At 61.2% G+C, this 57,671-nt stretch carries 48 protein-coding genes, 1 tRNA gene and 3 rRNA genes (2 of these 52 only partly in view); 12 read left to right on the forward strand and 40 right to left on the reverse strand.

The window, feature by feature from the left end; all coding sequences use genetic code 11:
- Window positions 1–3,082: the 5' portion of a pyruvate carboxylase gene (locus M1E05_RS13855; RefSeq protein ID WP_461163287.1), read on the reverse strand. The gene continues 314 nt to the left of window position 1, outside the view; the window shows 3,082 of its 3,396 coding nt (coding positions 1–3,082); the start codon lies at window positions 3,080–3,082; its stop codon lies beyond the left edge, outside the window.
- Between the two features lie 316 nt (window positions 3,083–3,398).
- Here M1E05_RS13855 and M1E05_RS13860 point away from each other — a divergent pair, with 316 nt between their 5' ends.
- A complete protein-coding gene (locus M1E05_RS13860) occupies window positions 3,399–4,220 on the forward strand; it encodes a ParA family protein (protein ID WP_458110892.1) in 822 nt (273 codons plus the stop codon).
- Window positions 4,221–4,391: 171 nt separating this feature from the next.
- On the opposite strand, the gene M1E05_RS13865 is transcribed toward M1E05_RS13860, so the two are convergent.
- The 5 genes from M1E05_RS13865 to gcvH all read right to left on the reverse strand — a co-directional run bounded on the left by M1E05_RS13865 (window position 4,392) and on the right by gcvH (window position 7,509).
- Window positions 4,392–4,985, reverse strand: a complete 594-nt coding sequence (locus M1E05_RS13865; protein ID WP_247045148.1) for a MerR family transcriptional regulator — start codon at window positions 4,983–4,985, stop codon at window positions 4,392–4,394.
- Between the two features lie 237 nt (window positions 4,986–5,222).
- Complete coding sequence (locus tag M1E05_RS13870) at window positions 5,223–5,726, reverse strand: bifunctional nuclease family protein (RefSeq protein ID WP_247045150.1); 504 nt, start codon at window positions 5,724–5,726, stop codon at window positions 5,223–5,225.
- The gene (gene ftsR, locus M1E05_RS13875) at window positions 5,726–6,442 is read right to left on the reverse strand and encodes a transcriptional regulator FtsR (RefSeq protein ID WP_458110893.1); all 717 of its coding nucleotides are present in this window, start codon (window positions 6,440–6,442) and stop codon (window positions 5,726–5,728) included. Before ftsR ends, M1E05_RS13870 begins: the two co-directional genes overlap by 1 nt.
- 23 nt (window positions 6,443–6,465) lie before the next feature.
- Window positions 6,466–6,939: an FHA domain-containing protein gene (locus M1E05_RS13880; protein ID WP_309105634.1), complete on the reverse strand. Its 474-nt coding sequence runs from the start codon at window positions 6,937–6,939 to the stop codon at window positions 6,466–6,468.
- Between the two features lie 183 nt (window positions 6,940–7,122).
- Entirely contained in the window at window positions 7,123–7,509 is a 387-nt protein-coding gene (gene gcvH, locus M1E05_RS13885) for a glycine cleavage system protein GcvH (RefSeq protein WP_309105635.1), read from the reverse strand.
- 132 nt (window positions 7,510–7,641) lie between these two features.
- On the opposite strand from gcvH, the gene M1E05_RS13890 reads away from it, so the two are divergent.
- Window positions 7,642–8,514, forward strand: coding sequence for a DNA-formamidopyrimidine glycosylase family protein (locus tag M1E05_RS13890; RefSeq protein ID WP_458110895.1), 873 nt, complete (start codon window positions 7,642–7,644; stop codon window positions 8,512–8,514).
- 104 nt (window positions 8,515–8,618) lie between these two features.
- On the opposite strand, the gene M1E05_RS13895 is transcribed toward M1E05_RS13890, so the two are convergent.
- The 10 genes from M1E05_RS13895 to M1E05_RS13940 form a co-directional block, all read right to left on the reverse strand.
- Window positions 8,619–8,695, reverse strand: a tRNA-Pro gene (locus tag M1E05_RS13895).
- A 138-nt stretch (window positions 8,696–8,833) separates the two neighbouring features.
- The gene (gene der, locus M1E05_RS13900) at window positions 8,834–10,384 is read right to left on the reverse strand and encodes a ribosome biogenesis GTPase Der (protein WP_458110896.1); all 1,551 of its coding nucleotides are present in this window, start codon (window positions 10,382–10,384) and stop codon (window positions 8,834–8,836) included.
- A gap of 10 nt (window positions 10,385–10,394) precedes the next feature.
- Window positions 10,395–11,078, reverse strand: coding sequence for a lysophospholipid acyltransferase family protein (locus tag M1E05_RS13905; protein ID WP_461165249.1), 684 nt, complete (start codon window positions 11,076–11,078; stop codon window positions 10,395–10,397).
- Window positions 11,079–11,103: 25 nt separating this feature from the next.
- The gene (cmk, locus tag M1E05_RS13910; RefSeq protein ID WP_461163288.1) at window positions 11,104–11,817 is read right to left on the reverse strand and encodes a (d)CMP kinase; all 714 of its coding nucleotides are present in this window, start codon (window positions 11,815–11,817) and stop codon (window positions 11,104–11,106) included.
- The gene (locus tag M1E05_RS13915; RefSeq protein ID WP_461163289.1) at window positions 11,817–12,926 is read right to left on the reverse strand and encodes a prephenate dehydrogenase; all 1,110 of its coding nucleotides are present in this window, start codon (window positions 12,924–12,926) and stop codon (window positions 11,817–11,819) included. Before M1E05_RS13915 ends, cmk begins: the two co-directional genes overlap by 1 nt.
- Before the next feature lie 3 nt (window positions 12,927–12,929).
- Entirely contained in the window at window positions 12,930–14,135 is a 1,206-nt protein-coding gene (locus tag M1E05_RS13920) for a pseudouridine synthase (protein WP_461163290.1), read from the reverse strand.
- A 109-nt stretch (window positions 14,136–14,244) separates the two neighbouring features.
- A complete protein-coding gene (gene scpB / locus M1E05_RS13925) occupies window positions 14,245–14,814 on the reverse strand; it encodes an SMC-Scp complex subunit ScpB (RefSeq protein ID WP_461165250.1) in 570 nt (189 codons plus the stop codon).
- An 86-nt stretch (window positions 14,815–14,900) separates the two neighbouring features.
- Window positions 14,901–15,743: a segregation and condensation protein A gene (locus M1E05_RS13930; RefSeq protein ID WP_461163291.1), complete on the reverse strand. Its 843-nt coding sequence runs from the start codon at window positions 15,741–15,743 to the stop codon at window positions 14,901–14,903.
- A 6-nt stretch (window positions 15,744–15,749) separates the two neighbouring features.
- The gene (locus M1E05_RS13935) at window positions 15,750–16,649 is read right to left on the reverse strand and encodes a ParA family protein (protein WP_458110901.1); all 900 of its coding nucleotides are present in this window, start codon (window positions 16,647–16,649) and stop codon (window positions 15,750–15,752) included.
- 281 nt (window positions 16,650–16,930) lie between these two features.
- Window positions 16,931–18,271, reverse strand: coding sequence for a cation:dicarboxylate symporter family transporter (locus M1E05_RS13940; protein ID WP_458110902.1), 1,341 nt, complete (start codon window positions 18,269–18,271; stop codon window positions 16,931–16,933).
- Window positions 18,272–18,410: 139 nt separating this feature from the next.
- Here M1E05_RS13940 and M1E05_RS13945 point away from each other — a divergent pair, with 139 nt between their 5' ends.
- The 6 genes from M1E05_RS13945 to M1E05_RS13970 all read left to right on the forward strand — a co-directional run bounded on the left by M1E05_RS13945 (window position 18,411) and on the right by M1E05_RS13970 (window position 25,158).
- Complete coding sequence (locus tag M1E05_RS13945; protein ID WP_458110903.1) at window positions 18,411–20,033, forward strand: sensor histidine kinase; 1,623 nt, start codon at window positions 18,411–18,413, stop codon at window positions 20,031–20,033.
- A complete protein-coding gene (locus M1E05_RS13950) occupies window positions 20,030–20,743 on the forward strand; it encodes a response regulator (protein ID WP_309105647.1) in 714 nt (237 codons plus the stop codon). Before M1E05_RS13945 ends, M1E05_RS13950 begins: the two co-directional genes overlap by 4 nt.
- A gap of 124 nt (window positions 20,744–20,867) precedes the next feature.
- Complete coding sequence (locus M1E05_RS13955) at window positions 20,868–21,509, forward strand: GntR family transcriptional regulator (protein WP_461163292.1); 642 nt, start codon at window positions 20,868–20,870, stop codon at window positions 21,507–21,509.
- A 10-nt stretch (window positions 21,510–21,519) separates the two neighbouring features.
- A complete protein-coding gene (locus M1E05_RS13960) occupies window positions 21,520–23,040 on the forward strand; it encodes an MmgE/PrpD family protein (RefSeq protein ID WP_461163293.1) in 1,521 nt (506 codons plus the stop codon).
- Window positions 23,041–23,946 carry a methylisocitrate lyase gene (gene prpB / locus M1E05_RS13965; RefSeq protein WP_461163294.1) on the forward strand — a complete coding sequence of 302 codons (906 nt, stop codon included), beginning with the start codon at window positions 23,041–23,043 and terminating at the stop codon, window positions 23,944–23,946.
- A gap of 72 nt (window positions 23,947–24,018) precedes the next feature.
- A complete protein-coding gene (locus M1E05_RS13970) occupies window positions 24,019–25,158 on the forward strand; it encodes a bifunctional 2-methylcitrate synthase/citrate synthase (RefSeq protein ID WP_461163295.1) in 1,140 nt (379 codons plus the stop codon).
- 80 nt (window positions 25,159–25,238) lie between these two features.
- Here the strand turns inward: M1E05_RS13970 and M1E05_RS13975 are convergent, their stop codons facing one another.
- The 6 genes from M1E05_RS13975 to M1E05_RS14000 all read right to left on the reverse strand — a co-directional run bounded on the left by M1E05_RS13975 (window position 25,239) and on the right by M1E05_RS14000 (window position 31,305).
- Entirely contained in the window at window positions 25,239–26,741 is a 1,503-nt protein-coding gene (locus M1E05_RS13975) for a hypothetical protein (protein WP_461163296.1), read from the reverse strand.
- Window position 26,742: 1 nt separating this feature from the next.
- Window positions 26,743–27,252, reverse strand: coding sequence for an RNA polymerase sigma factor (locus M1E05_RS13980; protein WP_461163297.1), 510 nt, complete (start codon window positions 27,250–27,252; stop codon window positions 26,743–26,745).
- A gap of 71 nt (window positions 27,253–27,323) precedes the next feature.
- Complete coding sequence (locus M1E05_RS13985) at window positions 27,324–27,815, reverse strand: 8-oxo-dGTP diphosphatase (RefSeq protein ID WP_458110909.1); 492 nt, start codon at window positions 27,813–27,815, stop codon at window positions 27,324–27,326.
- Between the two features lie 21 nt (window positions 27,816–27,836).
- Window positions 27,837–28,838 (reverse strand): site-specific tyrosine recombinase XerD, encoded by a 1,002-nt coding sequence (xerD, locus tag M1E05_RS13990; RefSeq protein ID WP_458110910.1) that lies wholly within the window; start codon window positions 28,836–28,838, stop codon window positions 27,837–27,839.
- Complete coding sequence (locus M1E05_RS13995; RefSeq protein WP_461163298.1) at window positions 28,838–29,500, reverse strand: NUDIX domain-containing protein; 663 nt, start codon at window positions 29,498–29,500, stop codon at window positions 28,838–28,840. The genes xerD and M1E05_RS13995 overlap by 1 nt, the downstream gene beginning before the upstream one ends.
- A gap of 26 nt (window positions 29,501–29,526) precedes the next feature.
- The gene (locus tag M1E05_RS14000; protein WP_458110911.1) at window positions 29,527–31,305 is read right to left on the reverse strand and encodes a CTP synthase; all 1,779 of its coding nucleotides are present in this window, start codon (window positions 31,303–31,305) and stop codon (window positions 29,527–29,529) included.
- Window positions 31,306–31,385: 80 nt separating this feature from the next.
- Here M1E05_RS14000 and M1E05_RS14005 point away from each other — a divergent pair, with 80 nt between their 5' ends.
- Window positions 31,386–31,895, forward strand: a complete 510-nt coding sequence (locus M1E05_RS14005; protein WP_461163299.1) for a DUF2867 domain-containing protein — start codon at window positions 31,386–31,388, stop codon at window positions 31,893–31,895.
- Here M1E05_RS14005 and recN read toward each other — a convergent pair.
- The 9 genes from recN to M1E05_RS14050 form a co-directional block, all read right to left on the reverse strand.
- Window positions 31,892–33,631, reverse strand: a complete 1,740-nt coding sequence (gene recN, locus M1E05_RS14010) for a DNA repair protein RecN (RefSeq protein ID WP_458110913.1) — start codon at window positions 33,629–33,631, stop codon at window positions 31,892–31,894. The two genes, M1E05_RS14005 and recN, sit on opposite strands and share 4 nt — an antisense overlap.
- Window positions 33,632–33,634: 3 nt before the next feature.
- Entirely contained in the window at window positions 33,635–34,699 is a 1,065-nt protein-coding gene (locus M1E05_RS14015) for an NAD kinase (RefSeq protein WP_458110914.1), read from the reverse strand.
- Between the two features lie 13 nt (window positions 34,700–34,712).
- Window positions 34,713–35,537, reverse strand: a complete 825-nt coding sequence (locus M1E05_RS14020) for a TlyA family RNA methyltransferase (RefSeq protein WP_461163300.1) — start codon at window positions 35,535–35,537, stop codon at window positions 34,713–34,715.
- Entirely contained in the window at window positions 35,534–35,815 is a 282-nt protein-coding gene (locus M1E05_RS14025; RefSeq protein WP_461163301.1) for a hypothetical protein, read from the reverse strand. The genes M1E05_RS14020 and M1E05_RS14025 overlap by 4 nt, the downstream gene beginning before the upstream one ends.
- 9 nt (window positions 35,816–35,824) lie before the next feature.
- Window positions 35,825–36,814: an HAD-IIA family hydrolase gene (locus tag M1E05_RS14030; RefSeq protein ID WP_461163302.1), complete on the reverse strand. Its 990-nt coding sequence runs from the start codon at window positions 36,812–36,814 to the stop codon at window positions 35,825–35,827.
- A 5-nt stretch (window positions 36,815–36,819) separates the two neighbouring features.
- Window positions 36,820–37,692 (reverse strand): tetratricopeptide repeat protein, encoded by an 873-nt coding sequence (locus M1E05_RS14035; protein WP_458110918.1) that lies wholly within the window; start codon window positions 37,690–37,692, stop codon window positions 36,820–36,822.
- Window positions 37,674–38,588 carry a hypothetical protein gene (locus M1E05_RS14040; RefSeq protein WP_461163303.1) on the reverse strand — a complete coding sequence of 305 codons (915 nt, stop codon included), beginning with the start codon at window positions 38,586–38,588 and terminating at the stop codon, window positions 37,674–37,676. The genes M1E05_RS14035 and M1E05_RS14040 overlap by 19 nt, the downstream gene beginning before the upstream one ends.
- A gap of 326 nt (window positions 38,589–38,914) precedes the next feature.
- On the reverse strand, window positions 38,915–39,595 hold the full coding sequence (locus M1E05_RS14045) for a hypothetical protein (RefSeq protein ID WP_461163304.1): 681 nt from the start codon (window positions 39,593–39,595) through the stop codon (window positions 38,915–38,917).
- A complete protein-coding gene (locus tag M1E05_RS14050; RefSeq protein ID WP_461163305.1) occupies window positions 39,579–41,360 on the reverse strand; it encodes a hypothetical protein in 1,782 nt (593 codons plus the stop codon). Before M1E05_RS14050 ends, M1E05_RS14045 begins: the two co-directional genes overlap by 17 nt.
- Before the next feature lie 559 nt (window positions 41,361–41,919).
- On the opposite strand from M1E05_RS14050, the gene M1E05_RS14055 reads away from it, so the two are divergent.
- Window positions 41,920–43,347, forward strand: a complete 1,428-nt coding sequence (locus M1E05_RS14055; RefSeq protein WP_458110922.1) for a polysaccharide deacetylase family protein — start codon at window positions 41,920–41,922, stop codon at window positions 43,345–43,347.
- Between the two features lie 97 nt (window positions 43,348–43,444).
- Here the strand turns inward: M1E05_RS14055 and rrf are convergent.
- From rrf to M1E05_RS14090, 7 genes are all read right to left on the reverse strand, one after another.
- Window positions 43,445–43,561 (reverse strand): 5S ribosomal RNA (rrf, locus tag M1E05_RS14060).
- Between the two features lie 232 nt (window positions 43,562–43,793).
- Window positions 43,794–46,927, reverse strand: a 23S ribosomal RNA gene (locus M1E05_RS14065).
- Window positions 46,928–47,491: 564 nt separating this feature from the next.
- A 16S ribosomal RNA gene (locus M1E05_RS14070) occupies window positions 47,492–49,015 on the reverse strand.
- Together the 16S, 23S and 5S rRNA genes form the textbook arrangement of a ribosomal RNA operon.
- 540 nt (window positions 49,016–49,555) lie before the next feature.
- A complete protein-coding gene (gene tyrS / locus M1E05_RS14075; protein WP_461163306.1) occupies window positions 49,556–50,869 on the reverse strand; it encodes a tyrosine--tRNA ligase in 1,314 nt (437 codons plus the stop codon).
- 43 nt (window positions 50,870–50,912) lie between these two features.
- Window positions 50,913–53,141 carry a HelD family protein gene (locus M1E05_RS14080; RefSeq protein WP_461163307.1) on the reverse strand — a complete coding sequence of 743 codons (2,229 nt, stop codon included), beginning with the start codon at window positions 53,139–53,141 and terminating at the stop codon, window positions 50,913–50,915.
- Between the two features lie 79 nt (window positions 53,142–53,220).
- Entirely contained in the window at window positions 53,221–53,778 is a 558-nt protein-coding gene (locus M1E05_RS14085) for an adenine phosphoribosyltransferase (protein WP_461163308.1), read from the reverse strand.
- A 9-nt stretch (window positions 53,779–53,787) separates the two neighbouring features.
- Entirely contained in the window at window positions 53,788–54,468 is a 681-nt protein-coding gene (locus tag M1E05_RS14090; protein ID WP_458110926.1) for a DNA-3-methyladenine glycosylase, read from the reverse strand.
- Between the two features lie 94 nt (window positions 54,469–54,562).
- Between M1E05_RS14090 and M1E05_RS14095 the strand changes: the two genes are divergently transcribed.
- Window positions 54,563–56,071: an AlkA N-terminal domain-containing protein gene (locus tag M1E05_RS14095; RefSeq protein WP_461163309.1), complete on the forward strand. Its 1,509-nt coding sequence runs from the start codon at window positions 54,563–54,565 to the stop codon at window positions 56,069–56,071.
- Complete coding sequence (locus tag M1E05_RS14100) at window positions 56,068–56,562, forward strand: methylated-DNA--[protein]-cysteine S-methyltransferase (RefSeq protein WP_461163310.1); 495 nt, start codon at window positions 56,068–56,070, stop codon at window positions 56,560–56,562. The genes M1E05_RS14095 and M1E05_RS14100 overlap by 4 nt, the downstream gene beginning before the upstream one ends.
- 52 nt (window positions 56,563–56,614) lie before the next feature.
- Here the strand turns inward: M1E05_RS14100 and M1E05_RS14105 are convergent, their stop codons facing one another.
- Entirely contained in the window at window positions 56,615–57,373 is a 759-nt protein-coding gene (locus tag M1E05_RS14105; protein ID WP_461163311.1) for a maleylpyruvate isomerase family mycothiol-dependent enzyme, read from the reverse strand.
- Between the two features lie 91 nt (window positions 57,374–57,464).
- Window positions 57,465–57,671, reverse strand: partial view of an argininosuccinate lyase gene (argH, locus tag M1E05_RS14110; RefSeq protein WP_461163312.1) — the 3' end only. 1,269 nt of this gene lie beyond the right edge of the window; only the last 207 of its 1,476 coding nucleotides appear in the window; the start codon falls outside the window, past its right edge; the stop codon is at window positions 57,465–57,467.

Consider the following 57,671-nt stretch of genomic DNA (forward strand, 5'->3'; position numbering starts at 1 on the left):
GCATGCCCTTTTCGTCGGGCTCCGAGACTGCCTCCAGGGAGGCTATCAACCGCACGCCCTTCTCCAGCTGGATCACATGCTCTTCGCCGCGCTGCAGGCCGTACAGGTAGTCACGGGTATCCAGGACCGACAGATTGCCGTAGCTTTCGACGCTCTTGAGGTAGTCCTTGGTCGGGCCCTCAAAAAGGAGCCTGTTCAGCGTCTGTTGGCGGGTCTGGGAATCGGATTGCAAAGCCGCGCTGTCCGCGGCGCTCAGCTCCGCATCCCTGACCTTGATGCTGCGCCCCTGAAGTGCCTTGGTCCGGAAGGGTTCGGGCCAGCCACCCGGCGGGTCACCGAGCTCGCCGGAAAGGAACCCGATGACGGAGTCGGGGATGTCGTAGTTCTGCGGGTTCTCGTTGAAGTCCGCGGGGTCTGCATTGAGGCCGACGAGGTGCAGGGCAAGGTCCCCGACAACCTTTGATGAGGGAGTCACCTTGACGAGGCGCCCGAGGATTCGGTCGGCGGCGGTGTACATGTCCTCGATGGCTTCGAACCGTTCACCAAGCCCCAACGCCATTGCCTGCTGCCGCAGATTGGAAAGCTGCCCGCCTGGAATCTCGTGCTGGTAAACACGGCCTGTGGGACCGGGCAGTCCCGACTCGAAGGGGGCGTATACCCGACGAATGGCTTCCCAGTAGGGTTCCAGCGAGCTCACCTTGGCGAGGTCCAGCCCGGTATCGCGCGGAGTGTGCGCAAGGGCCGCCACGAGGGCTGACGCTGAGGGCTGGCTGGTTGTTCCGGCCAGCGATGCAGAGGCGACATCCACGGCGTCGACTCCCGCTTCCACGGCCGCCAGCAGCGTGGCGAGCTGGCCGCCTGCAGTGTCATGGGTGTGCAAGTGGACCGGGAGGCCGAAACGTTCCCGGAGCGCCGTTACGAGGCGTGCAGCAGCGGCAGGGCGCAGCAGGCCTGCCATGTCCTTGATTGCCAGAATGTGGGCGCCGGCGTCGACGATCTTCCCTGCCAGATCCAGGTAATAGTCCAGCGTGTACAGCTGCTCATTCGGATCCAGCATGTCGCCTGTGTAGCAAAGTGCAACCTCAGCGATAGCCGTGCCCGTGGCACGCACAGCCTTGATGGCAGGAGCCATCTGGCTGACGTCATTGAGGGCATCGAAAATCCGGAAGATATCAATACCCGTGGCGGCAGCTTCGTTGACGAACGCCACCGTTACTTCCTCCGGGTACGGTGTGTAGCCGACAGTATTCCTGCCCCGCAACAGCATCTGGAGACAGATGTTAGGCAACGCCTTCCGCAAGGCTGCAAGCCGCTCCCAGGGATCCTCGCCGAGGAAGCGGAGTGCGACGTCGTAGGTAGCCCCTCCCCAAGCCTCTACAGACAGCAGCTGGGGCAAAAGCTCGGAGACGGCGGGGCCCGCTGCTACCAGGTCCCGGGTCCGCACACGTGTAGCCAGCAGCGACTGGTGGGCATCACGGAAGGTTGTGTCCGTGACCGCTACAGGCTGCTGTGCTCGGAGCTCCGCGGCGAAGCCCTCGGGCCCGAGTTCCAGCAGCCGCTGGCGCGAGCCTGCGGGGAACGTTGACCCGGCTACAACGGGAAGCTTGGACGCGGGATCCGAGTGGACGGTGAGCTCCCCATGGGGTTTGTTGACGGTGACGTCGGCAAGCCAGGTGAGGAGCTTGGTTCCGCGGTCCGCTGAAACACGGGACTTCAGGAGCTCGGGGCGTTCGTCGATGAACGACGTCACCACATTGCCCGCAACAAAGTCGGGATCCTCAAGGACAGCCTGAAGGAAGGAAATGTTCGTGGACACGCCTCGGATACGGAATTCAGCGAGGGACCGCTTGGCCCGTGCCACCGCCGCAGGGTAATCGCGCCCGCGGCAGGTGAGCTTGACCAACATGGAGTCGAAGTGCGGACTGATCTCCGCGCCCGAGTAGACCGTGCCGCCGTCGAGCCTGACCCCGGCGCCGCCGGCAGAGCGGTAGCCAGTGATCTTCCCGACGTCTGGCCGGAATCCATTTGCCGGATCTTCGGTGGTAATCCGGCACTGGAGGGCGGCGCCTTTGAGCTGCACGGTGTCTTGGGAAAGGCCAAGGTCGGCCAGCGTTTCGCCTGACGCGATACGCATCTGCGCCTGAACCAGGTCGACGTCGGTCACCTCTTCGGTGACCGTGTGCTCCACCTGGATGCGGGGGTTCATTTCGATGAAAACGTGCTGGCCGGCCCGCTCGCCTACTGTGTCCACGAGGAACTCAACAGTACCCGCGTTCACGTAATTGAGTGCTTTGGCGAACTTGACGGCGTCGCGGTAAAGAGCCTGCCGGATCCCTTCGTCCAGGTTCGGTGCCGGTGCGATTTCGATGACTTTCTGGTGCCGCCGCTGGATGGAGCAGTCGCGTTCGAAGAGGTGCATCACGTTCCCCTCCGCATCGGCGAGGATCTGCACCTCAATGTGACGGGGGCGCAGGACAGCCTGCTCGAGGAACATCGTCGGATCGCCAAAGGCGGCGTCGGCTTCCCTCATGGCTGCCTGCAAGGCCTCCGGGAGAGCCTCGCGGGTGTCCACCCGGCGCATGCCTCGCCCTCCGCCTCCGGCCACGGCTTTGGCAAAGATGGGGAACCCGATCTCGTCCGCAGCGGCGATGAGCTCGTCAACGTCTTTCGAGGGTGCGCTGGATTTCAGCACCGGCACGCCCGCGTCCCGTGCTGCCTGGAGTGCTGCCACTTTGTTTCCGGCAAGTTCAAGGACGTCGGCCGGTGGGCCCACAAACGTGATACCTGCCGCTTCGGCTGCCCGCGCCAGGTCAGGGTTCTCCGAAAGGAAGCCATACCCGGGGTAGATTGCATCTGCTCCGGATTCCTTGGCCACACGGACGATTTCATCAACATCGAGATACGCCCGGACGGGGTGACCCTCTTGGCCGATCAGATACGCCTCGCCCGCCTTTTGGCGGTGAATCGAGTTGCGGTCCTCATAGGGGAATACAGCAACTGTCTTGGCTCCCAGCTCATAGCCGGCGCGGAAGGCGCGGATAGCGATTTCACCGCGGTTTGCCACCAGAATCTTCGAAAACATACTTCTCCTGCATCATCGCGGGTGTATCGGTAGGTGGTCACAGTGTCTAAGACGGTTACGTTCAAAGACAAATCATTGTGTCCGCTATCACAGAATTATCCGTCATGTCGGACTCCATCTGCAGCGGAACCGCCAGCGGAAGCGCCGTGGACAACCGGGATCAGGCCTCTTCCCCGCCTCGGGGACGGATAAAGCAGGATTTGACTCCAGGTCAACATATGATGAGTTGGGCGGCGCACGGTCGCCCCGGGCTTCGGGACACGCCGAAGCCGACTCTACCCCAACACGGCAACCGGCGTTAGGTATTGGTTTTTCAGTGCAAGTAGTCAGCATCAGCAGCCTCAAAGGCGGTGTCGGTAAGACATCCGTTACCACCGGACTGGCGTCTGCGGCACTCGCCGCCGGCATCCCGACCCTCGTTGTGGATCTTGATCCGCACGCCGACGCCAGCACAGCCATGGGCGTCCAGCCTGACGGTCAGCTGGACATCGGGAGAATGCTCAAGAGTCCCAGGCGCGCCCGGCTGGGCGACAACGTCGTGCCCAGCGGCTGGCTCAAGCGCACCCCCGCGAATGGTGCCGCCGCGCCCGTGCTGGACGTGGCCGTGGGTTCGGCCTACACGGGTATCTATGACCGCCCTGACCTGGGCCGCCGCGATCTGCGAAGGCTTTCGCATGTCCTGGCGACGGCGGACAATTACGAGCTTGTCCTGGTTGACTGCCCGCCCTCACTCAATGGCCTCACTCGGATGGCATGGTCCGCCAGCGACAAGGTAACTCTTGTGGCAGAACCCGGATTGTTTTCTGTTGCCGGGACAGAGCGCACCATGCGTGCCATCCAGCTGTTCCGGCAGGAATTTGCTCCGGGCCTCTCCCCCGCCGGCATTGTCGCAAACAGGGTTCGCAGCGGATCATCAGAACATGCGTTCCGCCTGGCCGAGATGCAGACCATGTTCGGAAAGCTCCTGCTGACCCCCCATATCCCGGAGCAGGCCAACTGGCAACAGATTCAGGGCGCGGCCCACGCAGTCCACCACTGGCCGGGAGATTCAGCCAAGAACTCATCAGCCCTCTACGACGCGCTGCTGCAGAACCTTCTGTCCGCCGGGGAGGACTCGCAGAGGCGGGCGAAGCGTTAGGTACGTCTCCAGGGACGGCACGGCAAACGCCTTCTGGGTAATCATGTTCTGATGTACGACGGCGAAGGCCGCCTTCCTGGTGGAAGGCGGCCTTCGCCGTCGCTGTCTAAATAAATCCGAGCAGCTCACCTGCGCGCAATTTCGAGCCCGGCAGTTCAGCTGCCAGCGGGGTCAACTGATTTTCCGCGCGGCCCGGCGCTTGCTGAGTTCGTCGTCGGGAAAGGACTCCGTGGCATGTTCACTGGGCAGTGCCGCGAGGCTCCCTTCCACTTCGCGCCAGACGCGGCCGACTGCGATACCAAATACGCCCTGGCCGCCTTGGACAAGATCGATAACTTCGTCGGCAGAAGTACATTCGTAAACGCTGGCGCCGTCGCTCATGAGAGTGATCTGCGCGAGGTCTTCGACGCCCCGCTCGCGCAGGTGTTCAACTGCAGTGCGTATCTGCTGCAGGGAAACTCCGGTATCCAGGAGTCGCTTGACCACCTTGAGAACCAGGATGTCACGGAAACCGTAAAGCCGTTGGGAGCCTGAACCGGCTGCACCCCGCACTGCCGGCTCAACCAATCCTGTGCGTGCCCAGTAGTCCAGTTGACGGTAAGTTATCCCCGCTGCCTTGCATGCGGTAGGGCCACGGTAACCTGCATCTTCGTCAAGGACGGGAAGGTCCTCGGTGAAGAGGAGGCCCTGGGCACCGCTTGCGGGCAGGGCAACGCCAGCCGTCGAGGGCTGCTTTAGCTCGCCTGCTTCGCCTTTAGGACTCACGTGGACACTCCTTGTCATCTGCTCCCCCAAGGAAGTTGCAACACAGCGGCACGAACAAAAATCCATCCGTGTAATTCTGCCGCGGCTGCACATTCCAGTGTGACTTGCGCGGCTGCTGTATGCAATGGGAACTTGTATCTTCGACGTTAAGCCTGTGGAGGCGCGAGGTCAAAGATGTAGGGGTGTTTGGAAGAGCGTGTCGAAACTTTCAGGCTGAGCTTTAACCTTAGCGTGACCTCAGCCGTCGAAATCCTCGGGTTCCACGTCATCCAGGAACTCACGGAAGCGCCGTAATTCGCGCTCCTCGTCTACTGTGGGGCCCGGATCGGTCTCTTCACCGTCGTCATGCTCAGTGATCCGGACCCCGGCTTCCTCCATCACAGAGTCGGCGCACCAGATGCGGCATTTTGCCCTCAAAGCCAAAGCCAAAGCATCCGATGCCCGGGAGCTGACGGTGCTGCCATTCTCGAACTGGAGCTGTCCGTAGAAGATGTTGTCCTCAACGGCGACGATGTTGACGCTGACGATGCTGTGGCCGAGGGTCTCCACGACATCAATGAGGAGGTCGTGGGTCATGGGGCGTGGCGGGACAACGCCCTGCTGGGCCAGGGCTATGGCACTGGCCTCGGGAGTTCCGATCCAGATAGGAACATGGCGTTCCCCGTGGATCTCCCGCAGGAGAACCAGTGGCTGATTCGAGGGAAGCTCAATCCTCACCCCGACGATCTCTACTTCTATCATCAGATGTCCATCCGGGAGATTCGGTCCTGAACAAGCGCCCGATGCAAGGACAGGCAGATGTCACTGATCTCACGGGCCGCTTCGGCCGCGCGTGCCTGCGACGCAGCATCCTTGCGTGAGGTGAGGGTGGCAACGGCCCGCTCCACCAGTCCGAATTCACGTTCCGCGGCGGCCTGGAACGGGCGGAGGTGCCGTGGTTCCAGTCCATGGCTCTCCAGCTGGACGCAAGCCCGCGCTACCTGGAGGGCGTGTTCATCGAAGGTGCCGTTGACATGTGAAATGAGTCCGAAGCTCAGCAGTGACTGAAGGAGCGGAACACTTGCCCCTGACTCCGCCCGCAACTGGTCTTCGCTTAGGCGGCGAACGCGTGTCTGCAGTTCCACTGCCAGGTCATCCGAAACGATGCGGGGGGACACATTGACGCCCGGAGGCATGTTGTCCGGGCGTTCCCCCCGGTCTATGGCGTCAAGGTAATCCTTGATCACCTTTAGCGGCAGGTACTGGTCGCGCTGCAGAGCAAGTACGAACCGCAACCGTTCGACGTCGCCGTCTGAATACTGCCGATATCCTGCAGGAGTCCGCTGCGGATTGATGAGGCCCTTTTCCTCAAGGAATCTGATTTTCGACGCGGTCATATTGGGAAAGTCATCGCTCAGCTGCGCCAGCACTTCCCCAATATTCAGGACTTGCGGTCCCCGCCGTTCCGGCTGTGCCATGGCCACAGGCAACTACTCCGTAATCAGCCCTGGCCTGCGCGGGCAGGGCTCAGGTAGAACGTAAGACGGAATTTTCCAATCTGGACTTCGTCTCCGGACCTGAGCTCAAGGGCGTCGACCCGGTCATGGTTAATGTAGGTTCCATTGAGGCTGCCCGTATCAACGACTTCGAAGCTGCGATCGGTACGGCGGAATTCCACATGCCGGCGAGAGACCGTGACGTCGTCGAGGAAGATGTCCGCATCAGGGTGGCGTCCCGCCGTGGTCACATCCGAGTCCAGCAGAAATCTTGCCCCCGCATTTGGACCGCTGTGTGCTACGAGCAGGGCAGAACCGTGAGGCAGGGCCTCGACGGCGGCCCGCTCCTCGCGGGACAACTGCGGAGCAATGGCCGGCTCATCCCGAACAGGGGTGAGATTGATGGAGGTGGTTTCCGACGACTTCGTCTCACCCTTACCGAAAATACCTCTGGCTCGGTGACGTTCATGGCCAACCATGGTTCCTCCTCATCCGTTGCAGCCGCCCCGCCTGCAAACAACCCGTCTCGTCCGGAAATGCCTGGCACATCCGATCTGCGGCGCGTCGTCCGGCCATCGATTACTCAATCGAACATCCAAATCGATCGCTCGAATCAGACGCTCATCAAAGTTCAATGGCCGGACGTCGCTGCCCAGTAATCTTTAGCCTACCTGTTGTTCGTACTCGGCTGCACTGAGTAGTGAATCAACCGCGTCAGGTTCCGCCAGCTTCACTTCGATCAGCCAGCCGTCGCCGTAAGGATCTGAATTGATCAGGGCCGAATCGGTGTCCAACGATTCGTTGCGGGCAACCACCTCGCCCGTGACCGGTGCATAAATGTCGCTGACGCTCTTGGTTGATTCGACTTCGCCAACGACGTCGTTTGCCTTCACCGTTGTTCCTACCTCGGGCATCTGCGCGTAGACGACGTCGCCGAGTGCGTCCTGCGCGAAGTCCGTGATTCCCACGCGCACAACGCCGTCGGCATTGGGCGCCGAGACCCATTCGTGTTCCGCAGTGTAGGAGAGGTCTTCCGGGATGTTGCTCATCAGGGGGCCTTTCATCGGGTCAAACACCAATGTCAACGGAAGCCTGCTGAACAAGCCGCCGCTGAAAGTATAGGCACATCAAACCCTCCGAAGGCCGCTGATTTTGCGACCTCCCTGTGGCACAGTGGTGACATGCCAGAACTCCCCGAAGTGGCCGGGCTGACTGCCTTCCTGGGCTCCCAGCTTCGTGGTGCAGTAATGACGCGGTTTCAGGTTGTCTCCTTCGCCGTGCTCAAGACGGCCGATCCGCCTTACTCGGCTCTTGAGGACAGGGAAATTAAGGGAGTACAACGCTATGGAAAATTCATCAGCATAGATGCCGGCAACATCTTTCTGGTCTTCCACTTGGCGAAGGCCGGCTGGCTGCGGTACACGGAATCGCCCACTTCAACCCAGCTCCGTATGGGCAAAGGGCATATTGCCGCACGCTTTGCCCTGACGCGTGGACCGGACGTGCACATCGGTATCGACCTGACTGAGGCAGGGACAAGGAAAAGCCTCGCCGTCTACGTTGTCCGGGACCCCCTTCATGTGCCCGGTATCGCCACCCTCGGGCCGGATCCGCTGAATCCTTCTTTCGACTTCGAAACATTTGCCGCGATCTTGGCCTCGAACCCGCACCAGATCAAGGGAGTGCTGCGTAATCAGGGAACAATTGCGGGCATAGGAAACGCGTACAGCGACGAAATCCTGCACGCCGCCAGGATCTCACCCTTCGCCGTCGCCAAGTCCCTGGACCGGCCTACAGTCCAGGTGCTCTATGACCAGATCCACACAGTGCTGGGAGCCGCCGTGGCCGAGGCCGTCGGCAAGGCTCCAAACGAGCTCAAGGACGCCAAACGAAGCACAATGCGGGTCCATGGCCGGGCAGGTCAGGTATGCCCCGTGTGCGGTGATACGGTCCGGGAGGTTTCTTTCGCGGACACAGCCCTGCAATATTGCCCCACCTGCCAGACCAAAGGGAAAATTCTCGCGGATCGCCGAACTTCAAAGTTCCTGAAGTAAGCCGGGCGCGCGGTCGAAGTTCCTGACGCACAGGGGAACTGTCAGAATCCCGCGGACACAACAAAACCCCGCCGATCCAGTGAAGGATCGACGGGGTTTTTGGTTGGTCGGGCTGACAGGATTTGAACCTGCGACCCCTTGACCCCCAGTCAAGTGCGCTACCAAGCTGCGCTACAGCCCGTCAGTTCCGCCGTTCTCCGCTTCGATGAGATCTGAGAATTTCATCTAAGCAGTCCGGCCGAACCACCTCCAAAAGCTTACACGATTCCGGAGGGTGCCTGTGACACCTAAGGGGCATCACCGGCCAGGTGTGTCCAGATTAACGCTTCTTGCCGCGCTTTTCGCGCACCCGCATGTTGACCTCGATAGGGGTGCCCTCGAAGCCGAAGGTTTCGCGCAGGCGGCGGGTGATGAAGCGGCGGTATCCCGGGTCCAGGAAGCCGGTGGTGAACAGGACGAACTTCGGCGGACGGCTCGACGCCTGGGTGCCGAAGAGAATACGGGGCTGCTTGCCGCCGCGGACCGGGTGCGGGTGTGCCGCGACTAGCTCACCAAGGAAGGCGTTGAGCCTGCCCGTGGGGATGCGCTTGTCCCAGCTCTCAAGGGCCACGTCAAGGGCAGGGACCAGCTTGTCTTTGTGCCAACCGGTCTTCGCTGAGATGTTTACGCGGGGTGCCCAGGCCACATGGGCGAGATCCTGGTCAATTTCACGCTCCAGGTACTTCCGGCGCTCGTCATCCAGCAGGTCCCACTTATTGAATGCCAGGACCAGTGCGCGGCCGGACTCGATAGCCAGCTGCAGGATGCGGACGTCCTGCTCGCTGAGCACCTCATCCACTGCCAGGAGCACCACCGCAACCTCGGCCTTCTCGAGCGCAGCCTGGGTCCTCAGGGAGGCGTAGAAATCCGCACCCTGGGCCATGTGCTGCCGGCGGCGGATGCCAGCGGTGTCGACAAAACGCCAGGTCCTGCCGCCGAGCTCGATGAATTCGTCGACGGGGTCGCGGGTGGTACCGGCAGTATTGTCCACCACTACCCGCTCCGAACCGGCCAACTTGTTGAGCAGTGAAGATTTGCCGACGTTTGGCCGGCCGATCAACGCGACCCGGCGCGGGCCACCGGAGCGCTCAAGGCCCTCGATGGTGGAGAACTCCGGGAGCGTATCCATGACGTGGTCAAGAAGATCTGCCACACCGCGGCCGTGAAGCGCCGAAACAGGGTAGGGCTCGCCGAATCCCAGGCCCCAGAGTGTTGACGAGTCTGCTTCCTGCGCGAAGTCATCCACCTTGTTGGCCACCATGATGACCGGCTTCTTGCTCTTCCGGAGCATCTTCATAACGCCTTCATCGGTAGCTGTAGCACCGACCGCGGAATCAACTACGAAGAGCACGGCGTCAGCCAGCTCCACCGCCATCTCCGCCTGCTCTGCAACCCGGGCGTGGATACCGCGGGCATCATGCTCCCAGCCGCCGGTATCCACAATGGTGAAGTTGCGGCCATTCCAGTGCGCCGAGTACATCACGCGGTCACGGGTGACTCCGGGGGTGTCCTCTACTACTGCCTCACGGCGACCAAGGATCCTGTTGACCAGTGTGGATTTGCCCACGTTCGGGCGGCCGATGATGGCTAGAACGGGATCCAGCTTGACCGGTCCGTCAAAGTCCTCATCCGCGTAGAGCCCGTCAAGGAGGGCTGCGTCTTCCTCATCAAGGTCATAGTCTTCCAGCCCGGCCCGAAGGGAGGCCGCGCGGACCTCCGCCTCGTCGTCGTCCAGGGCTGCAAGGTTCTCCGCCACCTGGTCCGTGCCGGTGGGCGTGTATTCGTCTTCGCCGGGGCCAAAATTGCCGGAGGTTTGAGTCGTATCGCTCATTGCACTTTCCTTAGTGGTGGTCTGCCGGCGTCCCGGCTACTGCTTCATAACGTTTTTGCGGGGAATCCGCGAGGGGCAGAGACTGCCCGCTGACTTGAATTGCTTGCTGGATGTGCTGCGCCAACGCAGCACGGATCTCGATCCCCGCCCTGTCCATTGAAACACGCCCGGTCTCGCCGGGTTTGCGGGCAATGTGGAGGGGCTCACCGAAATGGACGTGAAGTTGCCTGCGCGGCCGGGGCAAGGCGTCGAGGTGCTCGCCTGTGATCCTGGTGCCGAGAATTGCAACCGGCACAACCGTTGCACCGGAATTGAGCGCCAGCCAGGCCACACCATTATTGATCGAGGATGCTGACCCACTCCCCCGGGTTCCTTCGGGAAGTATGCCTACGCACCGGCCGGCGTCGAGCATGTTCTTGCTGAGCTGGAGCGCTTGGCGGTCGCCCGCGCGGTCAACCGGCAACTGGCCGGACGCGCGGAGAACCTGTCCGAGGAAGCCGGTGAACAACTCTTTTTTGACGAGGATGTGCATGGGCCGTGGGGCCGCACCGAACATCAGAGGCCCGTCGAGGAAGCTGATGTGGTTGGCCGCGAAAATCACCGGACCGGTCGACGGCACCTTGGTGCGGCCAAGGATTGTGGTGCGGTAAAGGACATGGGTCAGGAACCAACCAACGGGTCGGCTCCATGCCATGCTCAGACCGGCCCGAAGTCCGGGCTTAGTCACGGTTGAGTGCCTTGGTGACGATGGCGAGGGCGGCGTCCACGGTCCCGTCAAAGTCGAGGTCTGAGGAGTCAAGGGTGACAACGCCGTCGGCGGCCTGGGTGAAGTTCACAACTGTGGAATCCTTGGCATCCCGATGCGTCACCTGGGCGGCAAGCTCCTGCTCGTTCTGTGAGCCGCCGAGCTGGATGCCCCGTCTGCGTAGCCTTGCTTCTTCGCTTGCGGTCAGAAGCATCCGGACTTCAGCGCCTGGTGCCACAACAGTGGTGATGTCCCGGCCTTCCACCACGATGCGCCGGTGGTGCTGTTCGATGAGTTCACGTTGGCGCCGGATCAGCTCGGTGCGGGCGCCAAGGGTGGTTGCAACAGCGCTGACAGCCGCGGAAATAGCGGGCTCCCGGATCTCCTCGGTCACTTCCGCACCGCCAACCCTGACGTATTCCTCCAACGGACTCGTGCTGATTGCCAACGGCAACTCCTCGGCTGCCTGCTCCACGGCGGCCCGGTCCTCCAGGTCGATGCCCTGGTCAAGGCAGTACCAGGTAAGTGCCCGGTACATTGCGCCGGTATCCAAATAGGCAAGGCGGAGTCGGCGTGCCACTTCCCGGCTCACACTTGACTTGCCCGAGCCTGACGGACCGTCGATAGCCACAACAAGGTCCCGGCCCTGCCGCAGCGCAGGCAATGTATCGATGAGTTCCTGTGTCATTACTGAAGTACCCGCCATCCGCGGTCGTTGAGTGCCTCGATCAGCAAATCATGCTTGTTTGGCAGAACGGATAATTCCACCATGCCAACATTCTGCCCTGAAGAATGGTCCAGGCGCAGGTCTTCGAGGTTAACGCCAATCTCGCCGATCTCGGTGAGGAGGCGCGCGATTTGGCCTGGCCGGTCATCCACAAGGACAGTAAGCCAGGAATATGCCTGCGGCGGGCCGCCATGTTTGCCGGGAATGCGGGATTGCCCGGCGTTGCCCTCGCTGATCAGCTGGGCAAGGTCCAGGCGCGCTCCGGGAGCGAGCGGATCCTCCAACGTGCCGATGAGGCGATTAAGGTCTTCGCGGACTCCGTGAAGAATTTCCACGACCTTCTCCGCATTCGCACCAAGGATCTGAACCCAGAGGGTGGGATCACTCGCTGCTATGCGGGTGGTGTCACGCAGACCGTTTCCGGCCAGCGAAAGGGCGTGCAGGGGGGTACCTTGCAGGCGGCTGGCCAGCAGCGACGACATCACTTGAGGCAGGTGCGAAACCAAAGCCACAGCTTCGTCGTGTTCAGCGGCGTCGAACTGGGAAACAATGGCCCCAAGATCTGTCGCCAGCGCGTGCGCCGTCAGGAGGGCATCGGGCAGAGTTTCCTCGGAAGGGCACAGGACCCAGGGCATGGACGTGAAAAGTTCACCCCTTGCCGCAACCGGCCCGGCTTTCTCCCGTCCGGCCATGGGATGTGTGCCCACGTACCTGCCAAGGTCTGCGCCACGACGACGCAGTTCCTGCTGGATCCCCGCCTTGACGCTGGCGATGTCGACGACGACAGCCCCGGGGTAGTCCCCCAGGGCACGTTCGACGACATCGGCGGTAACGTCCGGAGGAGCAGCCACCACCACCAGTTCGGGCTGCTCCGTTCCCAGCCCGGACAGGGGAAGCCCTGCCCCGATGTCAACGGCAACTGCCTGGTTGGTAGGTGACGGATCCGAAAGGAAAACGGGGACACCCCGGCCGCGGAGGCCAAGACCGATGCTGGTACCGAGCAGCCCGGTACCAATCACCACCACGGGGCCATTCAGATGGCCGCGCCCGTGAGTACCGAATGCCGACATTCCTTAGAGCCCCACTGATGCCAGCAGGTGGCCGACTTCCTGCTTGCCCAGGTTCCGGATGCTGCCCTGGCGCTGGTCGCCCAGACCGATGGGACCGACCTTGACCCGGACAAGCCGGAGAACAGGGAAGCCCACGGCGTCGAAGAGTCGGCGCACGATCCGGTTCTTACCGGAGTGGAGTACTACTTCGATCAGCACGTGGCCGGGTGTGGAATCCACCAGCTTGAAGGAGTCGACAGAAGCAATGCCGTCCTCAAGCTCAACGCCGGCACGCAGTTGGGCGCCGACTCCCTGGGGGAAAGGGCCCCGCACCTGGACGAGGTACGTCTTGGGCACTTCGTAGGAAGGGTGTGTCAGGCGGTTCGCCAGCTCGCCGTCGTTGGTCAGCAGCAACAGACCCTCGGTGGCGACGTCGAGACGGCCCACGTGGAACAGCCGTTCGCCATGGCTGTTACGGACAAAATCGCTGATGCACGGGCGTCCGTCGGGATCCTCCATCGTGGAAACAACACCCTTGGGCTTGTTGAACACCATGTACACGAGGGACTCGTCGAGCTGGATGCGCAGGCCGTCCACGTGGATGACTGCAGTTTTGGGATCGACGCGGACGCCGAGTTCGGTAACAACCTGGCCGTCGACTTCCACGCGGCCTTCAGCGATCATCTCCTCGCACACGCGCCTGGAGGCGACGCCGGCCTGAGCCATGACCTTCTGCAGCCTGATGCCGTCGGCATCGTGGAGCTCTGACTGGGGTACTTCGTTGCGCGGGCCGCGTTTTCGGGCAGGCTTCCGCACCGGCCCAAGGTTCTGGCCGAAGCGTTCGCTGCCGAAGGCGCGCGGGCCCGCGGAATTCTGTGCACCCGTCCGCGGCTTGGGCTTCAGCGCCCCGGGTGTGCCGGGAGTTTTTCCTGCGCCGGGCTTCCGGGCGGCAGGCTTCCTGGCCGATGGCTTCGCACCGGTCTTCCAATCACCCGACTTGGCTGCGTCGGTTCCCCTGCCCGCCGGGGCGCTGCCCGTGGGCTGCTCATCGGGGTCGATGAAGCGCTCCTCGCGGGGCTTGGGGTGCTTAAAGGGGCGGTCTCCGCCGCCCTTGGAGAAATCGCGCTGGCCAGCATTACGCTGCGCTCCAGTGCGTGGTCCTGCATTGCGTCCTGAACTGTTACGTCCTGAACTGCTACGTGGTGAACCCTGGCGTCCCGCCTGTGTCATGACCCGTCCTTCGTTAATGTGGCCGAACTGTGTATCTCTCTTCAACACACTAGCCAGCCGTGCAGAATCTTTCTGCCCTTGTGGTTACTCTCGCGCAGGCCTGAGCGGCCTACATTCTTCCGGCATCATAAAATTCTTCTATGCCTTCAAGCCCCGGAAGATGGGGTGAAAGCTGAGGCAACTCAGCCACCGAGCCGATTCCCATGCGTTCAAGGAAATACGACGTTGTGCGGTACAGGATGGCCCCGGATTCGGGGTCGTTTCCTGACTCCTCAATCAGTCCGCGTTGGGTGAGGGTCCGCACAACGGAGTCAACATTAACCCCACGAATTGCAGACACCCTCGCCCGCGAAACGGGCTGGCGGTAAGCGATGACGGTGAGCGTCTCAAGCGCCGCCTGCGTCAGCCTGGCTGTCTGTCCTTCAAGCACAAAGCTGCCGACCAGATCGGCGAACTCTGCGCGGGAATAGATCCGCCAGCCTCCGGCGATACTCCGCAATTCAAAACCCCGGGGGCTGGTTCCGAAGCCAGCATCGCTGGCATCGTCCATGTCCGGGGCTTTAACAGTATAGCCGTTATACTCGCGCTGCAGTTCCGCCAGGAGCTGTTCGACGACGTCGACGGTCAGGTTGAGCCCGGCAGCAAGCTCAGTGGGCGTGGCCGGCTGGTCGATAACCATCAGAACGGCTTCCAAAGCTGCGCGGGCGCCGCCCGGGAGTTTTGACAGGTCGTTTCCCGTCTGATCGGGTGCCGCAACCGGTTCATTCACGGCTGTTCCTCATATTCTTCGCTCAGATTCTCGCTGCTCCAGGAAGCAGTATCAGCCGTCCAATGAATTGTCAGGTCGCCCAGCGGCTGGAGCTGGTCAAATCCGACCGCCTTGTCCCGGTACAACTCAAGCAGCGCCAGGAAGCGGGCCACCACCACGAGGGTGGACTCGGCATCGTAGATCAGGGCCCTGAAAGACAGAGGCTTTCCCTGCTGCAGCTTCAGCCCGATGATCTCTGCCTGCTCTTTGACGCTCACAGTAGAGCCGTGAAGGTGGGCAAGGCCCACTTGGGTAGCGGGGACATCCTTTGGCTTCAGGGCCGACTGGGCGAGGGCAGCGAACTGTTCGGGAGTATGCCGCCAGACGAGTTCAGGAAGCAATGCCGCAAAATGGCCCTCGAGTGCCACCTGCCGCGGGTAGCGGCCTGCTTCCAGTTCCAGTGTTGAATTGATGAGGCCGGCAACCTCTTTGAAGGCCTTGTACTGGAGGAGCCGGGCGAAGAGGAGGTCCCTGGCCTCGAGCAGGGCAATATCCTCGTCGTCCTCGACTTCTCCAGCAGGAAGGAGCCGGGCTGCCTTGAGGTCAAGGAGTGTTGCGGCTATCACCAGGAATTCGCTGGCCTCATCCAGGGCCCATTCCTCGCCGAGTTTCTGCAGCCCCCGGATGTATTTGATGAATTCATCGGTGACCGTTGCCAGCGCCACCTCCGTGATATCAAGCTGATGCTTGGAGATAAGACCAAGGAGGAGGTCGAAAGGGCCGGTGAAATTCGCCAGGCGCACTTCGAAGCCCGGCTTCTTAGCTACGCCCGTCTCCGCAACATCGACTGCTGTGGTCATCGGTGGCTAGGGTGCGCCACCGCGCGAGATCAGTTCTTTGGCCAGGTTCCGGTACGCATCAGCGCCTATGTGGTTAGCTGCGTAGCTGGTGATGGGTTCAGCGGCTACGGTTGCGTCGGCGAACTTGATGGAACGCTTGATGACGGTTTCGAAGACTTTGTCCCCAAAGGCCTCCACCAGCCGCGTGATGACCTCACGGCTGTGCAGCGTCCGGGCGTCGTACATAGTGGCCAGCACACCGTCCACCTGGAGCCTGGGGTTCAGCCGGTCCTGCACCTTGTCGATCGTTTCCACGAGCAGGGCCACAGCGCGCAGCGCAAAGAACTCACAGATCAGCGGAATGATAACGCCGTGGGCCGCAGTAAGGGCATTGACGGTCAGCAGGCCGAGAGAGGGCTGGCAGTCGATGAGAACGACGTCGTAGTCATCCTCAACGCTCTTCAGCGCCCGGTCCAGAACCTGTTCACGCGCGACTTCATTAACCAGCTGGACCTCGGCCGCGGAGAGGTCGATGTTTGCCGGGAGCAGGTGAACGTTCTCCACGCCTGTCTGGTGGATGGCATCGCGGATGTCCACCTTGCGGTCCATAAGCACGTTATAGACGGTCAGGTCGAGCTCATGCGGGTTAACGCCGAGGCCCGCGGACAAGGCGCCCTGGGGATCGAAGTCCACCAGGAGGACGCGCCGCCCGTACTCGGCCAGGGCCGCGGCGAGATTGATAGTGGAGGTGGTTTTACCCACCCCACCCTTTTGGTTCACCATGGCTATCACACGCGCCGGCCCGTGGGATGTCAGCGGGGCGGGTTCCGGAAACTCACGGTGGGGGCGTCCTGTGGGACCCATGACCGCGTCTTCCAGATCGAGGTCCATGCCTTCCAGAGTTGCTGAACCGTGTTCGCTGCTCACGTATCTATCCACACTTTCGATGACGGTGATTATTGCCGGCGCATTTTTCCGGTGATTGTTGCCGCTGATCTCCTGCCGCTGGCTTCCCAGCGCCGATCCTGCTTCTTCCCAAGGTTACAGCGCCGCGCCTGGTATTCAACGAACCACGACACGCCCCCTTGCCCGCGCCTTTACCTTCTGGTATAGCTTCAAGGTTGCCGACGGGAATACGGAAACCGCCCGCTCAGCGTCTGCTGTTCGGGCGGCTTCCGTAGGAAATGTTGAGGGTGTTGCCGGGACTCCTAGACGGTGGCCGGAACGGCCTGGCCCTTTGTTTCCTCGACCTCGTGGTGATGGGCGATCATGGTGGTCTCGTCGAACGGCTCTTCACCCGAGAGCACGCGCTCAACCTGGCCGCCGTCGATTTCCTTCACCCAGGTTCCGATGAGGACCGTTGCCACGGCGTTGCCTGTGAAGTTGGTCAAGGCGCGGGCTTCTGACATGAAGCGGTCGATGCCGACGATCATGCCGACGCCACCGAGCAGTTCCGGCTTGTGGGCCTGGAGGCCTGCGGCCAGCGTGGCCAGACCGGCACCGGTCACACCGGCTGCGCCCTTGGAAGCGATGATCATGAAGATGAGCAGTGAGATCTGGGCTCCGAGGTCCAGCGGCGTTCCCATGGCGTTGGCAACGAACAGCGACGCCATGGTCAGGTAGATCGCGGTGCCGTCGAGGTTGAATGAATAGCCCGTGGGAACGGTGACGCCAACAACAGGCTTGGAAACACCCAAGTGCTCCAATTTTGCGATGAGGCGGGGAAGCGCCGCTTCGGAGGACGATGTGGAGAAGATCAGCAGGTATTCGCGGCCCAGGTACTTCATGAGCCGGAAGATGTTTACGCCTGAAACAGCCTGCAGCAGCCCACCCAGGATCACAACGATGAAGAGTGCGCAGGTGACGTAGAAGGCCGCCATAAGCGTGAACATGCTCACGATAGCCGCAAAGCCGGTGGCGCCGACGACAGCAGCGATAGCACCGAAGGCACCGACCGGAGCAAGCCACATGATCATGATGAGGATCCGGAACACGACCGCCTGGCCATGGCCGATTGCCTTGAGAACGGGAGCGCCCTGGGCACCCATCTTCTGCAGTGCGAAACCGACGAGGATAGCGGCAAAGAGAGTGGGCAGGACCGGAATGTCGCCCGGAATGATGCCCAGGAGGAAGGCGACAGTGCTGTCTACTTCAGCCTTCTTGTTGGGGTCGTACGGCGCCAGCTTCAGGCCCTCGCCCGGGTGGATCAGGTTGCCCACCACCAGGCCGATGCCCAGGGCGAATGTCGACATGATGACGAAGTAGCCCAAGGCAAGGCCGCCGACCTTGCCAACCGTTGCAGCCTTGGCGATGGAGCCGATCCCCAGCACGATGGTGCAGAAGATAATCGGAGCGATCATCATCTTGATCAACTTGATGAAGCCATCGCCCAACGGCTTGAGCGATTTTCCAACTTCGGGAAACAGCAAACCGACGAGGGCGCCCAGGATAACGGCGGCGATGACGGCAATGTAAAGGTAATGGGATTTGTCCAGCCCCTTGCGGGCGGCCTTGGCAGGCGCTGCTGACTCTCCTCTTTGAGAAGCCATGATGTGTCTCCTTATGGATAATCTGGAAGACGTTCGGCACAGTCTCTGAGCTCTTCACGTCGGTCCGGTGTGATATCCATCATTGGGTACATAGTGATGTGGCTCACCGTTGCGTTCATATTGGTCATGAAAGGTACCCATGAGGCACAAATGGAGCATTGCCCGCAGGCTGTTCGTGGCGCACCTGCTGTTTGTGCTTGCCCTCACCGCGATCGTAGGCACGGCAACGTTCCTTGATGCGCGCGATCATGCTTATGCAGAGGCGGGACGGCGGATGGCTGGAGTGGCGACGGCGATAGCAGACAACCCGCTGGTCCTGGAGGCGGCGGCCACACCGGATCCCACAGGCACGCTCCAGCCATATGCACTTAATGTCATGAGGGACGCCGGCGCTGATTTCATCACCATCATGGCTCCTGACCGGACCAGGTGGACCCATCCCCGGGATGAAGAAATCGGGCGCCCTTACATTGGCTCCATTGACGCCGCCCTGGCCGGGAGTGTCTACACAGAAGTCACCGCCGGGACACTGGGCCCCTCAGTGCGCACAATTGCGCCCGTCAAGGATGCTGCGGGAAACGTCAAGGCCCTGGTTTCGGCCGGCGTAACGGTGCGGACAGTGGATGTCGCGGTTTCGGGGCGCCTGCCAGCCGTTCTGGCGATCGCTTTCGCGCTCCTGGTGGGCGGTTCGGTGGCGTCGTGGCTCCTCGGAAGGTATTTGCGCCGGGTCACCCGCGGCTGGGGGCCCGAACAACTCGCGCAGCTCTTCGCCTATTACGAATCTGTCCTGCATTCAGTCCGCGAAGGAGTCATCCTGATTGACAGCAAGGGCAAAGTGGTGATGTACAACGACCAGGCAGCGGAACTCCTGGGGCTGACCCCAAGGGAAACTGACGGCGATCCGAGCGATCCGCCGTCGCTCTCTGAGCTGCCTTTGGCGTCAAGCCTGCAGACATTGTTCGAATCGGGAAGGCTGGCCCACGACGAAATTCATCTGACGGGCTCCCGCATCCTCGTGGTAAACCAGGGTCCGGCACTTGGGCCACCCTCCCAGGGCCGCCAGCGCGACCAGGTCTTCGGCACAGTGGCCACCATCCGTGACAGGACGGAAATTGAGTCCCTTGGTTCCGAACTGGAAACCATGCGGACATTATCTGCTGCCCTTCGTTCCCAGACCCACGAACACGCCAACAGGCTGCATACGCTGGTCTCCCTGATGGAACTGGGACGAACGGAAGATGCCCTGGATTTCGCCACCAAAGACCTCGAGCTCAGCCAAAAGCTCACTGACGAGTTGGTTGATTCCGTTGAGGAGCCTGTTCTCAGCGCGTTGGTTATGGGTAAAGCCGCGGAGGCGCACGAGCGCGGCGTCGAACTGGTCCTTGACGCAAAGGGGTCAACAGAGCTTGCCGGCCTTGCCGTCCAGGATCTGGTGACCATCCTCGGCAATCTGTTGGATAACGCCATCGACGCCGCCGCTGAAGCCCCCTCCCCCAAACGCGTAGAGCTGGCTTTGCACTCCACCGGGGAGAGTCTGGAGATCACCGTGCAGGATACTGGTAGCGGAGTTGATCCACGATCTGTAGATGACGTTTTCAGTTATGGTTTCAGCACCAAGGCACCCGGCAAGTACGGTCGGGGCATCGGACTGGCACTGGTCCGTCAAGCAGTCCAGCGTTTGGGTGGAACGTTGACCATCACCAACCCGGGCGGTGCGCTTTTCCGCGTTGTTCTGCCCTCGGGTACTAAGGAGCAGTTTTGAGCGATATCCGCGTGCTCGTCGTCGAAGACGAACCAATCGCCTCCGCTGCACATGCCGCCTATGTGCAACGTCTCGACGGATTCTCACTCGCAGGGACAGCCCCGGACGGGCAGTCGGCGCTCCGGCTCCTGGCGGAGTTTTCCGCTGCCGGGAACCAAGTGGAGTTGGTGCTCCTCGACATGAATCTGCCGGACCTTCATGGGCTGGACATAGCCCGCCGGATGCGGTCCTCCGGCCTGTTTTCCGACATCATCGCCATTACCGCCGTACGGGAGCTGAACATCGTGCGCAGCGCCGTCGCGATTGGAGTAGTCCAGTATCTGATCAAGCCGTTCACGTACGCCACCTTCGCCGAGAAGCTCACAAACTACAGACTCTTCCGCGAGCAGCTGGCATCATCTGACGACGGAAAAACCAAAACCGGGGCCTCCCAGAGCGACGTCGATCAGGCCTTCGCAAGCCTGCGGACACCGTCGGAACTCCAGTTACCCAAGGGTTTGTCCGTATCCACGTTGGACTCGGTCAAGGACTTTCTCCGCAAGGAAGATGCTGCTGTATCCGCCAGTGAAGTGATGGACGAGCTGGGAATGTCCCGCGTGACTGCCCGGCGCTACCTGGAGTATCTGGCGGACGCAGGATCGGTATCGCGAGCGCCGCGATACGGAGCGCCCGGGAGACCCGAGAACGAGTATCGCTGGACCCGCGGCTGACCGAGCCGCAAGGTTCCCTCTGTATACAAAAGCTGTTGCCGATACGAGAACTCCGGTTCTTTCTCCCGATACCGCCCCTTTTGTGTATACACTGAAGGTAAATCAGGATGAAGGCGGGGTGATCATGCGGGCCAGCGATCGGGCTTATGAGGCCCTGCGCGACGACATCATCGAGTGGCGCCTTCGTCCAGGCACCGTGCTCGGAGAAGTCGAGCAGTCGGAGCGCCTGGGCATCTCGCGGACACCCCTCCGGGAAGCCCTCGGCCGCCTCACCGCTGAAGGACTGACGACGGCGTCAGGAGGGCGCGGCGTCGTCGTCACCGACATTTCACTGAAAAATATCGACCAGCTGTTCGAACTGCGGGAAACCCTGGAAGGACGGGCCGCTGCCCTCGCTGCCGAACGCGGTGATCCCGCCGCGTTTCAGAAACTCCACGCAGAGTTCATGGGTGCTCCCGCTTTGATTCAGGCCGATGACCCTGCCCGGCACGACTACTACGGTCTGGTGGGGCGCCTTGATTCAGCGATCGACTCAGCCATAACCAACACTTACTTCGCACAGGCCATGCGCAGTTTACGCGTACATCTGGTGCGTGTCCGGCGGTTGGCAGCCGACGACGCCGGCCGGCTCACCTCCGCCGCTGCCGAGCACGCCGCCATTGCCGAGGCTATCGCCGCAGGCAATCCCCGCCTCGCCGAAGCGGCCACCATGCTCCACCTGCACCGCAGTCTCTCCCACGTCAAAGCCACGCATACACCTCTTTAGAAGGAGCCCCATGGTCAAGGAACACCACGTCCGCGTTTACCGGAGCGAGGAAAAACTGCCCCGCGAAGAGCAGCTGGCCCACAAGATCGCCCTGGTTGCGGCAGATCCCGTCGCTGTGGCCGATGACGTCACGGCCATGGTGATCAACAGGATCATCGACAACGCCTCCGTTGCGGTTGCCTCCCTGAACAGGGCTCCCATTGTGGCGGCAAGGGCCCAGGCACTGACCCACGGTCCCAGCACCGGTGGCAAGGGAGCGAAGGTGTTCGGGATTGACGAGCGGGTCTCCCCCGAGTGGGCTGCCTGGGCTAACGGCGTGGCGGTTCGGGAACTCGATTACCACGACACGTTCCTGGCCGCTGACTACTCTCATCCCGGCGACAATATCCCGCCCCTCCTGGCCGTGGCCCAGCACGTTGGCTCCAGCGGGCAGGATCTGATCCGGGGGATCGCCACCGGGTACGAGATCCAGGTAAACCTGGTGAAGGCGATCTGCCTCCACAAGCACAAGATTGACCATGTGGCCCACCTTGGCCCCTCTGCCGCCGCCGGCATCGGCACCCTGCTGGGGCTCGACGTCGAGACCATCTTCCAGTCAGTGGGCCAGGCACTCCACACCACCACAGCCACCCGTCAGTCCCGTAAGGGCGAAATCTCCACCTGGAAGGCCCACGCCCCCGCCTTTGCCGGCAAGATGGCCATTGAAGCCGTGGACCGTTCTATGCGGGGCCAGACCTCGCCTGTGCCGATCTACGAAGGCGAAGACGGTGTCATTGCCTGGATGCTCGATGGCCCCGAAGCCTCCTACCTGGTGCCGTTGCCCGAGGCCGGTGAAGCCAAGCGGGCCATCCTGGACACCTACACCAAGGAACATTCTGCTGAATACCAGGCCCAGGCGTGGATTGACCTGGCACGGAAACTTCACGTCGAGCACCCTGAAGTAACCAATCCGGCGAACGTGAAATCAGTGTTGATCAAGACCAGCCATCACACGCACTTTGTGATCGGTTCCGGAGCCAACGATCCGCAGAAGTACAGCCCGGATGCCAGCCGCGAAACCCTGGACCACTCCATCCCCTACATCTTCACCGTCGCACTGCAGGACGGCAGCTGGCACCACGTGGATTCGTACGCACCGGAGCGGGCTCGCCGCGCGGACACTGTTGAACTCTGGCTAAAGGTCAGCACCGTCGAGGACCCCGAGTGGACGCGCCGCTACCACTCCCTGGATATTTCCGAGAAGGCGTTCGGCGGGTCTGTGGAAATCACCCTCACCGACGGATCCATTGTCACCGATCAAATCGCCGTCGCTGACGCCCATCCCCTGGGCGCCCGGCCGTTTGCCCGCGAGCAGTACATCACCAAGTTCCGCACTCTCGCTGCAGGGCTGGTGGACGAAAAAGAAATCGACCGCTTCCTCGACGCCGCCGCAAGGCTTCCGGAGCTGGCCGCCGGAGAGCTTGACCAGCTGAACATCACTGCGGCTACTGGTGTCATTGATTTCGCCGCGGCACCGAAGGGACTGTTCTGAGTGCTGTACTCCCACACCACCCCCGAGCAGAAACGGATCCGGCTCCGCGAACTCCTGGCGTCAGGAACGATCCAGCAGTTCCCCGGAGCCTTCAATCCCCTTTCTGCGAGACTGATCGAGGAGAAGGGCTTTGCGGGGGTCTACATCTCAGGTGCCGTACTCGCCAATGACCTTGGCTTGCCTGATATCGGCCTCACTACCTTGACGGAAGTAGCCACGAGAGCAGGCCAAATTGCCCGCATGACGGAGCTTCCGGCCATTGTGGACGCAGACACGGGTTTCGGCGAGCCAATGAATGTTGCCCGCACTGTCCAGGAGCTGGAAAACGCTGGCCTGGCCGGGTGCCACATTGAGGACCAGTTCAACCCAAAACGCTGCGGACACCTGGATGGCAAGAACGTAGTGGACCTCGACACCGCCACCAAAAGGATCCGGGCCGCAGCCGACGCCCGGCGCGATCCGAACTTCCTGATTATGGCCCGTACGGACATCCGCGCAACTGACGGCCTTGAAGCTGCCCAGGACCGTGCCGTAGCCCTGGTGGAAGCCGGCGCCGATGCGATCTTCCCGGAAGCCATGAAGGACCTGGGCGAGTTCAAGGCCATCCGGGAAGCCGTGGACGTGCCGATCCTGGCCAATATGACTGAGTTCGGCAAGAGCCCGCTGTTCACGGTTGAACAACTGCAGGCAGTCGGCGTGAACATAGTGATCTATCCCGTGACCCTCCTCCGTAGTGCCATGGGTGCTGCGGAGCGTACGCTGGAGACGATCAAGGCTGACGGCACCCAGGAGGCACAGGTGGAGAGCATGCTCACCCGAGCGCGGCTGTACGACCTTGTGGACTATGAGGCCTACAACCGCTTCGACACCGGTGTGTTCAACTTCCAGATTCCCGGAAAGAACTGACACCCGGATCCCACCGGTTTTGCCGGCCCAGGAGGGCCAATAGCGTCTCAAAGAAACAAAGGAGTTTTCAGCATGGCTGCAGAAGAGATCAAAAAGGGCCTCGCCGGCGTCGTGGTGGACACCACCGCAGTCTCAAAGGTCAACCCGGACACCAATTCGCTCCTCTACCGGGGATATCCGGTACAGGAACTCGCCGCCAGGTGCAGCTTCGAGGAAGTTGCGTTCCTGCTCTGGAATGGTGAGCTCCCCACGCCCGATGAACTTGCTGGGTTCAAGGCAAGGGAGCGCTCGGGCAGGGCACTTGACCCGGTCGTCAAACAAGTTATCGATGCCCTGCCCGCCACCGCGCATCCCATGGACGTGTGCCGGACTGCCACATCGGTGATGGGTGCCCGCCACAGCCTTGCCGAGGACTCGTCCCGGGAGGCCAACATGACCAAGGCAATCGACCTCTTTGCCGCAATGCCGGCCGTAGTTGCCTACGATCAGCGGCGGCGCCACGGCCAGGCGCTCGTCGAGCCGCGGGAGGATCTGGGCTACTCGGCGAATTTCCTGTGGATGGCTTTCGGTGAAGAGTCAGTGCCGGAGGTGGTGGAGGCGTTCAACGTCTCGATGATCCTGTATGCCGAGCACTCCTTTAACGCCTCCACGTTCACCGGGCGCGTCATCACGTCCACACTGTCCGATCTTCATTCTGCTGTCACAGGTGCCATCGGCGCCCTCAAGGGCCCTCTTCATGGCGGCGCCAACGAAGCTGTTATGCACACCTTCGATGAAATCGGCATCCGTCCGGAGGAGTCCCTGGAAGAAGCGGCAGTCAGGGCTAAGACCTGGATGGAAAACGCCTTGGCTCAAAAGAAAAAGGTCATGGGCTTCGGCCATCGCGTGTACAAGCATGGCGATTCCCGCGTGCCAACGATGAAGGCAGCGCTCGACAAGATGATCGCGCACTATGGCCGGCCGGAGCTCCTGGGCCTCTACAACGGCCTTGAGTCGGCGATGGAGGAGGCCAAGGGCATCAAGCCGAACCTCGACTACCCGGCAGGGCCTACGTACCACCTCATGGGCTTTGACACCGCCACGTTCACTCCCCTGTTCGTGGCCAGCCGCATCACCGGCTGGACCGCGCACATTATGGAGCAGGTGGAATCCAACTCCCTGATCCGTCCGCTCAGCCTTTACAACGGTGCCGAGGAACGGCACGTCCCGTAGTTCCTGCTATTCCACGTACGACGCCGGCCCGGTTACCTTCACAGGTGACCGGGCCGGCGTCGTACTGCTTGAGTGCTGCGCTAGCCGTTGATCTTCAACGACGTCACGATCCGCTTCAGGGTCTTGAACTCTTCGGTCTCCATGTAGGCACGAGCCTCTTCCATGGAGTAGAACTTCAGGTCGGATGCGGCCCCGGTGTTATAGTTCTGGGCGAAGAAGTACTCGCCAGACGGAAGGCCGCTAACAACATTCTGGGGATCGCACGTGGTGCCATTCACGCCCCAGCTCTCGTCAGCTATGCCGAGGTTGGCACTGTAGGGCGCGTACATCCCGGAGTTTGTATACGCGCTGTTGTCCCAGACCCGGAAGATAAACTGTGGCGGAATGGCCCGCTCCCCCTGCCTGCTGCTCGGGAAGGACATAGGGGTGCTGTCCAGGACCGTAAAGGGCGGGCACGGGGAAACAAGATTAGGTACATTGCGGGTTTGTCCGAAGCCCAGGGTGAGCAAAGTGCGGCCCTGCTCGTTGACTACATCCGAGTAGCGTCCGTCCTCCCGGCTGGCGATGGTCCAGTTGTCCGGATAGTCGAAGCTGCCAAGCCCGTTCTGACTCGTGTAGTTCTTCCACGTCACCGGCTTCTTCACTGATCTCAACTCGAGCGAGATGAGCATCCGCTTGATGTCCTTGTACTCTTGCGTTTGCATGTAGGCCTCGGCCTCGGCAACGGAGGCAAAGGTCATTGGAGCGTTCTCTCCGTCCTGTTGCAGTGACCACGTATCCCCAAAGGTGACAAGCGGAACGTCTTCCGGTCCGAGAAAGTTGTTGTAAAGGGCGCAGACAGCCGACGGAGGAACTAATTCACGATCGTTCAGAGCCATGGTTCCATACACTTTGTCGGACTGGATGATCCGGAAGGCAAACTCTGAAGGGCCCCGGGGAATCTCTTTCAGTTTCGCCGCTTTCTGCGGAATGTCCAGGACCACAGAGTCCAGCGTGTAGTACGGCTTGGGCTCGGGGCACATGTAACCGGCAGCGTGTGGTGATTCCTGCATTTTGCCCATCACCTTGCCTGCCTCGTTCAGCACCACGATGTTGCTGCCCCAGTACCCCGACGCGAATCCACCCTCGACAGGTGTTTCCTGGACGGTCCAACCCACCGGGTGCTCGAAGGTGGCTTGGCCTGAGGCGTCAGTGAACTTGGTCCAGGCGACGGGGGCCGCCGTCGGCGTGGGGGTGGGGGTTGAACTGGGAGTAGCGGTTGCAGTCGACGCCGGAACCGTCGTCGCTTCATTCGAAATTTCGACAGTAGCCGTGCTGGCGGGTTCGGGAAGTGCAGTCAGCGCACCCAGGTTTGTGGTCACGAGCACTCCCGCGGTCACGGCTGCGGCAGCGATGGTCAACAGGCCGGCAAGCCTTGCCGGCCGGCGACGGGCCGCGTCAAGGGAAGCGACCGGCGGAAGGGTATCGGTAAATGCTGCCGGCTCCGAAAACATCCGGCGCAAGGCCTCTTCCCCGTCCGGAACGGGGTGCGGATCCGATTTCATCGGGTCCGTACCTGAAATCAAATTCTTGATCGGATCCATGTTAGGCGCCCATCTTCTGTGTGACGGATTCGGTGCTGGCGGGTAGGAGTTTCCGGAACGCAGTACGCGCACGGTGAAGCCGGACCTTGGCTGCGGATTCACTGCATCCCAGGACGGCGGCGATTTCCGCCATGGTCAGCGCGTCCCAATAGGCGAGCTGGAGAATGTCCCTGTCCTTCTCGCGCATGGCATCCATCGCTTCCTGGACGGGAGCGTTGTCGTCGTCCGCCGCGTAGCGTGTTCGGACGTTGTGTTTGAGCTTGTCCTGCAGGGCCTGCTGCCGCTCGCGGCTGCGATAGGCATTTCCGATAAGGTTCCGGGCGATGGTCAGTAACCAGGTGACGGCAACCCCGACGTTCTCGTCCTGCTTCTGCCAGGCAACCCGAAACACATCCGCGGCCAGTTCCTGCGCGAGCTCAGGATCGTTCACTCTTCGCTGGACGAACGTGTAGACGCGCGGATAGTTGTCCTTGTGAAGGGCGATAAACGCCAATTCGCGCTCTGAAAGCACGCTTTCCCCCTGTGAAACGTAGTGTCCTGACCCGCAGGCTAAATGTGTAGTTTCCAGCCCGAAGGGGATGGTTACAAAAACTCGGAAATTGTCACCGCAGATTGAACTGTCTCGTTGTCCGGGTTGAGCGTCACCACAACGTTGACGTCACCCTTGGTGAGAGCGAGCGGAAGCCAGTGTTCGGCGTCGGCCCACATCCGCTCCAGCGGCAGGGATTCAAGCAGAAACCATTCGGGGATGATTTCAATGCTTTCGGCCGGCTCTCCTTGCCAGGTACGGGTCGTAAAGAGGATTGCCGACATGTTCCAGAGAGGACGGGCCGGAAAAACAAAGTCGACTTTGCCTGCAGGCCGCAGATCGGATTGGAGAACGGTAATTCCGGTTTCCTCGTAAACCTCCCGGCACACAGCTTCAGCTGCCGACTCGCCGGGTTCGATATGGCCTCCCACACCGACGATCTTGCCGGTCCCGAAGCCGGTCTTCTTGAGCCCCAGCAGCACCTCTGTGCCTACTCCCTCAAGATCGCGGAGGAGGAAGCAGAGCGTAACAGGCGCGGAGGTCATACCCCCAACAATATCCCCGGCTTAGCCGAGCGCGCGGGGATGCGCCGCTGCGTAAATTTCGCGCAGGGTATCCGCTGTCACCAGCGTGTACACCTGGGTGGTGGTAACTGAGGCGTGGCCGAGAAGTTCCTGGACCACCCGCACGTCAGCCCCGCCTTCCAGAAGATGGGTGGCGAAGGAGTGCCGGAGCGTGTGCGGTGAGACGTCCTTGGTGATCCGGGCTTTCTCTGCCGCTGCTTTGAGAATGGTCCAGGCGCTCTGCCTGCTGATCCGCCCTCCCCTCGCATTCAGGAACAAGGCTGGAGTCCCTCTCCCCTTGCCCGCCAGGAGGGGGCGTCCCCGGACCAGGTACGAATCAAGTGCCCGTGCACCAAAGGAACCCAGAGGCACCAGACGTTCCTTGGATCCCTTGCCAAAAAGACGCACGATGGCCGGCCCCTCGTCCGCTCCTTGCAGCGAGATATCGTCGACGTCGAGCCCCACTGCCTCACTGATGCGCGCACCAGTGGAGTACAGGAACTCCAGGAGCGCGCGGTCGCGCAGGCCTGTGGGGGTGTCTGTTGCCGCTGCCTCGAGAATCCGCGTTACTTCTTCCACGCTGATGGCTTTGGGGAGCCGCTTGCCAGGCATAGGCGGGTGCACATCACTGGCAGGGTCCGCCGTCGTCGTTCCTTCAAGCGCCCAAAACTTGTGCAGCCCGCGTACCGCAACCACTGTCCGCGCGGCCGAGCGGACACCGAGCACCGATCCCCCATCAGAGCCATCCGACAATGCCTGCACAAACGCCGTCACGTGCCGCCGCGTCACGTCGTCAGGGCGCGCGACGCCGGCCGACGCAAGGTAGTTGGCGTACCTCGAAAGGTCCCTCCGGTAAGCCGACAGGGTGTTTACCGCCAGTCCTCGTTCCACGCCCATGTGCTGCAGGTAGTCGGTGACACCCCGATCGATTGCGGACGGTGGCCGTGGCGTCTGTGAAGTGCTGTCCGGTGCTTCCGCCCCCTCAACCGTCGCAGTGTCGGACATCAGCGCTGGCTGGGGTGAGCCGGCCACGGTGCATCGGCCGGACGGAGGTGCTGAAAGTCATTACCTCTGCCAGCTGCAGCCGCAAGGATTCCGACGACGGCGGAAGGGTTGTGAAGGCGGCCATCCAGCACGGCTTCAACGGCCTCGTCCAGGGAGGTCCAGTGCAGTTCGATTTCCGCTTCCTCGTCAGTGCGGACGTGGAGTTCGTGGTGAGGTACAGCGGTCAGGTCCCGTGCAAGGTAGATGCGGATGGCCTCGCTCGAGGAACCTGGAGAATTAAAGAAATCAACGAGGACGTTCCAGGTTTCTGCGACGAGATCCGCCTCTTCGGCCAGCTCACGGGCGGCACCCACAACGAAGTCCTCGCCATGAACGTCCAGCAGTCCCGCCGGGATCTCCCAAAGGTCCATTCCCACCGGATGCCGGTACTGCTTGATCAGCAGCACCTCGCCAGCGTCGTTCATGGGCAGCACTGCCACCGCGCCGGGGTGGTCGATGTAATCCCGGGTCAGGGCATCGCCGTCGTCGGTCAGTTTGAAGCTGTCACTGACAACATCCCAGATGCGGCCCTCATAGACGGTCCGGGACGACAAAAGACGGCGCGGACTCGGTACATCCGAAACCTGCCGTGCAGCGTTGGGGGTTTCAGATATATGAGGCATCGCGCCGTCCTTTTGTCGTGCTGGGCTTACTTGGCCGGCACCACGCTGTCCGCTTTTTCCTTGCGGACCGGTGCCTCAGCACCCACTGTATTACGTTTTGTGGTGGCTCCCTGCTGGTGGTCCAGCGCAGCCTTCACCAGACCCGCGAAGAGTGGGTGAGGGCGGGTAGGCCGTGAGCTCAGCTCAGGGTGGGCCTGCGTGGCCACGTAGTACGGATGCGTCTCGCGGGGAAGTTCAACGAACTCCACGAGCTTGCCGTCAGGAGAGGTGCCTGAGAAGACGAGCCCTTCAGCAGCGATCTGTGCCCGGTACTTGTTGTTGACCTCGTAGCGGTGGCGGTGCCGTTCGCTGACCGTGGTGACGCCGTAGGTCTCTGCGATAACGGAGCCCTCGTCCAGCTTGGCCTCGTACAACCCGAGCCGCATCGTGCCGCCAAGGTCGCCCTTGCCTTCAACGATGTCGAGCTGCTCTTCCATGGTGGCAATGACAGGATGCTTGGAGTCGGGTTCAAACTCGCTGGAGGAAGCGCCTTCCAGCCCCACCACGTTGCGTGCATATTCAATCACCATGCACTGCAGCCCCAGGCAGAGGCCCAGGACCGGCAGCTTGGTCTGACGTGCGAAAGTCAGGGCGCCCAGCTTGCCTTCGAGGCCGCGGATTCCAAAGCCGCCGGGAACACAGATCGCGTCGACGCCGGCGAGGGAAGTTATTGCACCCTCCTGCGTCTCGCATTCGTCCGATGGAACCCAGCGGATCTTTACCTTGGTGTCGTTCGCAAACCCGCCTGCTCGGAGGGCCTCGGTCACCGAAAGGTAGGCGTCCGGAAGGTCAATGTACTTGCCCACAAGCGCAACTTCGACCTCGTGCTTGGGATTGTGTACAGCTTCCAGAAGCTTGTCCCAGCTGGTCCAGTCCACGTCCTTGAACGGCAGGTCGAGGGCTCGGACAATGTACGAGTCCAGGCCCTGGGAATGAAGGGTCTTGGGGATGTCGTAGATGCTGGGGGCATCCGGGGCGCCAATGACCGCGTCAATATCGACGTCGCACATGCGGCCGATCTTTTCACGCATGGGCTGCGGCACCTCCCGATCCGACCGGATCACGATAGCTTCCGGCTGGATGCCGATGGAGCGCAGCGCGGCCACCGAGTGCTGGGTCGGTTTGGTCTTCAGTTCCTGGGACGGACCGATGTACGGGACCAGGGAGACGTGGAGGAAGAAAACATTGCCCCGGCCGATGTCCTGCCGTACCTGGCGTGCTGACTCCAGGAACGGCTGGGACTCAATATCGCCGACGGTCCCGCCGATTTCGGTGATGATGACGTCAGGGGCATTCTTGCCCTCGGACGGCAGCCGCATGCGCCGCTTGATTTCGTCCGTGATGTGGGGAATGACCTGCACAGTATCGCCCAGGTATTCGCCACGGCGTTCCTTGGCGATAACAGTGGAGTAGATCTGCCCGGTGGTGACGTTGGCCGAACCCTCAAGGTTCTCGTCCAGGAAGCGCTCGTAGTGTCCGATGTCGAGGTCTGTCTCAGCGCCGTCGTCGGTGACAAAAACCTCACCGTGCTGGAACGGGTTCATTGTGCCGGGATCCACGTTCAGATAGGGATCCAGCTTTTGCATTGTTACAGACAAACCGCGTGCCCGCAGCAGGTGTCCGAGGCTTGAAGCCGTCAGTCCCTTACCGAGCGAGGACGCCACACCACCGGTGACGAAGATGTGTTTGGTCGTCTTGGACGAGCCCGGGAACCGGGAATTTACACGGGAATTTGATCGCTGCACCACGGAATTCGAGCCTATCATCAATTGCGCCTTCCACGGGTCCATCCGGTTGTTCCCCCAAAGCCTCAAGTCTCGCTTGTTTGGACGGCTACGATCAAGGGGTGACGACGCCGGATCCCGTAAACCCGCCCAATGAAAGCAGCCAAACGCCAACTTTCCCTCCGTCTTTCGTGTCGCTGGCCCTCGCATCGATTCCGGTGCCGGACTATGCCGATGTGATTGTTCTCCCAGTGCCTGCAGGAAGCCCTGTGGAACCACGGCTTTGGGCAGAGACGATCTTTTCAGTCGCCGGCGTCCCGCTCTGGGTCAAGTGGCTGTTGGGCATCCGCCAAGCCTTGGTGCCCTTGATCGGAGTCAAACCGGCACCGAAAGACATTTTCGCCGTGGCCAGTGTTGTTGGTGAAGAAGCTCTTATCAGCGCCGACGACAAGCACCTTGATTTCCGTTGTGGAGTGGCCATGGATGCTTCAGGAAAGCTTCTGCGGGTCACCACGGCCGTGCGGTTCAAGGGATGGAGTGGCCGTCTCTATTTCCTGCCCGTGAGGGTTCTGCATCCGCTCGTGGTGCACGCCATGATGGCCAGGGCCATCCGGGTGCTGGCTCCCCGCTAAGCCCGCTGGGGCAGGAGGCGGGCGTCTTCCAGGAGTTCTTTCGCGTGGGCTTGTGCCGATTCCGAGTCCTCTTGCCCCGCCAGCATCCTCGCAAGCTCCTTGATCCGTTCGGATGCGTCCAGCAACTGCACATCACTGGAGGTGAATCCAGTGGCAGTAGCGCCGTCGGAGCCGCGTACAGAGGTCTTGGTGACGCGGATGTGCTGGTCAGCGAAAGCCGCCACTTGGGGCAGGTGGGTCACCACCAGCACCTGGACATGCTGGGCCAGCATGGCCAGCCGGCGCCCGATTTCCACGGCCGCGCGGCCGCCAACGCCGGCATCCACTTCATCGAAGACGAACGTCGGCACGGGATCTACCGCGGCCAGCACCACCTCGATGGCCAGCATGACGCGGGAGAGCTCACCGCCGGAGGCGCCCTTGCCGAGAGGACGTGCAGGGGCTCCCGCATGCGGCTGAAGCAGGAACGAGATCTCATCCACGCCAAAGGGACCTAGTTGTCCGCCCGCTTCGAGGTTGATGACCAGCGTTGCATCCGCCATGGCCAGCGCCTTCAGCTCGGAACTGACACGGGCTGAAAGATCCTTGGCTGCCTTGGCCCTGATCTTGCTGATGGCTGCTGCCTGTTTCCTCAATTCGGCCTCCGCGCGGACAACTTCGGCGTCGAGCGCCTCGATCCGCGTGGAATCGTCCTGGAGTTCGTCGAACCTGACCCGGGCGTTTTCGGCCCAGACCAGGACTTCGTCGATGCTCGGTGCGTACTTGCGGACCAGCTTGGCTAATGCGGCCCGCCGGTCCTCGATCTCGGCGAGCCGCTCCGGCCCCTCCGAGTCCAGTCCCGCCTGGTAGCTGGCCAGCTCCGTAGCGATGTCGTTGAGCAGGAAGCCGACTTCGGCAAGCCGGGCAGCGGCCGCACCCAGCTCGGCGTCGTGCTCCGCAACATGCTCCAGGGTCCGTTTCGCTGCATCCACCAAGGTGGTTGCGTCACCGGAATCGCCGAAGTCCTCCGCAATAAGAGCCTGGTGCGCGGTATTCGCGGCAATCCTCAGCTCTTCCACATTGGCCAGCTTCACGGCCTCGGCCTTGAGGGACTCGTCCTCACCTGGTTGGGGATCCACCTCATCAATTTCGGCCAAGGCGATCTCCAGCGACTCGGCTTCACGCAGCCTGTCACGGGCGGCGCTGCGGAGCGTATCGAGCTCCGCCTGGATGGACTTCCAGTGACTGTACAGCGCCTGGTAGGTGGCGAGCGGAGCAGTGAGGGAATCACCGGCAAACTTATCCAGGGCACCACGCTGGGCGGTAGCGCCCTTCAACCTGATTTGATCCGACTGGCCGTGGACCACCACGAGGGTTTCCCCGATTTCGGCGAGGACGCCGACCGGGGCGGCCCGCCCGCCAAGGAAAGCACGGCTGCGGCCGTCCGCTCCCAGGCGCCGGGCGAGGATAAGTTCAGCGCCGCCGTCGAACTCCTCCACGTCTGCGCCGGCCTCCAGCGCCCGCACAACGGCGGGATGCCCGTTTTCCAGCTTCAGTACCGCCTCAGCGGTGGCACTTTTTGCCCCGCTCCGGACGGCACCGGCGTCTGATCTTGCCCCCAGCAGAAGACCGACGGCGGTAACCACCATGGTTTTACCCGCGCCGGTTTCGCCGGTCACGACACTCAACCCGGGGCCTAGCGGCAACGTAGCATCCGTGATGACGCCGAGATCGCGGATTCTCAGTTCTTCAAGCACGATTCACCTCGCAGTGGTGGGGTCGGGGGCTGCCGGCGGTTCTTCCGGATGTTCTTCCGAAGAAATTGCCGGCCGGGAAGCTGAAGGCAACGGCGTCGGCGGCAAAGGCATCGGCTTGGGTGTACGGACAATGGGGATGGGGCCGGTGTGAACGGATTCCGCTTTTGGTACAGGCCCCCTCCAGCCGTGGATGGGCAATTCGAACTTGCGGACCAGCCGTCCTGAGAACGGCGTGGGGTGGGTCCGGGCCAGCCGTACGGGTGTTGCCGACCGGGTAACCTCCACCCGCGAACCGGGCGGGAGATCAACGGAGCGCCGCCCGTCGCACCACAGAACTCCCTGAGCGTCAGTGCGGCCCAGAACTTCGACAGCGAGTTTCGAGCGGGGCGAGACCACCAACGGTTTGGCAAAGAGGGCATGGGCGCTGATCGGGACAATCACGAGGGCTTCCACTTCCGGCCACACCACGGGCCCTCCGGCGGAAAAAGCGTAGGCAGTGGAGCCGGTAGGGGTTGCCAGCACAATGCCGTCGCACCCGAAGGTGGTCAGCGGGCGTTCGTCCACTTCCGTAACCACTTCGAGCATCCGCTCCCGGTTGCCTTTTTCGATGGCAGCTTCGTTGAGCGCCCACGTGTGCCAAATCTTTTGCCCGCGGACCCAGACCTGAACATCGATGGTCATTCGCTCTTCCACGGTGTACTGCCTGCTGGCGATCCACTCAACAGTCTGGGCGAGGTCTGCCCGTTCACTTTCGGCAAGGAAACCAACGTGGCCCAGGTTGACGCCCAGGAGCGGCACGTCCACTTCACGGACAAGTTCAGCGGCGCGGAGAATGGTTCCGTCTCCGCCGAGGACCATAACAAGTTCAACATCGGGCAGCTGGATGTGATCATGGAGGACCTCAACAGGGTGTTCCAGCCGGCCGAAGTAGCGCTCCATGTCGCCAAGCTCCGACTCCTGCATCACAGGCACAATCCCGGAGGAATGGAGCTGTTCGCAAGCCTCCCATGCAGCTTTCAGTGATTCCTCGCGGCCGGTGTGGGCAAGGACCAGTACACGCCTGCTCATCGGGTTCCGCTTTCTAGTGGTTCTTTAATGGACTCGGCCAAATACTTCCAAGCAACTCGGCAACAGCTGCGTCACGCCCTTCGATCTTAGGCAAGTCTGGAACCATCCTGCGTTTTATCCACAGGAAGTATTCAACGTTTCCGTCCTGGCCGGGCAAGGGACTGGCTGCCAGCCCCCGCAATTCCAGTCCCGACTCTGCGGCAGCCGACGCTACTTTAGCCACTGCCCGGCGCCGCTCCAGCTCGGAATTGACCACACCGGTCCGGGCCAGCCTGTCCTTGCCGATCTCGAACTGGGGTTTGACCATGAGCACCATGTCTCCGCCATGCTCTGTGCAGGCCGCCAGCGGTTCAACCACCAGGGTGAGGGAGATAAAGGACAAATCGGCCACAGTCAGCTGCGCCGGGCCGCCGATATCATCAGCCTTCATGTAGCGGACATTGAGCCCTTCATGGACGTCTACACGCGGATCTGACCGAAGTTGCGGCACCAGCTGTCCATGCCCGACGTCGACTGCCACCACTCGTGCTGCACCGTGCTTGAGCAGCACCTCCGTGAAGCCGCCCGTGGACGCTCCTGCGTCCAGGCAGCGTTTTCCGCGGACGACAATTTCCGGGAAAGCCGTGAGCGCGCCGGCCAGTTTATGGGCGGCGCGGCTGACGTAGAGATCCTCCGCCGCCTCGGCCACGCTTAGTTCAGTTTGTTCCTCGACCTGGAGGGAAGCCTTTGACAGGGTGGTCCCGCCAGAGCTCACCTTTCCTTCAACGATGAGCCGCGCGGCATGGGTACGCGATCTTGCCAGCCCTCGGGCCACAAGCATCTGGTCCAGTCGGGTCATGGGAAGCGGGCGTCCGACGGCGCTTGCGAGTCAGCATTCAGAACCTCGGCGTTCAGCGCCTCCAGCAGGGCATCGTGCAGTTGGGCGTAAACAACCCCGTGCTCTGCCACCGCCAGCTCATGCAATTTGTTCAGCAGCCCAAGGGCCTTGTCCACGTCTTGGTCACTGGTGCCCGGATCATTGATGCCCGGATCTGAGGAGGCCTGCAACCTGGGAGCCTGAGGCCAGCGGGCTTCCGCGTGGGCGACAGGGTTTGGCGGTTGGTTCAGCTCGGTCATTTCACCAGTCTAATGATCAAGCCATTCGAGGTCTGGCACCTTTGCCGTTGTGGCTCCGGGGTTCGCGGCCCACCACGCTGCGCATGCGGCCCGCCACGAATCCACATCAGAACGGTCCCCGCTGATGCTGACGCTGTTCCCGTCAACAACTGCATGGGATCGGCGGCAATAGTAGCTTCCGTCACGTCGCTCCACGTCCGGGTAGGGCTCATAAAGCTCAGATAACGTGTTGATGAGATACGCGGGGCGTTCCTCAGCCCGGGCAGCCAGGATCGACTCCCGTGTATCGACGCCGGTCAGGACGGCGACAGTGGCGAAGCCGGCCCGGTTGCCCCCGAGGATGTCAGTGTCCAGGCGGTCACCAACGACGAGCGGGCGCTCAGAGCCAATCCGTTTGGCGGCTGCATGGAACAAGGGAGCTTCCGGCTTGCCCGCCACCAACGGCTTCTGCCCTGTGGCCGACGCCACGGCGGCAACCAGGGTGCCGTTCCCCGGCGCGATCCCCCGCGCCTGCGGAATGGACATGTCTGTGTTCGTTGCCACCCAGAGCGCCCCGCCCGCCACTACGTATGACGCCTCGGCAAGATCCTTCCAGGCGATTTCCGGGTTGAATCCCTGAACCACGGCCACGGGGTGTTCCAAAGCACTGTGGACGGGGATAAGCCCAACGAGTTCAAGCTCATGGGCAAGGGCACGGCTACCCGTCACGAGCACCCGTGAGCCGGCCGGAAGCATGCCCGACAAAAGTTCTGCTGCCGCCTGGGATGAGCTCACCACTTGATGGTCCTCCGCGGGAGCCCCGAGTTCGCGCAGATGAGCAGCCACCTGGGCAGGGGTCCGGGAGGCATTGTTGGTGACATAACCCAGGCCCACGCCTTCACCTTCAAGCTTCCCGAGGGCCTCTACGGCACCGGGGATTGCATGCGGACCGGCATACACCACACCGTCCAGATCCGACAGCAGGGCGTCGAACATCGAAATGAGTGAAGCGGAAGGCATAGGGTCTAGTCCTCTGTGCGGTTCACGCGTTCGGAGTCGTCCGCTGTTTCCGACGCACTGGTCTCGGTCTCTTCGACATCTTCTTCGACTGAATCCTCATCCGACTCTGCGTCATCTGACTCAAAGTAGTCGGACTCGGCGTCGTCTGAGCCTTCGTCGAGTTCTAGAGGGGCAGACGTTGTTGTCGCCGGCCTCGGTTCAGCCTCAGCTGCCTTGGTGCTCCCCTGCGCACCTTCCGTCGTCTCCGCGTTTTGGCGGGCATGCAGACGGCGCAATTCCTCGTCCTGCCGGGCTTCCTCTTCCTCGTCCCAGCCAAGATCGATGATGTCGGGCTCTTCAGAGGCGCCAAGGCCCAGGGCGTTCTCGGCCACGACAGCCTGGCGCTGCCACTTCTCAGCTTCTTCACCACGGCCGACTGCAGCCAGAGCATCCGCATAGGCCCTGAACAGGCGCGGGCTGTAGGAGAAGGCCCGGTTCATGTCCAGCTGGGGGATCTCCAACTCAGCCACGGCAGCGTCCAACTGGCCCAGGTCAGAGCGGGCACCTGCGGCCACGATGGCCAGTTCGACCTTGCCTGGCGCATCCAGGTCCTTGGCTTCCTCGGACCGCACGACGTCCAGGGCCCTGTCCGGCCTGCCCAGCCCTCTTTCACAATCGGCCATGACCGGCAGATGCACATTGGATCCACTGATGCGCCGGTAGGTCCGGAATTCCCGCAACGCCTCGCCATAGTGGCCAGCAGCATAGGCCGTGAGTCCCACGGCCTCGCGCACCGCTGAAAGCCTTCCGCCCCGGCGGCTTGCAGCCAGGGCATGCTGGAAGGCCAGTTCGGGCTCGTCATCGATGAGCCGGCCAGCCATCACCAAGTGGCGTGCCACCCACTCGGCGCTGTTGGCTTCGAGTGTCTTGATTTCGTGCTTGGTGGCCCGATCAAGTTCCTGGCCTGTGACATCTTCGTCGATTTGGGGCGATCGTTCCCGATCGGGACGGTTCGCGCTGCGCAGGTCGCGGGCATTCGGTACGCGTACCGGACGGTCCCTGGCCTCGTCGCCTCGCCCGAACTGGCGGGGGCCTGAGTCGCCACGATCGAAGGTTCTGGGGGCACGGTCCTGACGGTCGCCAAAGGGTCTGCGGTTTTCGCCACCACCGAAGCTGCGACGCTCAACATCACCCTCCCGACGCGGACGATCACCAAAAGGCTTCCGGTCCCGGTCACCACCACCGCTAAACGGCTTACGGTCCCGGTCACCACCACCGCTAAACGGCTTACGGTCCCGGTCACCAAACGGCGGCTTACGATCCCGGTCACCACCGCTAAACGGCTTCCGATCCCGATCGCCACCGAAACTCCGACGCTCACCATCACCCTCACGACGCGGACGATCACCAAAAGGCTTCCGATCCCGATCACCAAACGGCGGCTTACGATCACGGTCAGCACCACCGCTAAACGGCTTACGATCCCGATCGCCACCGAAACTCCGACGCTCACCATCACCCTCACGACGCGGACGATCACCAAAAGGCTTCCGATCCCGATCACCAAACGGCGGCTTACGATCACGATCAGCACCACCGCTAAACGGCTTCCGATCCCGATCGCCACCGAAACTCCGACGCTCACCATCACCCTCACGACGCGGACGATCACCAAAAGGCTTCCGATCCCGATCACCAAACGGCGGCTTACGATCACGATCACCAAACGGAGGCTTACGGTCGGCGTCGCCCTGCGGGCGCTGGCGGTCACCAAACGGCGAGCCCTGGCCGTCACGATCCTCGCGGGAACGGAATCCGCGTGGATCTCCGCCCGAATTATTGGTTCCCCGGAAGGGGCCACCAGAACCCCGTCCGCTGGAACCGCCGCGATCTTTTCCGCCGCGGTGTCCGCCGTTGTGCTCAGCCATTATGGAGTCCTCCTATTGCGAGCTGACCACTGGCGCAATCGCAGCCGCTCTTCTCGGTGTTCGTCGTCCTACGCAACCCGAATTCAAGCGCTTCGAAGTCCGTACATCTCATGCAATTCTAGGCGAGGGCAGGCATAGTGGGCACCGCAAGCAGAACGGAAGGTCCAACAGTGACCATGATCATAGCCAGGGACTAAAAACCCGCCTGCCGGGCAAGGTCCACCAGCATCCTCTTAGCCTCGTCAGGCCCCGGCCCCGGACCGCTTGCAGGAGTTGAGAGGAGGAGTCGGGAAAGGCTGGTTCCCGATACCGAGACGACCACGTACTCCGTGCTGCCCGACAGAGAGTTAACGCCATACCGTGCATCACCCTGCAAGCCGGACAGGGGCTCGGGTTTCATCAGCATGGTAAACGGACCACTGGTTTGAAGTGCCTGTGCAGAAGCGAAGGTTCGGCGTTCAACAATCAGGCTGTTGTCGGTGCCACTCCCTGCCGCAAGCGGGTAGACACAGGCATCGATTGACGTACCGTCCCGGTCAATCGACACCTCACCCTGGCCGGCCTGTAGTGACCCTGCCCAGGAGCCAAGGACGGTGCGCAAGACCGATTCCGACAACACAGAGCAGGAATCAGCTGACTTTCCAGGCTCCACGGTCCGGCCGTCCTTGCCGATCTGGCTGGTGCCGGTGGGGCTTGGTGATGCCGCAGGAGTACTGGAAGCATCAGTCCCGGAGACGGAAGGACCGGGACTGCCACCCGGAGTGGGCGACCCCGGTCCGGTACAGGCCGCAAGCGCTGCACCGGAAAGGAGAAATGCGGCAACAGACATGGCAAGCCGTCGTCGTCGCATTGTTCCCTTATTCGAACACGTCATTGCTTACTCCCATGATCAGCCGATCCCCGGAACTGGCCGTACGCAGGAATCGTACGACATTTGATTCGGTCAGGGAGATGCAGCCCCAAGTTGGCACGGGGTTGGCATGCAGGAAGATCGCGAAGCCGGCATTCATAACAATCTCGGAATCGGGAGGCCTGTTGTAGTTGATGACCGCGCCCTGGCGGTAGTCACCGGAGGGTCTGGTGGCGTAGTACCACATGTTCTCATCCGGAAAAATGTCGGCGCTTGATTCGAAGTACTTGTTGTAGTTGGAATTAAGGCGCCCTCCCCAGCGGGAGTATGGATTCAGTGTCTGGTAGGGCAAGGAAGTACCGGGGTTGGAAAGTCCAAACGCAAGGGTGATCGAGTAGGACCCCGTCGGTGAATACTTGCCCGTGGTGGGCCCGGTGGCAGCACCCGGCGGGGCGAATCCGCTCTCGCCGGCATAACCTGCTGCCGTCCAGTCGTGAACGTATTTGCCGTCCCGCTTCACGCAGTTGGTGAATGTAACAGGAGTGGTTCTGTAGCCTTGGGAAACCGCGAAGGCAACCCGGGCTGCTCCCCCACCGGAATATTTAGTGGCTCCAACATTCAGTGCCCGGCAATATCCCCACTCGGAGTACCTGTGGCCGGCCCCCTGACCCGCGATCCACTGAATCCACCCACCCTCAAATCGCTGGGTGCAGCTGGTGCTTTGGCACTCTTCTTCGGAAACCGGGTAGCCCAGAGCTCCGTCCTGGGCGCGTTTGGACCCCCACACCTGACCGTAGACGCCGTATACGGAATGGAATCCTATGCCCGCGGCCCAGTAGACATAGCCGCCTTGAAATGACTGAACGCAACCGGAGCCCGCCAGCCCGCATTTTTCTGACGAGACCGGGTACCCCAGGCGGCCTCCCTCCCGTCCGTATTTACTCCAGATCTGGCTGTATCCTCCATAAACGGGATAGGCACCATTGCCTGAGTTCCAATAGATCGCCCCCTTCGCGAACTGCTGGAAACAACCGAGCTTGACCAAGCCGCAGACTTCAGCGGCTACGGGATAACCAAGTGGTCCGGCGGCACCGCCATGGCGGGACCACGTTGTGGCATAAATGCCCGCCAGCAGAGTGGTGCCGACACCCGGGACCCATGCAATATAGCCCTTCTGGAACTGCTGGGCACATCCACTGCCGTTCGCGCTGCACACTTCGTTGCCGACAGGGTAGCCGAGCCTTCCGGCTGCTTTTCCGCTGGCCGCCCAAACGCTTTGGTAAGGCTCATGGACAGCAGATGTGCCATACCCTGCCACCCAAATAATCAGTCCGCGCTGAAACTGTTGAGAGCAACCTGCTCCGGATGAGTCGCAAACTTCCGTTCCGACGGGTACTCCAAGGCGGCCAGCGGAGCCCCCGAACGACGTCCATACGCGCGAATACGGCGAATAAACGGCGAAGGTGCCTATGCCTTGACTCCAGACGATAAAGCCTGACTGAAAGGACTGCTGACAGGTGGTGGCCCCTGGTGCACAGGCAAAGGACTCCACCGGATACCCCAGGCGGCCTGAAGCTTCACCATGGGTAGCCCACGCAGTTGCTATTGCACCACTCGTCGCCACGGCACCGGTTGCACTTGTCCAGTGAATTTTCCCGTTTGAAAACTGACGGCGACACCCGTTCTGCGACAGCCCGCATTCCGTTGCACTGACGGCGCTTCCCAATGTTCCTGCAGCTCCCCCCAAGCGCTGCCATTCGGCCTCGATAGCAGCCTCTCCCGGGGACATCGCCTCGGTATCCGGCGTGCTCTGGATGGACTGTGATGGGCCAGCTGCCGGTGGGGAATTTTCAGGTGCGGGGGCTGGGGAGGGCTCCTCCGCCTCTGAAGGCGCTTGTTCGACTGACGTTGGCGAAGGGGACGGAGTCGATTCGGCAGGATCGGTTGTTGGGCTGGGAAGGTCTTGTGCGGGTTCGGCCAAGGAGGGCTCGGCTGCAACGGTAGGTTCGCCGCTTGGATTCGGTGGGGCGGTTGCCGCCGGCTGTATCGATGTCAGCACCAGTGAAAGAGCCAAAAGGACAATTGCGCCCCAGCTTCTCCGAGATTTCACCAAACCACGCCCCCCAAAAATGCAGTTTTAAAAGTTCCAGGCTCTTTTTTTGCAGCCCGGCCCTAAGCCAGAACTAGAGGCTACCCCAACAGCTGCACAGGCCAGAAGATAGAAACCGGAAGTTATTGAATTGATGCCTAGTTTGGCGAACAGATTCACAAAAGAAATTTCACATCTTGCGCAAATCGATAGAATGAGCTATATCCCAATTCGGGATCCCTGCTACTGGGGAACGACCATGACAATCAGAAAACGGCTGACGGCCTTTACCGCTGTTCTCTCCCTCGTTCTTCTCGGCTTTGGAGCGGTCGACACCGCCAGGGCCGCTCCGATCGCCGATGGGTACTACGTACTTGGCTACAACGGCGCCGTCTATCAGGTCAGCTCGAGTGGTTCATCCGTCCGGCACATCTCCTACCAGGAATGGGCTGCAGCGGGATTTCCCACGCCTCAACCTGCCCCCACAGATTACGTAAAGTACTCTTGGGCGCCGACTATCAGCGCAGTAACATACTTCGATCCTGAGGACCCCTCTTCATGGCTGTGGGAACCCCTTAGCCTCCAGTCCTGGCAAAATGCAGGCAAGCCGCAGCCCCGCGATGTGGCGTACGTAGGCGGGAGCTACTTCTACCAGTGGGGTACCTCCTCCCAGATCCTGGTTGAGGAGCCAGGCGGAGTTCGCCACGTTCTCACGTATCCCGAGTGGGCAGATTCCGGATTCCAACCGTTTGATGCACGGCGCAATGAGGGATTCCTGAAGCTGTCTTGGACATCATCCATTGCCCGAATGTCCGACCTTGCCAGAGGAAGGGGTACCCCGATCACCTACGCACAGTGGAGTGAACAAGGCTTCCCGGCGCCCCGCGTGGTGAATCGTGTATCAGGCGACCAGTTCTACCGGGAATACACCAGCCCAACCATCTGGTATGCGGGTCCCACGGAGAACCGTCCCATCACCTATGCAGAGTGGACATTGGCAGGCTTCCCGCCACCGTTGGTGATCAACGTTCCGCCTTCCTATGTTGTCCCGAACCACTGGAGGGGTGTAGACCTTGAGCGCATCCCCACGAACCAGAAAGTGGTGGCCCTGACATTTGACGCCGGCGCCTCTGACGCTGGTACACGCTCCATTCTGGACACTCTGGTGAGGTACGACGTCGACGCCACCTTCTTCATCACAGGCGCCTTCGCCCGTTCTTACCCAGGTGCAGTACAGGGCATGGTCCTTGGGGGGCATCCTGTTGGAAACCACAGCAACACGCATCCGGAGTTCCCCGCTCTGACTGACGCCCAGATAGTGGCTGAACTGGCTGCGGCAGATGCATCGATCAAGGCCGCTGGCGGCCGGGGAACACGGCCATTGTTCCGTTTCCCTTTTGGCGCCCGTACAGCAGCGGATATCGCGGTGGTCAACGACGCCGGATACGTTCCATTCCGCTGGACTGTTGATTCTCTCGGTTGGCAGGGAACCAGCGGCGGACGTTCCGTAGCCTCGGTACGGGACCGCGTCCTGGCGGCCGCTACACCCGGTGGGATAGTGCTGATGCATGTAGGTGCCCATCCGACTGACAGGTCCACTTTGGACGCAGATGCCCTGCCCCAGATCATTGAAGGGCTTCGCGGCCAGGGCTACGGGTTTGTTACCCTCTCATCCCTGATTCCCTGACAGCCTGGACGCTTTTATGCGGATGGCACCATTTGCTTTAAATGAGGGAGAGCCCCAACCGTGTGTGGTTGGGGCTCTCGACCCTTTTTTAATGGTTGTCCGGCGGTGACCTACTCTCCCACACCCTCCCGGGTGCAGTACCATCGGCGCTGTGGGTCTTAGCTTCCGGGTTCGGAATGGGACCGGGCGTTTCCCCCACGCTATGACCGCCGTAACCCTGTGTCCCGTACCCCTGTGGGGGGTGGGAAATCTGGTGGTTACAACATGTTCTCTCTGCCCTTTTGGGGGGCAGGTGTGGTGTTGTTATTCAGTTGTGTTCCCTTGTCAGCAAACCGGTGGTGCGGGTTTGTTGGTTGGGAACCACATAGTGGACGCAAGCAGTCTTGTTTTCTTTTTACCGCCCCCTGGGTGCAAACGCTTTTGAAGTTCGTTTGCGGGGGTGGTGTGTGGTGTAAGTTATCGGCCTATTAGTACCGGTCAGCTTCACGAGTCGTTAGTCCTCGCTTCCACATCCGGCCTATCAACCCAGTGGTCTGGCTGGGGGCCTCTCACACACAAGGTGTATGGAAATCTCATCTCGAAGCGAGCTTCCCGCTTAGATGCTTTCAGCGGTTATCCCATCCGAACGTAGCTAATCAGCGGTGCACTTGGCAGTACAACTGACACACCAGAGGTTCGTCCGTCCCGGTCCTCTCGTACTAAGGACAGCCCTTCTCAAATTTCCTGCGCGCGCAGCGGATAGGGACCGAACTGTCTCACGACGTTCTAAACCCAGCTCGCGTACCGCTTTAATGGGCGAACAGCCCAACCCTTGGGACCTACTCCAGCCCCAGGATGCGACGAGCCGACATCGAGGTGCCAAACCATGCCGTCGATATGGACTCTTGGGCAAGATCAGCCTGTTATCCCCGAGGTACCTTTTATCCGTTGAGCGACGGCCATTCCACAATGTACCGCCGGATCACTAGTCCCGACTTTCGTCCCTGCTCGAGATGTCTCTCTCACAGTCAAGCTCCCTTGTGCACTTACACTCGACACCTGATTGCCAACCAGGCTGAGGGAACCTTTGGGCGCCTCCGTTACTTTTTAGGAGGCAACCGCCCCAGTTAAACTACCCATCAGGCACTGTCCCTGACCCGGATTACGGGCCGAAGTTAGATGTCCAAAGTGACCAGAGTGGTATTTCAACGATGACTCCACCCGAACTGGCGTCCGGGCTTCAACGTCTCCCACCTATCCTACACAAGCCACTCCGAACACCAATACCAAACTATAGTAAAGGTCTCGGGGTCTTTCCGTCCTGCTGCGCGTAACGAGCATCTTTACTCGTACTGCAATTTCGCCGAGTTTATGGTTGAGACAGCGGGGAAGTCGTTACTCCATTCGTGCAGGTCGGAACTTACCCGACAAGGAATTTCGCTACCTTAGGATGGTTATAGTTACCACCGCCGTTTACTGGGGCTTGAATTCTCAGCTTCGCCTTGCGGCTAACCGGTCCTCTTAACCTTCCAGCACCGGGCAGGAGTCAGTCCGTATACATCGTCTTGCGACTTCGCACGGACCTGTGTTTTTAGTAAACAGTCGCTTCCCCCTGGTCTCTGCGGCCCCTGCACGCTCCGGACAGCAAGTGTCCATCACGATGGGGGCCCCCCTTCTCCCGAAGTTACGGGGGCATTTTGCCGAGTTCCTTAACCATAATTCTCTCGATCGCCTTAGTATTCTCTACCTGATCACCTGTGTCGGTTTGGGGTACGGGCGGCTAAAACCTCGCGCCGATGCTTTTCTAGGCAGCATAGGATCACCGAATCCCCCCTTACGGGAGTCCCATCAGATCTCAGGCATCATGAACGGCGGATTTGCCTACCGTTCGCCCTACATCCTTAGACCGGGACAACCATCGCCCGGCTCGGCTACCTTCCTGCGTCACACCTGTTAATACGCTTACCTCCCAGGATCAGGTCCCGCGCTCCACCAAAAACCTCACACCACAAGGGTGATCGGTCAGGTCTCGGGCGGTTAGTATCCCCTGTTCAGCATGGACGGTTTTTCGCCGGTACGGGAATATCAACCCGTTGTCCATCGACTACGCCTGTCGGCCTCGCCTTAGGTCCCGACTTACCCAGGGCAGATTAGCTTGACCCTGGAACCCTTGATCATTCGGCGGACGGGTTTCTCACCCGTCTTTCGCTACTCATGCCTGCATTCTCACTCGTGTAGGCTCCACCGCTGGTTTACACCGCGACTTCACTGCCCACACGACGCTCCCCTACCCATCCAGACGCCTGAACCACAAGGGCTTAGCAAAAATCTGAATGCCACAACTTCGGCGGTGTACTTGAGCCCCGCTACATTGTCGGCGCGGAATCACTTGACCAGTGAGCTATTACGCACTCTTTTAAGGATGGCTGCTTCTAAGCCAACCTCCTGGTTGTCTTCGCAACTCCACATCCTTTCCCACTTAGCACACGCTTAGGGGCCTTAGTTGGTGGTCTGGGCTGTTTCCCTCTCGACTATGAAGCTTATCCCCCACAGTCTCACTGCTGCGCTCTCACTTACCGGCATTCGGAGTTTGGCTGACGTCAGTAACCTTGTAGGGCCCATCGGCCATCCAGTAGCTCTACCTCCGGCAAGAAACACGCAACGCTGCACCTAAATGCATTTCGGGGAGAACCAGCTATCACGAAGTTTGATTGGCCTTTCACCCCTACCCACAGCTCATCCCCTCCATTTTCAACTGAAGTGGGTTCGGTCCTCCACGACGTCTTACCGTCGCTTCAACCTGGCCATGGGTAGATCACTTCGCTTCGGGTCTAGATCACGCCACTGCAACGCCCTGTTCAGACTCGCTTTCGCTACGGCTTCCCCACACGGGTTAACCTCGCGACGTAACACTAACTCGCAGGCTCATTCTTCAAAAGGCACGCCGTCACAACTACACAGCAAGCTGCGGCTGCTCCGACGGATTGTAAGCACACGGTTTCAGGTACTGTTTCACTCCCCTCCCGGGGTACTTTTCACCTTTCCCTCACGGTACTGGTCCGCTATCGGTCATTAGGGAGTATTTAGGCTTATCAGGTGGTCCTGACAGATTCGCACGGGATTTCTCGGGCCCCGTGCTACTTGGGATACTCTCCAGGCGGTACACAACATTTCGGTTACGGGGCTCACACCCTCTCTGGCCGGCCTTTCAAGACCGTTCACCTATGCCCGTACTCTCACCTCACTGTCCCGGCAGAGACAGAACGGAAAGTCCCACAACCCCGACCATGCAACGCCCGCCGGCTATCACACATGGAACGGTTTAGCCTGATCCGCGTTCGCTCGCCACTACTAACGGAATCACTGTTGTTTTCTCTTCCTGCGGGTACTGAGATGTTTCACTTCCCCGCGTTCCCTCCACGCACCCTATGTGTTCAGATGCGGGTCACCAGATCACTCGCGCGTCTGGCGGGGTTTCCCCATTCGGACACCCTGGGATCACAGTCCGGTTATCGACTCCCCCAGGCTTATCGCAGATTCCTACGTCCTTCTTCGGCTCCTAATGCCAAGGCATCCACCGTGTGCTCTTAAAAACTTGACCACAAAAGATCAAAAAAACATTTCGAGAGAACCTATGGAAACCACACCACAAACACAGCCACACCAAACCCCGAAGGGAAAAGCACAACCACATCCGCAGCACAGATCCAGGTTCATATTCTTGGAAATTGCTTCTTATAAAAGATGCTCGCGTCCACTATGTAGTTCTCAAACAACAACCCCATGCCACACACCCCACACACACCCCCACCAAAGGGAGCAAAAAACGTGCATGATCGGTCCGACCAGGAAACCAGAAACAAACAAACCCGGACAAAGAGTCACCCCTTCCCCCGGCCCTGTTGCCTCAGGACCCAACAGTGTGCCAAACACCACCCAACAACCCGCACCGGAAACCTTCCTGAACCCCGCACCCCACCCCAACAAAGGAGAAGAGCAACCAGGATCCGTACTAATAACCGGCCCGTGCCACCAGGCACCTATTCGTTGATATTCCACCCTTGAGCACCCACCGCAGAACAATCGCCTGCGCAATGGGCCTTTACTCCTGACAACCCCTCCACACTCACATACATGAGGCAAGGTGACTGTAGGTGCTCCTTAGAAAGGAGGTGATCCAGCCGCACCTTCCGGTACGGCTACCTTGTTACGACTTAGTCCCAATCGCCAGTCCCACCTTCGACAGCTCCCTCCCACAAGGGGTTAGGCCACCGGCTTCGGGTGTTACCAACTTTCGTGACTTGACGGGCGGTGTGTACAAGGCCCGGGAACGTATTCACCGCAGCGTTGCTGATCTGCGATTACTAGCGACTCCGACTTCATGGGGTCGAGTTGCAGACCCCAATCCGAACTGAGACCGGCTTTTTGGGATTAGCTCCACCTCACAGTATCGCAACCCTTTGTACCGGCCATTGTAGCATGCGTGAAGCCCAAGACATAAGGGGCATGATGATTTGACGTCGTCCCCACCTTCCTCCGAGTTGACCCCGGCAGTCTCCTATGAGTCCCCACCATCACGTGCTGGCAACATAGAACGAGGGTTGCGCTCGTTGCGGGACTTAACCCAACATCTCACGACACGAGCTGACGACAACCATGCACCACCTGTGAACCGGCCCCAAAGGGGAAGGACTGTTTCCAGCCCGGTCCGGTCCATGTCAAGCCTTGGTAAGGTTCTTCGCGTTGCATCGAATTAATCCGCATGCTCCGCCGCTTGTGCGGGCCCCCGTCAATTCCTTTGAGTTTTAGCCTTGCGGCCGTACTCCCCAGGCGGGGCACTTAATGCGTTAGCTACGGCGCGGAAAACGTGGAATGTCCCCCACACCTAGTGCCCAACGTTTACGGCATGGACTACCAGGGTATCTAATCCTGTTCGCTCCCCATGCTTTCGCTCCTCAGCGTCAGTTAATGCCCAGAGACCTGCCTTCGCCATCGGTGTTCCTCCTGATATCTGCGCATTTCACCGCTACACCAGGAATTCCAGTCTCCCCTACATCACTCTAGTCTGCCCGTACCCACTGCAGAACCGGAGTTGAGCCCCGGTCTTTCACAGCAGACGCGACAAACCGCCTACGAGCTCTTTACGCCCAATAATTCCGGATAACGCTTGCGCCCTACGTATTACCGCGGCTGCTGGCACGTAGTTAGCCGGCGCTTCTTCTGCAGGTACCGTCACTTTCGCTTCTTCCCTACTGAAAGAGGTTTACAACCCGAAGGCCGTCATCCCTCACGCGGCGTCGCTGCATCAGGCTTTCGCCCATTGTGCAATATTCCCCACTGCTGCCTCCCGTAGGAGTCTGGGCCGTGTCTCAGTCCCAGTGTGGCCGGTCACCCTCTCAGGCCGGCTACCCGTCGTCGCCTTGGTGAGCCATTACCTCACCAACAAGCTGATAGGCCGCGAGTCCATCCAAAACCACAAAAAGCTTTCCACCCCCCACCATGCGATGAGGAGTCATATCCGGTATTAGACCCAGTTTCCCAGGCTTATCCCAGAGTTAAGGGCAGGTTACTCACGTGTTACTCACCCGTTCGCCACTAATCCAGGAGCAAGCTCCCTTCATCGTTCGACTTGCATGTGTTAAGCACGCCGCCAGCGTTCATCCTGAGCCAGGATCAAACTCTCCGTTGAAGTAAAACAAAAACGAAACACAACCAGGAACCACGGGAAAACGCGGAAACCCGGCCGCACAAAATTTGAAACCAGCCAAAAAAACCAGACCATCCACGGGGTGGACAACCTGGCCAATTCAACCAATCAATAAAACAATTGGTATCAACAAACTTGGCACACTATTGAGTTCTCAAACAACAGACACATTCGAATAATTCTCGAAACAATGTTTATTTGAATTACTTCAAATTCTTTTGTTTCGCATTCCTTCGCTGCGATGTTTCCAGCTTATTTGATTCATTTTCACTTTGCAAATCCGGATATTCTCCGGAAATTCACTCCGTTTACAATGAATCCGCCCAGCATAATTTGAAACAATTTTTCATTTTGTGCGCCTTGCGCATGAAGAATTGCTTCTCATTTGTAGGGGGTCTGTCACCACTCAGCGGCGGCGACTCAGAAGACATTACACGCTCCTCTCCGGCCGTGCAAATCGGCGGAAAGGAGCGTGCCCTGTTCAGGTTGTGCGTGGTTCTTTGACCAGGTGGTGCCGTGTATTCAGCGAGCCTCGACTTCGACTGTTGCCAGGTTTTTCTTGCCTCGTCGCAGCAACAAGTAGCGGCCGTGGAGCAGTTGCTCATGGGCAACCACTGCTTCAGGATCGGAGATCTTGGCGTTGTTCACGTAAGCGCCCCCCTCCCCTACGGTGCGCCGGGCCGCCGACTTGCTATCGGAAAGCCCTGAAGCCACCAGGAGGTCAATGATGCCGAGGCCGCCGTCGTCGATCTTCGCGGAGGGAAGCTCTGACGTGGCTGCTGCGAGGGTCTTCTCATCGAGCGCGCTGAGATCGCCGTTGCCGAACAGCGCAGCCGAGGCGGCAATGACTTTTTCGGTTGCCTCCATGCCATGAACCAGTGACGTGACCTCATACGCCAGCTTCCGCTGCCCTTCGCGTGCGAAGGGCCGCTCCGCCACCGAGAGCTCGAGTGCCTCGATCTCAGCCCTGCTCAGGAAGGTGAAGACCTTCAATCGTGCTGTAACGTCCGCATCAGCGGTGTTCAGCCAGAACTGGTAGAAGGCGTACGGGCTGCACATGTCCGGATCCAGCCAGATCGCGTTGCCTTCGCTCTTGCCGAACTTGGTTCCGTCCGAGTTCGTGATCAAGGGTGTTCCCAGGGCGTGCACATGCTTCCCCTCAACCTTGCGGATAAGCTCAGTGCCGCTCGTCAAGTTGCCCCATTGGTCCGAACCGCCGGTCTGGAGTATGCAGCCGTAGTCCCGGAACAGCTGCAGGTAGTCCATGCCCTGCAATATCTGGTAGCTGAACTCGGTGTAGCTGATGCCCTCTTCGGAACCGAGCCGGGACGCCACCGCATCCTTTCGGAGCATGGTGCCTACGCGGTAGTGCTTGCCGATATCGCGGAGGAAGTCGATAGCGCTCAAAGGGGCAGTCCAGTCCAGGTTGTTGACCATACGGGCCGCGTTGGCGCCCTCAAAGCTCAGGAACCGGCGAACCTGGGCCTGAAGGTATCCCACCCACTCCGTCACCGTGTCCTTGGTGTTCAGCGTGCGTTCAGCTGTCGGCCGAGGATCACCGATAAGGCCGGTGGAGCCGCCCACAAGCCCAAGAGGCTTGTGGCCGGCAAGCTGCAGCCTGCGCATGAGCAACAACTGCACCAGGTTGCCCAGATGGAGGCTCGGCGCAGTGGGATCGAATCCGCAGTAATAGGTGATCGCGTCACCGGCGAGGAGCTTTTCAAGTTCCACTTCGTCGGTGGATACGTGGACAAGTCCGCGCCATTTCAGCTCCTGCCAGATGTTGGCGAAGCTGGGATCGTTCTGCTGGGATTCAAGATCAGTTAGTTGTGACACGTGATCTAAGTTAGCAGGATTGACGGGTCAGCAGCGCCGGGGTTCAGCCTTCGATGCCGGCCGGTATCCCTGCTGATGCAATGAGTCTCAGCCGCTGGGTGGGCCGGGTCATGGCCACATAGAGATCGCCTACGCGGCCGTGCTCATGGTTGAGCATGGCTGAAGGTTCCAGAACCACGACGCCGTCGAACTCCAGGCCCTTTGCCTCGCGCGGGCTGATGACCACAATGTCCTGTTCGTAACTTCCCGCGCCGGTTCCGACCCTGCGGCCATAGGCGGCGCGCAGTGCGGTTGTGGCTTCGGGGAGCAACGGACCGTCGGCAATCACTGCCAGCAGTCCGCCGTCGAGCGCTTCCAGTTCCTCGGGGAGTACGTCCACAAGACGACTGACAATGGCACCCTGCTCCACCTCGTCAATGATCGGTGACCAGCGGCCCTCGCGGACAGCCTTCGGCGCTGACACCACCAGGCCAGCCGCATTTGCCATCCGCGCGGCGGCCTCGGCGATCTGGGACGGCGTCCGGTAGTTCACGGTCAGCTCTTCGAGCTGCCAGCGGTCGCCGAAGAGAGGTTCCAACGCTCCCTGCCAGGACTTCGCGCCGGCAACGGAACTGGTCTGGGCGATATCACCTACGATGGTGAAGGACTTGAGCGGGCACCGCCGAACCAGCAGGCGCCACTGCATGGGCGACAGCTCCTGTGCCTCGTCCACCACAATGTGGCCAAACGCCCAGGTTCGATCACTGGTGGCGCGCTCGGCCGCGGTAAGCCGGGCTTCGCGCTCCTGGTTCTGGTCGACCAGTTCCTCGGCGCTCATGAGAACGTCCACGCCGGCAGTCTCCATGTTCACCAGCGTTTGGCGGGCATTCGCGAGATCGCGGGCACGGTCGTGTTCCTGCTGGGCCAGTCCACGGCCGGCAGCGGCGTCCAGTTCGCCGAGCAATTCCGCAGCCTCGTCCAGCAGCGGCACATCAGATTCTGTCCAGGGAGAATCCGCGGGCCGCAAGAGGAGGGCACGCTGCTCTGGGGTGAAGCCTGGGGTGCACGCTTCCAGGATTGCCGGTTTGCTGAGCAGTTCGCCCACCAGCTTTTCCGGAGTCATGGGCATCCAGCACAGGTTCAGGGCGATCCTGACGTCCCTTGCGGAACGGACATCCTCCGCAAGGTAGGAGCGGTCGGCGTTGTTGCCGATACTGCCGGCTTCGACCAGCTCGGTCATTTGCTCCGTCAGCTCCCGGAGCAGGATCTTCACGAAAGTTACCCTGGCCTCGTTGTGGGGCTTGCCGGTTCCACGGGCCTTGTCCCTCGCACGGCGGACCTGACGGGGAGTGAGAACGAGTTTGCGGCCGTCCACCTCGAGAATCCGGTTCTCCGCTGGAATCCGTTGACGGTTGGCCACTGCATTGGCCACCACTTCAGCCATCTCCAGGCTGCCCTTGAGGGCGGCGACGTCCCCTTCCGGCTCGCCTATGGCATTGATGCCCGGCATCAGCCTGCCGAGGCTGGCCATCACGACGCCGGTCTCACCCAAGGATGGGAGGACGCGTTCGATGTACTTCATGAAGGACGACGACGGGCCGACCAGCAGGACGCCTGCAGTCTTCAGCCGGTCGCGGTGCGTGTACAGCAAATAAGCGGCGCGGTGCAGTGCCACAGCCGTCTTACCGGTGCCCGGACCGCCTTGGACAACCAAGGCTCCGGAAATGGTGGAGCGGATGATCCTGTCCTGCTCGGACTGAATGGTGCCCACGATGTCGGACATGCGTCCGGTGCGTTTTGAATCGAGGGCGGCAAGGAGCGCACCCTCCCCTTGCAAGGACGCGTTGTCAGCCAGCATGTCTGCGTCGAGGACATCATCTTCGATGGCGCGTACCTCCCGTCCCTGAAGGATGAGATGGCGACGGCGGCGTACGCCTTGCCGGTCAAAGGCGGTGGCCTGGTAAAAGTGGCCCGCCTCAGGTGCCCGCCAGTCGACCATGAGCCGCTGGAGATCCTCAGTGGTGAGGCCGATGCGCCCGATGTACTGGGCTTCACCCGAGTCAAGGTCCAGCCGGCCGAACACGAGGCGGTCGTCGACGGCGTCGAGCTGCGCCAGGCGGTCTTCGTAGAGCGCGGCAAAGGCATCACGCTCGGACACGTTCTGCATGGTTCCGACAGCGCCGGCACGGCGCACTTGCGCCAGCTGGGCGCGCTTTTCCTCGCGCAGTTCATCCAAACGGGCATACAACCCAGCTACGTAGTCCCGTTCATGGGCTAAATCAGCGTCGAGCATCGAGACGTTCCCCTATCGCAAAAGACAGACCTAACATTCTACAACCAATCCGTTGCCCGCGTGTGAGATGACGCGCTTGCTACAGGCGCAGTAGCGAACGGACCCGGTGACCGGTCAGGGCTGACCGTCCACGGAGCTCGCCCAGCTCCATCACCACTCCGATCCCGGCCACATGGATGCCACATCGTTCAAAGAGCCGGGTGGCCGCACCGAGTGTGCCTCCGGTTGCGAGGACGTCGTCGAGAATCAGCACCCCGCTTCCGGTCGGCAAATCCGAGGTGTGCAGCTCCAATGTTGCCGTGCCGTATTCCAGGGCATAGTCCTCGGCAAAGACAGTCCGGGGAAGCTTCCCGGCCTTCCTGACGGTCACCACTCCTGTATTCGTTGCGTAGGCGGCTGCGGCAGCCAGCAGGAAACCGCGGGCTTCCACTCCCGCGACGGCGTCGAACTGTCCCCTGAAGGGTTCCACCAAAGATTCGACGACGGACCTGAACGCTGTGGGATTGGCAAAAACGGGAGTGAGGTCCTTGAAGGAGATGCCGGGTTTCGGGTAGTCCGGCACAGTGATGCAGAGGCTCGTGATGAGCTCGTCCACAGGGACGGGGCGCCGGGTGGTAACTGGCTCGCTTGGATTCACGCATCCACCCTACTGGGTGCTGGCCGACTTCCCGGTGATCGCCTTGCTCTTGGCGGCCTTGTAGCGGGAGACTGTGGGGTCACCGGTCAGCCAGAACCGCCAGGGATATTCATGGGTTCCGCCGGCGCCGGCGACACCTACGCGGGGTCCGGCACTGATGGCGGAGGCAGGGGTGGCAGGCAGTTCCAGCGCGAAGGGCGCCTTGAGGACGTCCCTGCCGCTGTCCGCCGTCGTCAGTCCGAGTGCAGTGGCGAGGCGGGCTGGGCCGCTGGCCAAATCAACGGGCGTTTTGGAGGCGGGCCGCCGGGCGAGGGCAACGTCCTGACCGGCAACCACCTCCCCTGCGCGCAGCAGCAGCGCGGATGCCACACCGTCAGGCCCGCAGACAATGTTGGCGCAGTAGTGCATGCCGTAGGTGAAGTAGACGTAAAGATGCCCGGCCGGGCCGAACATTGGCGCGTTCCGGGGTGTCAGGCCCCGGAAAGTATGCGATCCGGGATCAGGATGCAAGGAATCGTGAGGGCCAAGATAGGCCTCGACCTCTGTAATCCGGACAGAGACCGTCCCCGCCGGACTGATGTGGGTGAGGACCGCTCCCAACAGCAAAGGTGCAACATGCCGAGGATCGGCGGAAAGCACCTCGCGCACCGGAGTCGGCTGTGGAGCACCGGTGGGCTGGCTCGCATTCATGGTCAAAACCTTAACAAAGATGGGACGGTTGGCATCCCACGGCCATGTCCGAATTCCGCTAGCCCGGCTGTCCCGGAGCTGACAGGATGAAGACATGGACTTCTGGCAGCGGTACAGGGCAATAGACGCCCGCGATCCCCGTTTCGACGGGCAGTTCTTCACCGCCGTCCGGACGACGGGGATTTACTGCCGGCCGTCCTGTCCCGCGAGGACTCCCAAGGCTGAGAACGTGACGTTCTATGAAACATCGGCCGCTGCGCACGAAGCCGGTTACCGGGCCTGCAAACGCTGCCTTCCGGAGGCCGTACCTGGAACCCCCGCCTGGAACATGCGCTCGGACGTAGCAGGACGGGCGATGCGCCTCATCAATGACGGCGTCATCAATCGCGATGGAGTGGAAGGGCTGGCCTCGCGGCTGGGCTACTCGTCCCGCCAGCTCAACAGGATCCTCACCTCAGAACTCGGTGCTGGGCCCCTGTCGCTGGCGCGAGCGGGCAGGGCACAGACAGCAAGGACACTGCTGGTGTCGACGTCGATGAAGTTCGCCGATATTGCATTTGCCGCGGGCTTCAACAGCGTGCGCCAGTTCAACGACACCGTTGTGGAGGTCTTCGATATGACCCCGACAGCTCTCCGCGGCACAGCCAGGCAGCAGAAGGCTCCGGTGGCCACCACTACGGCGCTGACGCTCCAACTCCCCTATCGGGAACCGTTCAATCCCGACATCTTCACTTTCCTGGCCGTGCGTGCGATCCCAGGCATAGAGGCCGGCACGCAGACTTCCTACGTCCGAACGCTCCGCTTGCAGCACGGTGATGCCCGCTTCAAGGTGGAGTACGACGACGGCGCCCCCGGCCATCCGTTGATTCTCACCATTGGTGCCGTGGATCTCCGCGACCTCCCAGTCCTGTTAAGCAGGGTGCGCCGGCTCCTGGATCTCGACGCCGACCCCGGGGCAGTGGACTCAGCGCTGGCGGCAGAACCCCGCCTCGCACAATCCGTTGCCGAAGCCCCCGGCATACGTCTGCCCGGCGCCGTGGACCCCCAGGAACTGCTGGTTCGGGCGATGGTGGGCCAGCAGATCACCGTGGCATCAGCCAGGACCGCCCTTACTCAACTGGCCGTAAGCGGCAGCGAGACCTCCCTGCCCGGCGATGGCCTTGATCGCCTGTTTCCAACGCCGGCCCAACTGTCAGAGTCAGCGCCCCTGTTACTCAAGGGCCCTCAGCGGCGGACCGACTCACTGGTGTCGGTTACAGCCGCCATGGCAGCAGGCGATCTTACATTTGGCTACGGAGACAACTTCGCCAGCCTTGCGGACAAGCTCTTGCCCTTGGCCGGAATCGGTCCGTGGACCGTGGGATACGTGGCCATGCGCGTAATCGGCGCGCCCGATGTTTTCCTGGCCAATGATGCTGCCGTCCGCAACGGAATCCGTTCCCTTGCGGCCAACCGGCCTGTGACCAACCAGTACGCCGATACCCCGGATTTCCGGGAAGTCAGCCCCTGGCGGTCCTACGCCACGATGCACCTGTGGCGGGCCGCGTCGTCCGCTTCTCCCCTAACACGCACAGGCGCCACCGCAACGAAAGTGAAATCATGAAAGCCGAGCTTCTGACCCTGCCCACCCCAGACGGTCCCTTCACCATCATTGCCCGGGATGGCGAAGTCCTCGCGTCCGGCTGGACTGCTGAGCCCGACGAACTGACCGGCCAGGTGCACCCCTTGCTGCGTCCCTCCGAATTCGCTGCCGTCCGGGAGATGGGTTCCGTGTCTGAGGCCGTGGAGGCTTACTACGCAGGAGATCCTGATCCGGCCATGCACGTTCCGGTGCTGCAGAAATCCGGGCCTTTCCGCAGCCACGCCTGGGACATGCTTCGCACCGTAAGCCCGGGTAAGCCGGTTACCTACGCCCAGTACGCCATGCTCGCCGGGAATCCGCTGGCTGTTCGTGCGGCGGCAAGCGCATGTGCGTTCAACGCTGCAGCCCTTTTTGTACCCTGCCACCGGGTGATCAGGACCGACGGAACGTTGGGCGGCTTCCGGTGGGGCCTTGCTGTCAAGGAAAGTCTGCTGGCGCGCGAGGCCAGGTGAGGCTTGCTGCGGGCTCCGCACTTGGCTGCTGGCTCTGCTCTTTACTGAAGGTCTAGGACCGGACTGCCGGAACGCCTGCAGGCCATGGCAGAAGCTCCGGGAGGTCCACACCGTCAGCGGCGGCCGAAGCCCTGAGGCTGCCCAGCGAAGGAGTCCTGCCGGCAAGCCAGGCGGCAATGTCAGTCAGCATGCCGCTGACCACCGTTGTTTTCCCTCCGGAACCAAGAGTGATGGGAGGCAGACCGAGCGGCTGGAACACAAACCGCTGATTCTCGGGAACCCGCGCAGCGAGGAAATCGAACAGGTGCCCGCAAAAGTTCCTGCTCCAGGTCTCCGGACCGCGGCCCATACCGAGGTCAGCGGCGTGGATGGTGAGTTCACGCCAGAGGGCCAGGCCGCCGTCGTACACCACGCCGCCGCGGTACGAGATGGGAGCCTGCCAACCGGCCTCCCCTGAACCCTCGAGCTTTGCTAGACCATCGAAGGCGCGCAGGACGCGCTCCAAGGCGGCGTCGAGGGCTGACCGGTGCTCCGACAAGGATCGGCTGGCCGCCATATCGATGGCTTGGTTCCGGCCCTCAAAGCCGCCGTCATAGAGTTCCACAGTCTCGCCCCGGGCCGCGTACTCCAGTTGGCGGGCCATGGCGTTCGCTATGCCGCTGATGTGCGCCAGCACGTGTCCACGGCTCCATCCCGGCAGTTCGGAGGGGGCGGGAACGTCCTCCTCGCTCAGCTTGGCGGCAAGGCTGTCCACGACATCGGCCGCTTTATGGAGCTCTACGAGGAGATCGTCAGTTGTGATCGTGGTCATTGCGCCATCCTAAACGCGAGATGGCACTTCACGGCAGTTATCCCGAAGAATACTGCTGCAAAGTGCCATCTCGCGCGGACTGGTGGCCTGGTCAGCCGGCGTACGCCCTGACCATGGAAACTTCCACTTCGAGGGCTTTCAACTGGCGTTCGACGGCGGCCGGCGCCGTCCCGCCCTGGGAGTTCCGGCTGTTGAGCGAACCTTCCGTGCTGAGGACGGTCCGTACCTCGGGAGTGAGGTGCTCCGAGATGGCTCCGTACTCCTCGTCCGTCAGGTCCCAGAGTTCGACGCCGCGGCT

The organism is Arthrobacter sp. R4-81 (assembly GCF_054792365.1).

Bases quoted from the DNA above. Each gene is read 5' to 3' on its own strand.
- M1E05_RS13975 (WP_461163296.1), bottom strand. From the start codon at position 26,741: ATGGATCCGATCAAGAATTTGATTTCAGGTACGGACCCGATGAAATCG.
- M1E05_RS14105 (WP_461163311.1), bottom strand. From the start codon at position 57,373: ATGACCACGATCACAACTGACGATCTCCTCGTAGAGCTCCATAAAGCG.
- M1E05_RS13880 (WP_309105634.1), bottom strand. From the start codon at position 6,939: ATGGTTGGCCATGAACGTCACCGAGCCAGAGGTATTTTCGGTAAGGGT.
- xerD (WP_458110910.1), bottom strand. From the start codon at position 28,838: ATGTCCGACACTGCGACGGTTGAGGGGGCGGAAGCACCGGACAGCACT.
- M1E05_RS13915 (WP_461163289.1), bottom strand. From the start codon at position 12,926: ATGTCGGCATTCGGTACTCACGGGCGCGGCCATCTGAATGGCCCCGTG.
- M1E05_RS13960 (WP_461163293.1), top strand. From the start codon at position 21,520: ATGGTCAAGGAACACCACGTCCGCGTTTACCGGAGCGAGGAAAAACTG.
- M1E05_RS14050 (WP_461163305.1), bottom strand. From the start codon at position 41,360: ATGTCCCCGGGAGAGGCTGCTATCGAGGCCGAATGGCAGCGCTTGGGG.
- M1E05_RS13945 (WP_458110903.1), top strand. From the start codon at position 18,411: ATGAGGCACAAATGGAGCATTGCCCGCAGGCTGTTCGTGGCGCACCTG.
- M1E05_RS14100 (WP_461163310.1), top strand. From the start codon at position 56,068: ATGAAAGCCGAGCTTCTGACCCTGCCCACCCCAGACGGTCCCTTCACC.
- M1E05_RS13970 (WP_461163295.1), top strand. From the start codon at position 24,019: ATGGCTGCAGAAGAGATCAAAAAGGGCCTCGCCGGCGTCGTGGTGGAC.
- gcvH (WP_309105635.1), bottom strand. From the start codon at position 7,509: ATGAGCAACATCCCGGAAGACCTCTCCTACACTGCGGAACACGAATGG.
- M1E05_RS13955 (WP_461163292.1), top strand. From the start codon at position 20,868: ATGCGGGCCAGCGATCGGGCTTATGAGGCCCTGCGCGACGACATCATC.
- M1E05_RS13905 (WP_461165249.1), bottom strand. From the start codon at position 11,078: ATGGCATGGAGCCGACCCGTTGGTTGGTTCCTGACCCATGTCCTTTAC.
- ftsR (WP_458110893.1), bottom strand. From the start codon at position 6,442: ATGGCACAGCCGGAACGGCGGGGACCGCAAGTCCTGAATATTGGGGAA.
- M1E05_RS14025 (WP_461163301.1), bottom strand. From the start codon at position 35,815: ATGACCGAGCTGAACCAACCGCCAAACCCTGTCGCCCACGCGGAAGCC.
- M1E05_RS13940 (WP_458110902.1), bottom strand. From the start codon at position 18,271: ATGGCTTCTCAAAGAGGAGAGTCAGCAGCGCCTGCCAAGGCCGCCCGC.
- der (WP_458110896.1), bottom strand. From the start codon at position 10,384: ATGAGCGATACGACTCAAACCTCCGGCAATTTTGGCCCCGGCGAAGAC.
- M1E05_RS13985 (WP_458110909.1), bottom strand. From the start codon at position 27,815: ATGACCTCCGCGCCTGTTACGCTCTGCTTCCTCCTCCGCGATCTTGAG.
- M1E05_RS14080 (WP_461163307.1), bottom strand. From the start codon at position 53,141: ATGCTCGACGCTGATTTAGCCCATGAACGGGACTACGTAGCTGGGTTG.
- M1E05_RS14045 (WP_461163304.1), bottom strand. From the start codon at position 39,595: ATGACGTGTTCGAATAAGGGAACAATGCGACGACGACGGCTTGCCATG.
- M1E05_RS14030 (WP_461163302.1), bottom strand. From the start codon at position 36,814: ATGCCTTCCGCTTCACTCATTTCGATGTTCGACGCCCTGCTGTCGGAT.
- M1E05_RS14090 (WP_458110926.1), bottom strand. From the start codon at position 54,468: ATGAATGCGAGCCAGCCCACCGGTGCTCCACAGCCGACTCCGGTGCGC.
- cmk (WP_461163288.1), bottom strand. From the start codon at position 11,817: ATGACACAGGAACTCATCGATACATTGCCTGCGCTGCGGCAGGGCCGG.
- M1E05_RS14095 (WP_461163309.1), top strand. From the start codon at position 54,563: ATGGACTTCTGGCAGCGGTACAGGGCAATAGACGCCCGCGATCCCCGT.
- M1E05_RS13930 (WP_461163291.1), bottom strand. From the start codon at position 15,743: ATGACCACAGCAGTCGATGTTGCGGAGACGGGCGTAGCTAAGAAGCCG.
- M1E05_RS14015 (WP_458110914.1), bottom strand. From the start codon at position 34,699: ATGAGCAGGCGTGTACTGGTCCTTGCCCACACCGGCCGCGAGGAATCA.
- M1E05_RS13890 (WP_458110895.1), top strand. From the start codon at position 7,642: ATGCCAGAACTCCCCGAAGTGGCCGGGCTGACTGCCTTCCTGGGCTCC.
- M1E05_RS13870 (WP_247045150.1), bottom strand. From the start codon at position 5,726: ATGATAGAAGTAGAGATCGTCGGGGTGAGGATTGAGCTTCCCTCGAAT.
- M1E05_RS13920 (WP_461163290.1), bottom strand. From the start codon at position 14,135: ATGACACAGGCGGGACGCCAGGGTTCACCACGTAGCAGTTCAGGACGT.
- M1E05_RS14000 (WP_458110911.1), bottom strand. From the start codon at position 31,305: ATGATAGGCTCGAATTCCGTGGTGCAGCGATCAAATTCCCGTGTAAAT.
- M1E05_RS14055 (WP_458110922.1), top strand. From the start codon at position 41,920: ATGACAATCAGAAAACGGCTGACGGCCTTTACCGCTGTTCTCTCCCTC.
- M1E05_RS14020 (WP_461163300.1), bottom strand. From the start codon at position 35,537: ATGACCCGACTGGACCAGATGCTTGTGGCCCGAGGGCTGGCAAGATCG.
- scpB (WP_461165250.1), bottom strand. From the start codon at position 14,814: ATGGTTATCGACCAGCCGGCCACGCCCACTGAGCTTGCTGCCGGGCTC.
- M1E05_RS13995 (WP_461163298.1), bottom strand. From the start codon at position 29,500: ATGCCTCATATATCTGAAACCCCCAACGCTGCACGGCAGGTTTCGGAT.